Raw genomic sequence first — 57,671 nt, 5'->3', positions numbered from 1 at the left:
GAGGAATGACATTCAAAAATAAAAGACTGTCATGCTGAGGTACGAAGCATCTATTCGCGAACTTTTCTATCGGTAATGCACAGCAGATAGATCCTTCGTACCTCAGGATGACAGGAAAATTGGATATATTATGGGGCGGCACGAAACAATCTCCACGCCTGGTAAAACGAATAAATAGTTCGATAAATATCCTAAAGAGACTGCTTCGGCCTCGCAATGACGGTGAGGTTATAGAACGTCGATAAATCAGCCTCTACCCCTCGTTCCTTTTCAAAATAAAGGCCATCAGGTCGGTAATCGGTTGCTTAATGATTTTGCCTGTTTTCACGCCATGCGAATGGCAAAGCGTTTCGAGCTCTTCTTTAAAAAAGTAAGCTATCGATCCTACAAAATGGCATTTGTATTTATGGTATTCGGGGTACGATTTGATATTGGTTTCTATAAATTCCAGCAGGCCCCGCTCCAATATCTCCTGCCCGTAAGGGGTTGCTTTTATCTCACTTACAAATTTTGAAAACGAAGCCAGGTAAGTATTGCTGTTAGGCTTTTGGTATACGTTTTTGATAACGATATCTTTATTGAGGTGATAGGCGTTTTCAAACTTCCCGTTGATTTCGACAGGCATGCGGCCATACAAAAAATCGGTAATCAGGGTTTTGCCAAACCATGTACCTGATCCCTCATCACCTAAAACATAGCCTAAGCCGTGCTGGCCCTCAAAAATTTCTTCCCCGTCAAAAAACGAAATGTTTGATCCGGTGCCCATTACACAACAAATTCCTTTTTCGTGGCCGCAGGTTGCATAAGCACAACCCAAAAGGTCGCTATCAACAGATACATAAGCTTTAGGAAAATACTGACTGATGGCATTGGAAACTATTTCATGCCTGTCTGGACTGGAACAGCCGGCACCAAAAAAATAGATCTCTTCTATTGCATCCCCATAAGCCAGCATTGCAGGCGCCTGGTCGGCAATTATTTTGGCTATTTCTTTTTCGCCCAAAAAGTACGGGTTTAGCCCCGCTGTTTTAAATGATACCGGTTGCTGTTGAGGAATGTGTAGTAACCAGTCTGTTTTTGACGATCCGCTATCGGCTACTAAAATCATGCACTAAGTTCTTCAAGGGCCTTTAAAGTTAATGGCTTATGGATAAACTGGGTAATATATTTGTTATTGGCTGATTGTTTCATGTCAACAGGGTCGAGCGACGATGACAGCATGAATATTTTGATGTTTTTTTTATCAATATCCAACAAATCAAACTCCTTTAAAAATTCAAAACCGCTCATTGTGGGCATCCGGATATCAAGGAAAATTACATCCGGCTTAACAATACCAAACCTCAGGGAATCAATCGCCTCTGTTGGCGATTGGCGCACAACTATCGTTTCGGCAAAGTTACTTGCCTCCAAAACCTTGCGCGTAACAAAGTTGTCGATGTAGTTATCATCAATCAACAGACAGGTTTTGTAGGGATTGGACATGTTTTCAAATATATGTGTTTTTATATTTAAAATAAAATAATCCGGCTACTGAATATTTATACTGCTTGTTATCTGTTTTAGGGTGATTTCTGCTTGTTTTGACTGATACTGGGCCGCAAAAAAAGTTGATTGCGCGGCAAGATAGTTGCGTTGCGCCTCGCGGATCTCGAGCGGGGTGATATTGCCCAACTTATATTTTTCGAGCGAGATGTCGAGGTTCTTCTTGGCTATCACCACATTAGCCTGCCCTAAAGCCATCAGATCCAGGCCCGACAGGTATGATGCATACAAGCTATTTACCTGCGCTTCGATATTAAGCTGTGCTTGTTTAGCGCTAATGTTGGCATTATCTATCTGGATTTTGGCGTTCCGTTCCCTGCGGGTTTGATTAAAGCCATCAAAAATATTAATGGTTGCAGTAAGCCCATAATTTAACCCATGCTGGTTTTGCTGCAAGGTAAAACCAGCCGGCGTTTTATTATCACTAAAAGTATATCCTGTTGTAACGGCCACCTGCGGATAGCGGGTTGATTTTACCTGCTTAAGATTAATTTCGGCCAGGCGGCGGTTTAACTGGGCGGATAATATTGTTGGATTTTGCGATTGCACGCTGCTTAAAATATTGCCCAGCAACAATTTGTCATCAACCACAATGGTATCGGCAACAGAAAAATCGGTTTGCAAATCGCGGATGAGGATTTGGTTAAGCTGAATTTTGGTTGTTTTAAAAAACTGGTATTGGGTAACCAGGTTTGCTGTATCGGTGTTTAAGTTTACCTGCGCATTTAAAACATCAAGTCTTGAAGCCCGCCCTACATGAAATTTATCGTTGGCATAACGCAGCTGGGTGCGCGAAATATCTATTGCGCCTTTAAGCGCCTTTATCTGCTCGTTTTGGCTGATGAGGTCATAATAAGTGGTAATCACGCTGGCCACGGTGCGCTGAATGGTATCCTGCAAACGCAATGCGCCCAACTGGTCAAGTTGTTTCAACTGGTCATATGTGGCAAACATGTTAAAGCCGTCAAAAATTGTCCAGTTAAGGGCAACACCGTAATTAATGCCCGTGTTGGAAGCGTTGTGGATATTATTGACCGAACCATCCGAACGGGTTTGCTTGGTAGTTAGCCGGCTGTTGGTTGACGCAAAATTACCGTTAACCTTTGGCAAAACGCCGGCATTGCCCAATGTGACGTTATTGGCCGCGATGGTTTTGTTATTTTGTGAAAGCTTTATATTGTAGTTGTTTTTTAACGCTATTTCCACCGCTTCTTTTAACGTAAGCATCGGGGCATCCTGCGCCCGGGTGTACATCCGCAGCAGGATGCAGCAAAAAACCAGGAAAGCTGTTTTTTTAATGATCATATCGCTTAAAGGTTTTCAATCAGTTTTATTTCTTTTTTTTCTGGCGCTGTTTCTTCCTCCGGCTCTTCTTCAGGGTCGCGGCGGGTTTTTGATGCGAAAATCACGTACATTAACGGGATAATATAAAGTGTTAATACCAGCGAGAACAACATCCCGCCCATAATTACAATACCCAATGATACCCTGCTTTTTGCGCCGGCGCCCAAGGCGAATGCAATTGGCACCGAGCCTAATACCACTGCCAAACTGGTCATTAATATTGGGCGCAGGCGGGCCGTGGCGGCTTCAATGGCGGCCTCATATTTGGCTACGCCATGCTCCATGCGCTGGTTGGCAAACTCCACAATCAGGATCCCGTTTTTGGTTACCAGCCCAACCAGGGTGATGATCCCTATCTCGCTAAAAATATTCAGCGTTTGGTTAAACAGCCATAATGATAAAAACGCCCCCGCAATAGCCAGCGGTACCGTAAGCATCACGATGAATGGATCCATAAAACTTTCAAACTGGGCTGCCAAAACCAGGTATATCAATAAAAGGGCAAAGCCAAAGGCAAACAAGATATTTGATGATCCTTCGGCATAATCCCGCGAGGGGCCGCTAAGGGCAGTACTGAATGTCTCGTCGAGCAGGCTTTTGGAAATCCGGTCCATCTCGGCAATACCATCGCCAACCGTTTTACCCGGGGCCAAACCCGCCTGTACTGTCGCCGATTTGTAGCGGTTAAAGTGATAAATAGCCGGCGGGGTAGCTCCCTCCGTTATTTTTACCACGTTATCCAATTGTACCAGGTTGCCTTTGGTACTCCGCACATATACCGACTTCAGGTCAAGCGGCTGATCGCGGTTGGCCCTGTCAACCTGGGCTATTACCTGGTATTGTTTGCCATTGATAAGGAAGTAATCTAACCGGCCGGCACTGTAATACAACTGCAGGGTTTGCGCTATATCATCTACCGACACCCCCAAATCCCTTGCCCTGTCGCGGTCGGTTACCACCCTCAATTCGGGCTTGGTAAATTTAAGGTTCACATCCGTTCCCTGGAAAACGGGGCTTCGGGATACCTCGGCAAAAAACCGCGGCAGCACTTTTCTTATCTTCTCAAAATCCTGGTTTTGTATAACATACTGTACCGGCAACGATGTGCGTGCTCCGCTGCCACCTCCGCTTATGGTTTGCTCCTGCACCACAATGGCGCGGGCATCGGGCATTTTGCTTAGCTTTTTGTTCATCCAGTCGGCCAGTTGCTGCTGGGTACGGGTACGTTGGTCTGGCGGCACTAAGCCTACCCGGCCAAAACCTGTGTTTGCCGCACCGCCGCCGCCAAATGAAGGTGAAACGATTTCGAGGTTGATGTTGGCTTCGGGGATAGAATCGGCCACCATGTTAGATACCTTGTCCATATACCGGGTCATGTATTCGTAAGTGGCTCCTTCTGATCCGGTTACGCTGTAACGCAATAAACTTCTGTCGTCAAGCGGGGCCAGTTCTGATGGGATAACTTTCACCAATACCCCAATAATAAGCAACGATACCGCCAGGATCACAAATGATACCCACCGCACTTTCATAAACTTAACCAGGGTTTCGGTATAGGAAGTGGTCATGTTCACAAAAAACGGCTCGGTTTTTTCGTAAAACCTCGATTTCTTATTGTTCTTGCGAATCAGCTTTACATTCAGCATCGGTGTTAACGATAGCGATACAAAAGCCGATATCAATACCGCCCCCGCCACAACCACCGCAAACTCGCGGAATAACCGGCCTGTAAAGCCCTGCAAAAACACAATGGGTAAAAACACAGCCGCCAAAGTAACCGAAGTTGATACTACCGCGAAGAAGATCTCGGCCGAGCCTTCAAAGGCCGCTTTACGGATTGCCATGCCTGCCTCTACTTTTTTATAGATGTTTTCTGTTACCACAATACCATCATCAACCACCAGCCCAGTAGCCAGCACGATACCCAGCAGGGTTAAAATATTGATAGAAAAGCCAAACACATACATGATAAAAAAAGCACCGATTAATGATACCGGGATATCTATCAGCGGACGAAATGCTATGAGCCAATCGCGGAAGAAGAGGTAAATAATAATAACCACCAGCACAAAGGAAATAATTAAGGTTTCCTGCACCTCGGTGATAGACTGATTGATGAACCGCGTATTATCCAAAGCCACCTTTACCTTAATATCAGGGGGCAAATCTTTTTGGATCTGTTTTAACCGTACATAAAAATCTTTGGCAATTTGCACATAGTTGGCCCCGGGCTGCGGCACTATGGCCAGGCCTACCATGGGCACGCCCGATTCCTTAAATATCGTTTCCTCGTTTGCCGAGCCTAAAACAGCGTAACCGATATCGCTCAGGTGAATAACCCTGCTGCTATCGGCACGAATGATCAGGTTGTTAAAATCTTTTTCGGTTGATAGCTTACCAAGCGCCCTGATGGTTACTTCGGTATTATTACCTTCAATTTTACCGGCTGGTAATTCAACATTTTCTTTGGCTAACGCGGCTCCGATATCTGTAGCCGTTAATCCGAGCGCCGATAATTTGTTAGGATCTATCCATAAGCGCATGGCGTACTGCCGCTGGCCCTGAATATTGATGGTACTTACACCGGGGATGGTTTGCAAACCTTCCTGTAATACGTTTTCGGCATAATCATCCAACTGGTTAATGTTACGTTTGTCGCTGCTTACCGTCAGGGTGATGATCTGGTCGGCGCTGGCATCGGCCTTGGTAACTACCGGCGGTGCATTAATATCCTGTGGCAGCTGGCGCTGTGCCTGCGATACTTTATCGCGCACATCATTAGCTGCAGTTTCTAAATCGGCATCCAGGTCAAACTCTACTGTAATATTGCTTGATCCGACAGAACTGGTTGACGAAATATTGCGGATACCCGGCACCCCGTTGATTGATTTTTCCAACGGCTCGGTTATCTGCGATTCGATTACATCGGCGTTTGCTCCGGAGTAACTGGTAGACACCGAAATAATTGGCGGATCAACTGAAGGGAAATCCCTCACCCCTAAAAACTTATAGCCGATAATGCCAAACACAACAATAACTACCGACATTACTGTTGCCAATACCGGCCGTTTTATACTTACCGAGGATAAACTCATGGCGTTACTTTATTACTTTAATAATTTTTAAAGGAACCTTCGCCCTCATCTGTATCAGGCCCGAAACCACTACACTGTCGCCAGGCTTTAAACCATCAATAACCTGTATCCTGGTATCTGTCCGCATATCGGTTTTTACTGGTCTTGCTACAGCGATGCCGTTATGGGCAACATATACAATACTGCTTTTCAGATCAGGTATAACGGCTTCCGTTGGTAACAGGATAGTTTTGGGGATCTGGTCGAGCGTTAAATTAATTTTGGCAAAACTGCCCGCGGTTAACAAGCCTTTGGGGTTTGGTGCCTTCGCCCGTACGGTAATAGTGCGCGAGTTTACATCAATAGATGGCTCGATGGCGTAAACCGTTCCCGTAAAGTTTTCCCTCGAGCTTTCGGTTTTAAACCTTATCTTACTGCCTGCGCCAAGTATGGTAAGGTACCGTTCAGGAACCGAAAATGTTATTTTTGCCGGATCGATATTTACCAGTTGGGCGATAGGCGACGCCGGCGACAGATAGCTGCCGGGGCTCACATTCCTCAAACCTATAGTGCCCGAAAACGGCGCCCGAATTTCGGTACGGCTTATCTGTGCTTTAATTACATCGGCTGCTGCCTTTAACGAGTTTAATGAAGTTAACGAAGTATCATACTCTTCCTGGCTTATGGCTTCTTTTTGCAGTAGTACCTTATTACGGTACTCAACCTGTTTGGCCAGTGTTACCTGGTATTGGTTTTGGGCCAATGATGCTTCTAAATCCTGGTTGTATACCTTAACCAGTAACTGGCCTTTTTGCACCTTGCTGCCTTCATTAAAATAAATACCGGTGATATTGCCTGCCGTCTGGCTTACCAAACTTACTTTTTCGTTGGCATCAATGCTGCCGGTTACATCAATAATATTGTTTACTGTGGTATCCTTCACAATCATGATGTTAACGTTTACCGGGCCGTTCTTTTTCTTGCCGCTTTTGCCGCCGGCCTGTGCGGCCGCGCTTTCCTTGGCGCTTTTGCTAAAGAATTTGTTGTAAACCAAATAAGCAACCAGCAGGGCCAGCGCGGTATAAATGATATATTTCGTTTTCATATTTAATCAACAATCATTTCGTGATCTTTAAATTGGGTTCGGTTGTAGAGGGCTTTATGTTTAGCTGCATTTTTTGCAGTACGCTTTCAAATATTTTCATTTCATGCGCCGAAATTCCTTTAGTGATATCGGCGTTGATGTGCTTAAAGGTTTCTACTATTTGCGGCACGGCTTCCTTTGCCTTTTCGGTAACCCGGAGTAAATGCTCGCGGCGGTCGTTAGGATTGCTTTCGCGGTAAACAAAGCCCTTCGCGGTAAGCATATTAATAATGCTCACCATTGCCGATTTGTCTTTATCCAGTATTTGCGCCAGCGCGTTTTGGGTAAGCTGCCCATCGTGGTAATATATAAGTGATAGAATAAAATGGTACCTGGTGACATCCAGGTGGGCGGTGTGCTTTGCCAGTACATTCAGGTATAACTTGCCTAAACGTATCAGTTTCCGGGATATGGGTTCTATTAGCTGCATTTTAAATAAGCGGCAGCAAACATACTGAGCCACCGTGTTAATTAGTTGCATGTATCAACCATTTTACAAGTGTAAAACAGTCCGATATTTTAAAAAACTATAATTTTTATAACTTGCACGCATGAAACCAATTAAGCTGACCGCAACTGTATCATTAATTTTACTTTTTATGAATGTAAACGCCATTAAGGCGCAACCCAAAACAAATATATCGTACACCATTTCGTTCCCTGAAGCCCAGGCCCATTACGCCGAAATAGAGATGAGCATCACCGGCCTTAAGCAAACCACGCTCGACCTGAAAATGCCCGTTTGGACACCCGGATCATACCTCGTCAGGGAGTTTGCCAAAAATATCGAGGGCTTCAGCGCCAGCATCAATGGCAAAACAGTAGCCTCGCCTAAAATCAATAAAAATACCTGGCGTATTGCTACAAAGGGAGCGGCATCTGTTACTATTAAATACCGCGTTTATGCCAACGAACAATCTGTACGTACCAGCTATATTGATGTAACACACGCTTTCCTGTCAACAACAGGCATCTTTATTTACCCCGCCAGTATGCTGCATTCGCCGGCAACCATCACCATAACACCCTATAGCGACTGGGCTAAAGTTTCTACCAGTTTAGAGATGGTTAACGGGAACCCTTTTGTACGTTATTCGCCCAATTTTGACATCTTGTTCGATTCGCCTATCGAAGTAGGCAACCAGGATATTTTTGGCTTTGATGTTGACGGCGTTAAATACGAAATATGTATGTACGGCGGCGGCAACTATGATAAGGAGCGCATAAAAAAAGACCTGCATGCCATTATTCAGCAGGAAGCAGCCATATTTGGCGAAAACCCCAATAAGCATTACACCTTTATTATTCATAATCACTTACGTGGCGGAGGCGGTATAGAGCATCTTGGGTCGACCGTTTTAGGCATTGGCCGCGATAATTATGGCAGCGAAAAAGGTTACCAGGGCTTTTTGGGCCTGGCCGCACATGAACATTTCCATCTTTGGAATGTAAAACGTTTGCGCCCGATAGCATTAGGGCCTTTTGATTACGATAATGAAAATTATACCACCAATCTTTGGATTGCCGAGGGCTTTACCGAATATTACCAGGAGATAGCCATTCGGCGCACCAAGATTTATCCGCCGGAAAATTACCTGGACCAGATAGCCAACGAGTTTAATATATTGGAAAACCTGCCCGGAAAAAACGTGCAAACCGTAGCCGAATCGAGCTTTGATGCCTGGATAAAAGGTTACCGCCCTAACGAAAACTCCAACAATACCACCATTTCCTATTACACCAAAGGCGCTATTGTTGGGATGATGCTTGACCTGGAAATCATTAATAGCTCAGGCCAAAAGCATAATCTTGATGATGCAATGAAGTATATGTATGTTACTTATTACAAAACCAAAAAACGTGGTTATACCGATGCCGAGTTTAAAAAGGGCCTTGAAATGTTTGCCGGTAAAAAGCTGGATGACTTTTACAAAAAATACATCAACGGCCTCGATCCTGTTGATTATAACAAATACCTGGGCTACGCCGGCTACAAAATAGTTGATGAACTGGCCGATAGCGATGACGCCGCCCTGGGCATTACCACCGGCACAACTGCGGCCAAAAAAGTAATGGTTACCAGTGTAACCCGTGGCACCGCGGCCTATATAGATGGAATTAACGTTGGCGACGAAATAACCGCAATTGACGACAACCCTATATCCGACGGCTCCAACCTGATAACCGGCAAAAAAACCGGCGATAAAATACAGGTAACCGTTAACCGCGACGGGCAGTCTGTTACCCTGCCGGTAACGTTGCTGAAAAGCAACAGGGTGAAATATAAAATAGTATCTGTTGACAACCCGTCGGCGCAGCAATTGGCAGTGCGGGCTAAGTGGCTGAGCCTGTAAATTCCGTAGGAGATTATTGAAAGCCCCGGGATATCGGGGCTTTTTTGATTATCCCTAACTGGAATTACATATTAAAATAACTAAATTTGTTTATGGAAACAATTGTTGTACATCCCGAAAACAAAGAACAATCTGCAGCAATCAAGGCATTTTTAAAAGCACTCAAAATCAATTTCGAAAAACATGACAAGGACACCTACAATCCAGCGTTTGTAGAACAAGTACTGGAAGGTGTAGCTGCAAGAAAAGCTGGAAAAAAAGGTGTTAGAATCGATACCGATAATCTATGGAAATAGATTTATATGAAAAAGCCATAAGGGATTTTGAATACTGGAAAAAGTCAGGCAACAAGGCTGTTCAAAAAAAGATCCAACAGATATTGGACGATATGAAAACTCATCCCTATGAGGGTATCGGCAAACCTGAACCCCTTAAATATAAACTTACCGGCAGATGGTCCAGGCGTATAAACTCCGAACATAGAATAATATACGACGTAACGGATGATATTATAAACATCTATTCTCTTCGTGGACATTACGAATGACCCATTAATTCTCTATCTCCGACGACCGCCTCCCCGTTTTTATTTGGTAATTAAAAATCTTCCCGATACTTAATTAATCGTTTTTGTAATATGCTTATTCCCGCCTAAGTTATATTTTTATACCCTATGCCATCACCCGCCGCATTAAAAAAGATAAGGCCCATACAGCTTATTGCTGTTATCTTCTTTACCGTATCCGGCGGACCTTATGGGTTAGAGAATTTATTGACTTACGCGGGTGACCATGCAGCATTGATCATACTGCTTATTACCCCGCTTTTGTGGGATGTACCCGCCATATTAACCGTGCTGGAATTAAACAGTATGATGCCCGTTAACGGCGGTTATTATAAATGGGTAAAATATGCACTCGGCACCCGTTGGGGGTTTTATGAAGGCTGGTGGACCTGGCTTTATACATTTGTGGACCTGGCTATTTACCCCGTGTTGTTTGTAATGTATGCCTCTTTTTTTTATCCCGAACTCGCTCAATACAAAATACCGGTTTGCTTACTCGTTATCTGGGCATCTGCAGGGTTAAATATATTGGGTATAGTGCCGGTGGGCAAGGTGAGTTTATTTTTAAGCGCAGTTGTTTTAGCTCCGGTGATTATTGTAATAGTGCTGGCTTTTCATCAGCATAACGGTCCGATGTCAATTCCTGCACCGTCTTTTAAGGGGCTTACGTTTCCATCATTCGGGATGGCCCTATATACGGTGATGTGGAACTGCCTGGGTTGGGATAACGTAACCACCTATGCCAGTGAAGTTGAGCGCCCTGTGCGTTCATACATACTATCAATGGCTATTGCCTTTGTGCTGGTTATGGTAGTTTACTTTTTTATTACCTGGGCGGCACAGCAATCGGGCATAGGTCATGCCAAATTCAGCAACGAGGGGATGCCCGCATTGGGCGTACTGGTAGCCGGGCAGTGGCTTGGTGTTATTGTAGCCATCGGCGGCATGGCGAGTTCGTTAGGCATTTATGCCGCGGTATTGCTATCGGTATCGCGGGTACCCCATGTAATGGCCGAAGATAAATTGCTGCCGCACGGCATTAGCCGTTTGCATAAAAAATTCCAAACACCATATGTGTCTATTATTATTTGTTCGCTGGTGGTAAGTTTCATGATATTATGGAAACTGGGCGAGTTGTTTATTATCGACGTTACCGTGTATGGGGCGGGCCTTTCGTTAGAATATATTTCACTTGTTAAGCTACGACTAAAAGAGCCTGATAGAGCAAGGCCATTCAAAATCCCACTGGGTGTTACCGGGCTTTGTTTGCTTTTGACGTTACCGGTCTTGGTATATATAATAGCCCTCGCCGGAACATTTTCTTCAGAAGATGATTCTGCAAAGGCATCCATATTCGCTATCATCGCCTTGCTAAGCGCCGAAGTTGCCTGGCAGCGTATTGCCTTTTTTGCATGGTTAAAAAGCTGGTATAAAAGAAACCGGTTGTAAAAGCCCCGGGGCTTTTGCTTTGTAAAGATGTCGTTAAGCCACAGGTGGCGGCTTTATAATCAAGGCCGATTAATTACATTTGAAAAAACACTACCTATGAATATTAAACTATTTCGTTTTTTATTATTATCCGGCGCTATTGTATTTACCGGCTGTAAACACGATAAAAAAGTAGAAGAAACCGCCGGGGCAATTAGTCCCGAGGCAATCAAAGAAAAAATTGCTGTTTTGGCAGCCGATTCGATGATGGGGCGCAAGCCTTTTACCGCCGGAGAGGACAAAGCCATTGCCTATATCTCATCCGAATTTAAAAAAGCCGGATTAGAACCAGGGAATAATGGGAGCTATTACCAGGATGTGCCCATGGTTGAAGTTACCAGCACACCATCGCCAACGATGGAGATTAGTGGCGGTAAATTGCCCATAAGCTTAAAAGTCACTACCGATTTTGTGGCTTTCACCCGTCGCGAGGTAGCTAATGTTCAACTTAAAAACTCTCCTTTAATTTTTGCCGGGTACGGTGTTGTTGCCCCAGAATATCATTGGAATGATTATGCAGGCCTTGATGTAAAAGGCAAAACGGTTGTGGTATTGGTGAACGACCCAGGCTTTAAATCGGGGCGGAAAGATTTGTTTAAAGGCGATACCATGACCTACTACGGCCGCTGGACCTATAAGTTTGAAGAAGCCGCCCGCCAGGGCGCAGCCGGAGTTATCATTGTTCACCAGACGGCGCCTGCAAGCTATGGCTGGAGCGTTGTTTCAAACAGTAACTCAGGAGCAAAACTCTATCTTACACAACCCGATAAGCATATGAACCGCTGTAAGGTTGAAGGTTGGATTACCGAAGATGCCGCCAAAAAACTTTTCACAGATGCCGGTATCAACGGGGATCTTCGCGCCATTGCCCGCGATAAAAATTTCAAAGCTATACCGCTTAACAGGGCTGTTAATTTAACCGTTAACACCAAACTAAAATATTCTACATCCCATAACGTCATTGGTATTTTAAAAGGCAGTGCCAGGCCGGCCGAATGCGTGCTATATACCGCGCATTGGGACCATTTGGGCATTGGCAAACCTAACGCGAAGGGAGATAGCATTTATAACGGCGCTGTAGATAACGCAGATGGCGTGGCTTCGATTATTGGCATAGCCAATGCATTTAAAAAAGCAAAAAAAAAGCCGCAGCGCTCGATCGTATTTTTAGCGGTCACAGCCGAAGAGCAAGGTTTGTTAGGATCTGAATATTATGCTACCCACCCTATTTACCCCCTTAACAAAACTGTAGCCGATTTAAATATTGATGCTATTGGCGATTATGGCGAAACCAAAGACATTGCCATAACCGGCAAAGGGCAAAATGACCTGGAGGATTATGTTGGCGCTATTGCACAGCAGGACGGCCTAACCACTGTCGGCGACCGCACGCCCGGCTCAGGAAGCTATTACCGGTCAGATCATTTCAACTTTGCCAAGTTGGGCGTGCCTGCGCTTGATATTAACATTGGCAGTACCAGTAAAACACATGAGGGTACCTATGGCGCTGATAAAGAGAAGGATTATAACGAGAACCGATATCATCAGCAAGCCGACAATTACACGCCGGACATGGATGCCACTGGTATGGCCCAGATTGCCGATATTCTTTTCAGGATAGGCACCAAACTGGGCAACGAAACTACCTTCCCTGGTTGGAAACCCGGTTCGGAATTTAAAGCAGCACGAGATAAAACCATGGGCAAATGAGCCTAAAGCAGAAGGCCAAAGGCTCAAAGCAAATGAAAATGGCCCATGCAATAGTTGCCGGCCATTTTTTATTGTCTATATCGCCACTCTTTTGCGATTAAACCAAACGCCCGCACTCTTTGAAAAAAGCATGACGATAGCTGTAATCTCTATCAGTACTTCTGCTAAAAAGAACCCCATTACCAATGAGCTTAATTTTACAGTCGGATTTTTCTGGAAGAAAACTATCGCAGCCCATATGAACGATATCACATTAAAAATTATAAAAATCAATGTTACAATCCTGGCCCATTTGCGTCCCTCGCCTGTAGCAAAGATAATGTATATGGCCAAAAGCAATTCGGTAATAAACTCAAAGGGGTGGATATGATCAAGCGAGTTATTGGCCATTTGGATGATCAATGCAATATAAAGCAATAATACACCCCTTTTTACTACAACGGGGACATCGCCCTCTGGATGATTACTTAAATAAAACCTATTCAAAAGCCTGTTCAGCATCTATTCTGATTTTTTAAAGGCATTCCATCCTTGCGCTTTCAGTGGGTGTGAGTTTCCGGATTTTGTAACCAGGTTACAACCGGCAGATGCCTCCGTGATGTGCCCTATAATGGTAATATCCATCTTAAACTTTATCTTATCGTAATCCGATTGTTTTACGGTGAACAGCAGTTCATAATCTTCGCCGCCGCTTAAAGCACAAACTGTTGGATCAAGGTTAAACTCACGGGCTGTTTCGTAGGTCATCGGGTCAAGCGGGATCTTTTCCTCATAAATATTGCACCCTTTATCGCTCTGCTTGCAAATGTGCAGAACCTCGGAAGCAAGGCCGTCGGATACATCTATCATCGATGTAGGTTTTACATCAATGCCTTTAAGCAGCTCCACAATATCGCGGCGCGCCTCGGGCTTTAACTGGCGCTCAACAATATAATCTTTGCCTTCCAAATCAGGCTGAATGTTGGGATTTTCCAGGTAAATCAGCTTTTCGCGTTCCAGTAGTTGCAGCCCGGTATAAGCGCCGCCCAAATCGCCGGATACGCAAATCAAATCGCCCTCGCCTGCGCCATTACGGTAAACAACATCTGCTTCATCGGCATAACCTATTGATGTTACACTGATTACCAGGCCCTGCTTTGACGATGTTGTATCGCCGCCAACCAGGTCGACATTGTATTTTTCGCAGGCTATATAAATGCCCTCGTACAATTCTTCAATAGCTTCTAACGGGAATTTGCTCGACATACCGATAGAAACTGTAACCTGCGAAGCCGTACCGTTCATGGCATAAATATCGCTCAGGTTTACTTGTATGGCTTTATAACCGAGGTGCTTTAATGGCGTATAAGCCAGATCAAAGTGAATGCCCTCCAACAACATATCGGTACTTACCAGCACCTTTTTGCCATTAAAATCAAGCACGGCTGCATCGTCACCAACCCCTTTATTGGTGCTTTCCTGGGTAAGTTTTATATTTTTAGTTAAATGGCTAATCAGGCCAAATTCGCCTAATTCTTCCAGATTTGTTCTTCCCTGATTTTCAAACATATATTTTGTAATTACACCGGCATTTCGCCATCAATCAGCAAAAATACAATTATTCCCATTAGGTAAAGCGATTGAAGGTAAGGCGGGCAGTGTAAACGCATCTTTTTTGAGGGGCGGGGCCCTATAACCCTGGTTTAGAGAATTCGGATCTGATGCTTTTGATCATTGGGGATTGTTGTTTTACCGGTAATGCCTTTCGTTAAAAAGGGTTTAGAACTACTATTAACCTCACCTGCTAAAACATATAAAAATGCAAAATAAAAGTCCCTAAACGCTCGCCGCCGGGACTTTAAACCTAAACCTTATCACAAATGGAACCGGGTTGGTTCCACATATAGCCAAATATATATAAATTTAACCAATAAGCACGCATTGTTTAACTATAAAACACAAATAAGTGACAGAATGGAAATTTCATTTTTCCTACATTGTCAAGAAAGTATTAAAATATAGGATATGTCTTCCGACTTAAAATGGTGATCTATCTGGCATCCGGAAACATCGTTGTCGGCCTATATTTAAACCGACTACTATAGTTGTACCATTAAACCACCTGAATGTATTATATCCGGCAAATCAATTATCTATCGATTTTTCTTCTTTCAAAAACTCTTTCCTTATCCCGTCAATCAAATCTGTATGGAATAAAATGCCATCCTCCCGCTCATAACTTTGCAGTGTGGCGTAATGAACCGCGCTGAGTATAGATGCGCCGGTTAGCTCAAACTGCTCGGCCAGTTCGTTAAGGTTTATTGATGCGTCGAGTTTTAATCCGGCAGGCAACGTTTTGTTCCATAGGTTTTGTCTTTCGGTGGCATTTGGCATAGGAAAATGCACCACGCTATGAAACCGGCGCAGAAATGCATCATCCAAATTGTTTTTAAAGTTTGAGGCCAGAATCATTAATCCCGGAAAGTCCTCCACGCGCTGCAAAAGATAGCTTACTTCCTGGTTGGCATATTTATCATGGGCGCTCTGCACATTGGTACGCTTACCAAATAATGCATCGGCCTCATCAAAAAACAAGATCCAGTCTTTCGTCTCGGCCTTTCTGAATACATTCTCCAGGTTTTTTTCTGTTTCGCCAATGTATTTACTTACAATTTGTGAAAGGTCAATCCGGTAAACGTCTTTATTGTATTCTTTTCCCAAAAGTGCGGCAGTCAGGGTTTTTCCGGTACCCGGCGGACCGTAAAACAGCACCCTATAACCGGGTTTTATTTTAACTTTAAGATTTTCGTCGTTATTGAACTTGTCATGATGCAATAACCAAATCCGGATATCATTTATCTGGTTCATGGTGCGTGGGTGAAGCACAACATCATCCCACTGAATTCCGGTTTCAATCTTTTTAGCCGGAAAATCGGGGCCGAACCTGGGCGGGCTTTCTTTCCCAAGTAATATCTTGTCAACCCACTCGGGGCTCAATATAATGCGGCCGCTCATCATCGGCTCACCTTCCTTAACATTTTCCAGCCAGATTATGCCCTGGCGGTGAAAAAAGTGATCCTGGCTAAACAGTTGCTGAAGTCGCACCCGCTGGGTAATATTGGTGCCGGCAAGGATGAATTGCAGCGTTTCGCCGGTTGGCAACATGCTGCGGTGATTAGTGGCTTTTACCCCGCCAATTTCCGGAAAATCGCCACCATTGGGCAGGTGCTCCAGGATAATAGACTCGAAAAAATTGGGCTGCACATGCGGAATAAGCGTGATCATTACGGTAACCCAGGCTTCATGTTCATTAATATCCGGGATAATTGCTAAAGGATCATTACTTAATTGGTGGCTATGCTGATCGTACCATTTTGATACATCAAATGGAATGTTGTTAAAATGGGCCTGCACCCGTTCTGATACCAGGTCGCGACATAGTTTTATGGCTGTTTCAAGGCCCGGAGGCGTAATCTTTTTTAGCTGGTGGATCATCAAAATAAAGGTATCGATTTTAAGAGAATTAACATAAATTGATTAATGATGCGGCGGTGGCGCGGCCCGTTTCGGCGCGGTGGGCGCCGGCCTGTCGGTGCATTCCTCTGTGCCTATTTTCTCTAAAAACGGGTCCAGTTTTTTACTGAGCAAATTAGCCGCAGTTTCGCGGTCTTTTTCAATTTTATCGTGAATAGGTTGCACAAATTTTTTCAGCTCAGCCTCCGTGTAGCAGCCAGTAAAAGCAAATGGTGTACTTACTGTACCGTTATAGGTATTAAAGGCGTTAACGTGTTCCTGTTCGTGATTGGTTAACTTGGTATCAATAAAGGTTTGGATCTTTTCTGTTTCACAAGGGGTATGCCCTGGCGGAACTGCGGGAAGTTTCACTTTAGGGTCGGCATGAAACTCCGAAACCAGCGTGCCTTTCAGCGTTACACAAGGAGCTTTGCCGCAAGGTTTACAGCCTTTGGTCTGTTCGGCTGTAATATCGGTGGTGGCAAAAGTACCATGATCATAATTTGCTGTGGTAAGCCCCTCAACCTTAACATCGCCGCCATGAGCAACCTGGTTTGCTGTAGAAGTGCCCTTTCCTGTAACATTACCTATGCCGCCTTCCAGCTCTGCTTCCGGTAACGTGGTTGAGGGTATTGTAGCCTTCCTGTTTATGCCATCCGATTGCTGCATAACATGTGTAAGTTCATGCGCTAACAGTTTTTTGCCTTCGTGCGTTTCGGTGTTGAACTGGTTAGCAGCAAAAACAATATGATTATCCACCGTATAGGCTTTGGCATTTATGGCAGCTGCCGACTGTTCTGCCTGCGTACCGGTATGGATCTTCACATCGCTGAAATCGGCACCCATTGTTGTTTGAAAAAAGTGTTTCGACGATGCCGGCAGTTCGCTGCCCTTACCCCCTAAATTTGAGATATAAGACGATGCAGATGCGGTAGCAGGTGAACTTGCAGCGTCAGCTTTACGGTGCACATCCTTCTCCTCCTTTTTATCCTCCATGCGGTGCGCCATTTTTTCGTCTTCTTTTTTATCCTCTTTGCGATGCGCTGCTTTGTCTTCCTCTTTCTTATCCGTCGTCCGGTGCACTTCCTTGTCCTCCTTTTTGTCCTCCATACGGTGCACAGGTTTCTCTTCCTCCTTTTTATCAGCTGCGCGATGAACTTCTTTTTTTTCTTCCTGTTCGCAATGATCACATTTGCGCTGCACATGCTGATTTTGGAAAAAAGCCTGTTTTTGAGGGTCGCCAAAAAAGGATTGTTCCTGGCTGTTATCTTTCTTAAAAAACTTACTGTCGTGCGCCGCAGGCGCCTGGCGGCGGCGGCGACGGTATATTACTTTGTTTGCCATGGCGTAAATATTAAATTATAACACTATCGTACATTTTTATAACCAATTAAAATTAGGGTACTGGCACAGTTGCCGGGGTTCCCGCACCCGGTACGGGCGTTGTTCCGGTTGGATGGCCAGGCGCAGATCTTTTTAGATCATCTATCCTTTTATCAAAATATTTTGTTTTAAAAGCTTGTATCTCACTGTCAGGTAAAATAACTGCACGAACAAATAGATTGTTAGCTGCTTTAAATTCAGCCCAGGAATCTGTTACTTTGGTAACAGCTACTAACATGGCTTCAGCATCTTTTAATAACGCATCCTTCACGGGGCCCATTTTTAAAATGAAATTATTTTCCAGTTTCAACAGGTTTGCGCTCGTAATACCATCTCCCACGTAGGCTGCCCTTCCACCTTTAAATGCTATCCAGGTTTGCATCGGAGTAACACCAGGTTTAATGTCCTCTATTTTTTTACCTTCTTCCATGAAATTTTCCTGTTGATCAAAGATCTTTTTCACCTTAAGTTTGTCATTGGGATCCATATGATCAAGACTTGGCTTGTTGTCAGCCTCGCTATAAAAATCACTCCATTTATGATCAGCTTTCTTCGCAACAACGTCTTTCGCTTCGGTTTCGAGCGTTGCCGCGGTTCTATAAGTAACAGCGGACGCATCTTTCAAAAAGTAAACATCTAAATTATTCTGGTTAATTTTATTGGGGATAGGTACACTTTTGAATAACGGCTTATCGAGCACAAATTCACCTGGATTTGTACCCGCTTTAAGTTGATTTACTGTGCATTTAAGCTGACCTGGCAGTTTCGCTTCTGCTGCTATTATTCGGTGCTTCTGTTCCAGGACTGAATTTTTATCCCAATTAGGATCTAACTTTTCTATGTCTTTGAGCAACTTATCTGTGGTCGTTGAACGATCTTCGTAATCTACGGATACTGTATATTCCATAACTGCATTTTTTTCAACAGCGGTCTTTAAAGGTGTTTCAATTGTGCCTAAATGGTTTTTGTTAGTGGCTTGGGTAATTGGTGTTAAGTTTTGGAATGTTGTACCATCGCCGTGCAAATTATTATTAAGCAGGTGTCCGGCAATATGATAGCTCCTTCCACCCGGGTTTTCCCTTCTAAGCATCAGATCATCATAAATATCATTCGAAGTTTTAACTTCACTGCCCAGTACCCCCAATTTAGTTAAAGGCTTAACTGTCATTTCCGACGCAAATTCATTTTTAAGCGACCCGTAAGTTGGTATAGGGGTAACTGGCAGCGCCGCTTCAACTGCGTTAAGTGCATCACCGGCGATCAGATCTAATTTTATGGCTTCCAGCTGGTTGCCCACGTCTACTTTTATTTTATCAGCAGCAGCTCCGCCTGCAGCAGCTGCAGTCTTATTATTCTTAATAAACTTCACAAGGTCGGTGTTTTTCTTTTCCGCCTCAGTAAGCGCTTGTTTTTGAGGATCGGTTAAAGGTGTGGCCAGAGCCTTTCTCTTAGATATTAACAACAACATATCCATAGGCTCGCTTTGCACCTTAATAATTGGCGAATCTTCAGTTCCTTCGGTTGATATTTGATGCTTTTCACCATTTGGCAGCGTAAATTCTTTTTTGTTTTGCCACCAGTTTAATACTGCATTTACCGCATTTTTGCCCATTTCCAACAGCTTGCTGCCCAGGTCAACCGCTTTATTTACCAGCCAGGTTATAGCTTCATCAACCAGTGCACGGGCGCTCACAATCAACTCGCCAATACGGTGGCCTATCCCGCCAAGACCAACCTGGTTGGCCAGGAAGCCGATAACTATTGGCATAGCCCGGTGCAGCGCACCTTCAAGGAAGTTAGCAGCCCTTGCAGTGTTACCGCTGGCAATTTCAACCACGCCTTCCACAAACGAATTGACAACCTGCAACATTTCGCGCAGGTATTTTATGAAGGATTGTATGGCTTTGTAAAGTGCAATAGCACTGTTAATAACTGCCATAATACCCGTTGGATCAAGCATAGAGAGCAATTTGGCTGTAACCTTATTGACAATTTGCTCCATTACCCAGTTTTTAACGCTGCTGAGCACGGTATCCCAAAGATTAGTAAGTTGTTCTTTAATCTTATCCCAAATAGCTTCGATACCCCGTTCCTGTACATCTTTTATAAATGTCCATATGCCTTCAAGGGTATTGATTACGCTTCGGATCTTCGCAACTTTTTGCGGACCAATTTTTGGATGCTCGGCAAGTTTCTTCCAAATGGTTTCCATTGACAGGTCAAGCACTGCCAGTATCCAGGTAATTACTCCCCGTAAGGTGGTATCTTTAAGTTCGGGTACGCCGGCATCCTTCAGCTCACTCATCAGCCAGCCTGTGAGCCCGAAAATGAGGTGCTCAACAATGTTGGTAAAGAACTGTGTAAACCCTTCTTTAATTGCTTTCAGTAAATTTTTGAGGAAGCCAATCGGGTCGCGCTTAATCATTTCTATCGCCAGCATGGCTTTAGCTATAATGTTGCGGATCAGGTCGGTTGGGAAGTTCATGATCTGCATGATCACATCGATCACAATTTTGATGATCTCGATCACAAAAGCGATCAACCGCGCTATCGGCTCGCCAAACCTGTGAATAATACGCTGGAAGGCTTCTATCGGGTGAATAAGATCATTTAAGCTGAACGAATGCCACAGATCGACAAACAGCTGTATAATCGATTCCGGCGTCATATTCAACCGCTCCACTGCGGCATTAACGCGTTGCGTCGTCCGGTCAATGGCCCCGGATTCCTTCATTTGGTTAAACTGCTCTTCGCCGCCTTCCATCAGGCTCATAAAGCCATGGATCACATTCTCGGTATTTCGCGGAACATTTGCTTTCGTAAACGGATCTTCGCCAATGATAACTGTAACCAGGAAATAACCCCGTTGCGTACGTGCCCATGCCGAGAGCCGCACCATCAACACCTCTTTTATAAACCGGAGTATTGCCGCACCTACTTCGGTTACAAAATCCCATACCTTGCGTACCGGCGCTGCAAAGGTGTTATAGATCTCGTTGAAAGTATCTATCGGGTGCATCAGGCTATCAATAGATACATAATCCCAGATATGGGCGATACCGGCTTTTATATCGGTATAGGCATTGCCAAATATCCGGATACCCCGGTCGATATAATCTGCAACCTTTTTAAAGCTGCCTGTTTCCTGCATTTGCCGGCGTTGCTCGCGGCCTTCTTCGCCGCCAAGTTCCAGCAGCGCATTCAATATGGTTGTGCCGTTCCTGTCTACATGTTCGTCGGTTACGGGGTCTTGTCCCAAAATAACACACAGTAACGGATAGGCCGTAGTGTGATCTTTGATGAACGATACCAGCTGGTTAAGCAGGAAGCGTTTAACAATGGCCAGCAATTCGGTAGCGGCGTTTACCGCAAAGTTGATGATGCTGGTTATGGCATCGTGTATTATCGTCCCTATCCGCTCAAATACCTGTTGAGGGTGTGCAAGGTCGGCAAGCGAAAGGTGGTTCCAGAAGTTTTCAACACTATTCTCAATTCCCTGTACTACCGATGTAATGGCAGCTATTTGTGTATCAACCCATGCTTCGGCAGTCCTGAGCGCGCCAAGTTCTTCGAGTTTTTGATGCAACAGGCGGCCACCCGGCATAATGTCAAATGCGGCTTCAATAAAGTTATGGCCATTACGCTCAACTTGCTGATTGGTTATCGGATCTTCGCCCAGCACTACGCGCAGGGCCATATAGCCCGGTATGGCCATGGCAAAATCGCGGGCCTGGTTAAGTAAAAATTCCTTACCTGCTTCCAACCCCTTGGCCACATAATCAACTGCCGAATTAATTACAGATAAAGCACTGTCAAACCATGAACATTGAATCTTTCTATCCGCCTTAAGCTGTACATCCGGCCCCTGCGGCTCGCTGTGTGCGTCTTCACCATCGTGTTTGCGCTGCAACTCATGGCTATGCGGCTCATGCTGTGCCTCATTCTCCTGCAAATCATCTTCATGATGGCCCGGTTCGTCCTTAGCTTGCACAGCGGGTACAGCCGGCGGGTTATGTGTAAGTGCACCGGTTGGATTAACAGTCCAGTTGCTTAGCTCAGGTTTGGCATGTACCTGCGTCTCTACGCCATCGCCAGAGCTTTCTGCGTCGCCATGATCTGTATCTTCCTTGCGGTTTACGTGGAATAATTGCTGCCGCATTTCCCTTAGCGTTTTTGGTTTTTCTGCAGCAGCGGTATCGCCCGAGCCAAGCTGCCCGTTCATCAGCATCAATGGGTCAAAAAATGCTGTCCAGCTCTTTAGCGGATGATCTTTAACCTGGATTTGGGCGCCAAGGTTATTCTCGCCGGATGTATTACCGTTTATAGTGGTAACGGTATCGCCTGTGGCTTTCTCCACCAGCGCGTAGTGCGAAAATGCATTCCGGTAGGCTATATCGCCGGCTTTTGGAATATAACCCGGCGGATATGCCGCATTAGCGTCGACAGCCGGCGGCCCGCCTATTTCCCACCTTCTAATCGGTACCCCGCCTTTGTGCAAACTCCAGAACGCGAAAATACCACACCAGCTTGGCATAGCATCCCTTACGTACGGACCGGCGGCCGGCCTTGGGTTTGCAGGTGGCAGCGCATTATCAATCTTTCTTTCTTTTTTAATATCGCCTTCGGATACTGCGCCCTGCGAACCGGATTGCCCTTCGGCAACAACTTTATCCTGGCCTAAGGTGGTTTTAAAATATTCAACAAGCCTTTGCCAGCCCGTACGGAAACCATCGGGACCAGCTTCATTTGCATTTACTTTACCAACCTCGCCTTTTGCTTTGGCTACGGCATTGTTTAATTGAGTGGGAACGGGCCTATCATGGGCCTGGCGTTGTATAATGGGTTTTCGGGATACAGCGCTTCCCTGGGCAGGTTGAGAGACGCTGCCTTGCTGTATGGTATGTGTAAGCTCATGCGCAAGCAATAAGCCGCCACCATCAGTACCGGGCTGGAATTTGCCGGTATTGAAATAAATATCATTGCCATGCGTAAATGCCTGGGCATTTATGCTGCTGCTTAAGGTTTCGGCTGTAGCGCCTGTATGAATACGCACGCCGCTGAAATCGGTATTGAAACGCGAGTTCATGCTTGCCATCGTGTCAGACGGCAAAGCGCTGCCATTTCCTTTACTTGAGGAAAGTGACGATTCAAAGCTGGAACTTGCTGCCGGCGGCCCGCGATTACTTTCAGCCTGGCCAGGGCTGCGGCATAACGGAAGTGATTTTAATGATAAGTGGCCTTCACTATGCTGGCCGGATGGTGCAGTATCGCTGCAATCCGATACAAATTCGTCGCCATTGCCGCTGCGCTGTACAAAAGGCATTAGCCTTGGGCTGATGATGGCACCCTGCTGTTTGCATTGCAGCGAAGTGATGGAAGGGCTTTCCAGTTTGGGGTGTACGGAATGCTCTTCCTCTTCTTTCCGTTGCAAGTCTTCGCCCTGCTGAGGGTTGGTGTTAACCGGGGCGGCTACCGGCTCGGGCATGCGCATTACATGGTCGGCCACCTGGTCCGCTTCTTTTTCGTGGGGATCATCGGGCGTGCTTACAGACAATTTGGGCTGAACAGCGGCACCGCCAAAAAATGCCGGTTTATCATTCGACTGAAAAAACGAAGGCTCCTCGGCCTTCCGGAAAAAACAATTCCCATCCGCCTTTTTTGGGGCGATGTGATTTGTTTTAGCCGTTTTTTCAGTGGTTGATACCATATTTATCCTTTATTAATTTACGCCGAATTATTACGTGGGTATAATTTATACCCACTCAACATATAATATATTTTTCATCCAGGGCAGCTTTATCATGCTGATATTCCAGGGAAGATGCTCCAGTAAAACATCCAAAGAGTTTTGCTGTACTTTAAGCTGCGGGCCGTTATCTTTAAATGTAAGTTTTCCATCGCGCAATAAAAATGTGCTGCGCAAAGTTTCGTTCGATGTATTTTTCAAGATTGGCCAGTTAGCTATAACAGAGCCAAGCAACTCATCTATCATTGCTACATCATCGCCGGTAATTATATACCGGGATTTAAGCGCATCTTTTACGTCAAGTCCGCAAAGTAGTTTTGGCAAAACGATTTCAAATTCGGCAAACGCATCAAAACCTTTGCTGATGTAATTTAACAGGGTAATTGCTTTGGTTAAATCAGTTATTTTATCATCCTCCACAATACCTGCTTTCCTGAAAAACATGCCTAAATAAGGCGCAATGATTACAAGGCCGCTGTTGTTGATATAAATAGCTTCCTTAATTGGAGTATTTGCTGGTTCTTCTGCTTTTTCTTTTGCCTGGTCTGGTTTTTCAGCTTCTTTTTTTTGCGACATCTCTTCGTTTGCGCTGCTATCCCGTTCGGCAATCAACGCTAATGTTGTTTTTAGCTCCTCATTTTTTATTTTGCTGATCAATTTCGCAGCATCTGCCGCGAAGTTTTTATTGAATGAACTAAACTGCAGCCAAACGCCGGCTGTAAAAAGATTTACAAACTGCTTGTTTATCTCCACAAGATTAAATGCCAATTGATTAGCTTTATACAGCGATAAGCTTTTCAGGAGGCTTTTTTTATACAACAAAGAGGCCGGGCGGTTATCAGTGACTGGTTTTCCGGTGGCGATAAAAGTAAAATAATCCTGTTGCCAGGCTGTGGTAATGGAATTGTCGGCCCAGCCCGGCAACAATTTAAAAAAGCTCCAAAAAGTGGCGTCTTCAAAATCATTACAGATGCGGGCTACAACAGTTTCGCGTTTTAATAAGGTCAGCAATGCATCCGCCATGCTGGCTGGAATCCCGCTTTCAACCAGGCTTATTATCAGCTCATTAAGCTGCTGCCTGGTGCTTATTGCCGCCCACCAGGGCAAATACCCGTTCTCCAGGTAATACAATAAAGTGTCGGCAAAACGCTTTTCAATAGTTGGCGGTTGTTCAGTGTCATTAACCAAAACAAGTTTTTCAAGCAGCAATTTTTCCAGTTGCTGCATTATTTTACCGGCGAGCCCGTCATTTAGGTCATCGGCGCCAATATTAATTTCGCAAATTAGTTCATCTATTGAAATAACATTTTGCGGCGGACTGTGCTTATCCAACAAACGCTCCAGCGCAGGTAAAAAACTTTGCTCAACTATGTCCTCTGTTGTTTTTTTTATCGCAATACCATCCACGTTGCCGTTATACTGCAATTGAAATGAAAGATTACCAATGTTATTTTCCGTTTCTAAAAACATAAAAGGTCAGTACTTTTTATGCAACAAATAGTTTAATGATCTTTTTTAATGTTGCCACGTAATTTGTTTTAGTTGTGTTTTCGTTGTTTGATGCTACCCGCTGCACTTCTTCTTTGAGGCCGTCGTCCAACTTATTCATTTGGTTAATGGCGGCAGCCAGTTGTTGCTTCTGGTCTGTGGTTGCTTTTTTAACCATCGCTAAAAACGCTTCGCAAAAAGCACCGAGCGTATTTAACGCATCGGCCATTGGCACTTTGGCTTTGCTAATGTCATCGGGTTGAATACAGGCGATGTGTTCTATCAGCTGCGCCAATATTTTCACCAGTGCTGCCGTTAACCCGGTAAGCGCGATGTTTTTTTCAAGCAATTTGGTAAGCGCGTCTATCCATTTAGGTATCAGGTCTGCCGCTTTACGGTTTTTAAATAAAGCGACCTGGTTCTCCATGCTCAATCCATCTGCTCCGGTCAGGCTATCAAAAAACGGCTTCAATTCGGTAGTTAACGCCGGGAACGCTCTCACAAAAGCCGAATAGTTTTTGGTGTCTATTGATTGCAGTCCTTTAAACTGCTCTAAAATACCGGCTACCGGCAGGCATGTTTTAGTAATTAACTGCTGCCCTGTTACGGTAACAGGCTTTGTTATAAAGCCTTTGCACATGTCGGCATTTGATGCCCGTAAAGTAACATTGATTGTTCCCTGCGTGCTAAATGTCTTGATTGGATCTCTTTCGTCAGATGTCCCTTGTGTATCAAATATCCATTGAAACTTATCAGCATTTTCGGTTTCATTGATAAATTGAACAGTGAAAGGAGAAGTACTGACCGGCGCTGCGGAAAATTTGACAATCGGGGCGCCGTATAGTGTTACCTCAACGGTTTTTGGCACCCCATTTAAAGTGTTTGTAAAAATTACCGGTCTTTTTGCGGTTGGAAACACAGGAACAGAAGACGGCGTAAATATATAAGAACCGTCTGCGAGCTTGCTTACACCTTCCCCGGTTACCGTACCGCCATCTGCGCCGACTGAAATAGGGTAAGTTTTTGTATCCTGGATGCAGAATAATTTAGGGACAATGTCAATCTCGGGCTTAGGCAATTGAACGTTATAATTAATGGTCTTTGGTATACCTTTACAATCGCTGTTATAAACCTCCAGGGTTATCGGATGATCGCCTTCGGTTGTATATGTGTGCGGCGGAGGTGTTTCATCGTTGGAAGCTGGCGTTGAGTCCCCAAACGTCCACTGATAGCCGGTAACGTACGATGGCGACTTATTAATAAATGCAACGGTGCCCGGTTTATCGGTTTGCGGCACAATGGTAAAATCGGCTGTGGGTTGCTGAAAAATCGTTACATCAATGCTTTTTTGCTTTTCATTTTTCTGAGCGGTTAATTTAATTGTTTTGCTGGCTGCATTATTTAAACTTACCAGCTTAGGCTGAAAGGAAAAGGTACCACCTGTAGATATTACCCCTTCGCCTGTTACAACCGCATCGGATGGAGAAACTGTAATGGGGTATGCAGCAGTGTCATTACTGCAAAAAGCCTTTTGGGCAATGTCGATATTTACTTCGGGGGTGACAATCGTTACATCCTTTGATTTTACATCTGTACAAATATTGTTGTTTGATACCGTTAACTTAATAGTATAAGGGCCATCTTTTGTATAGGCATGCGGTGCCGGGTCTTTATCGAGTGATGTCTGGCTGTCTCCAAAATCCCATGAATATTTATCAGCAAAAGCAGATGATTTATTGGTAATAGTAACGGTAGCTCCGCCTCCTATAGCAGCCGCATCAAAATCAGCTACCGGTTTTTGATAAACAGTAACTTTTGTTGTAATACTTTGGCCGAAAGCCTCATACGTTAAAGTAATGTCTTTTGCTTTATCAGCAGCAGCAAACTTAACAGCCGATGGGGTAAACACAAATTTACCATCCGCCGTTTTGGAAGTGCCTTCACCGGTTACTTCGCCCCCATCGGGCGTAACCTTAATATCATAAGTTTTGTCGTCTGCTCCGCAGAAAACACCGGGTGGAACAGCTATGGTAAGCGTTTCGGCAACTTCTTTAACAGTAAATTGTATTGGCGGACAGTCGGAGCAACACATATATGGCAGGTAAAAATCGGCTATTACTATGCCATTCCCTATTTCGGCAACGGCGTCTGCCAACGGGCTTTGTGTTGCATTTATACCCTGCAGCAATATTCCAAGTTCATCAAGCTCTGCCTGGTTTTCGGTTTTAAATGCATTAATGTCCTCAAAATGTGATGCCGGCCCGGTGTATTCAGGCGCGTCGGCAATCACTTTACCACCGGTGGCTTCGTTCACATGAATTCGTGCGCCCGCCTGCGGAGCTGCCGGTGGTTGCTGGGTATCTGATGCGGCAAGGCCAAAGAGCTTTAAAACTTCCTGCGGGCTCTGGTTGGCTTGCGCAAGCACAGCATCAGCTGCTTGTTCCCTGGCAGCATTAGCAAGAGTGGCCGCATTGTTTGTAGTTGGATCAGGAACAGGCTCTTCATGATAAACCATTACAAAGGTACCGCCCATGGGTACCCCGGCTTTATGCTGTATGCCGGGATGTTTACGTGCAAAATACCCAAACTTTTGCAGCATCATAATGTGCACCCAACGTAAAAGATAATCCTTATAAAGTGCTTCAATCGGCTTTTGAACGCACATTCCTATCAGCTTATTAAGCTGCTCTAACGTTTCAAGGCTAACCCGGTCGTTTTCTGTTTGGTTGCTAAGATTATTTTTAATATCGGTAGCTATCGAGATCATCCTTTTATAGGCCTCTGTAAAAGCCGCAAAGTCGAAGTTGCCTAATGATGACGTGAATGTTTCAAAGAACTGCTCGATGTAAAGCAGGAAAAAGAAATATATGTTGATAGGTGTAAAACCCTGCTTATCAAAAGAGCGGTACATAAATGCAATGCCATCCTTTTTATAATTGGCATAAAATTTTTCAAAGAAAAAGCCAAAGGTAGCTGGTTGTACATAATATCCCGGATTGCATTTAAGCACCAGCGGCACTTTTGACAGGAGTGTATCGCCGGTAGTTCCGGGCTCGTTAAGCTGGTAAAAATACAGCATCGTCCGGCACAGTTGACAAGTGATTTCGGCTATAAGGGTATCATAAAGGGTATCAATATCCTGGAACTGGCATGGCGTTTTTATCCGGGCGGCATATTTTTCAACAAGGGCGGCAACCGTACTGGTTTTCCCCAGGTCTGCCAGCGCGGTTTTAAGCGATTCCAGGTCGGTACCAAGGGCCACTACGTCAAAAGGAAGGCGGTTTTTATTTCTTAATCCTACTATGCTTTTTAATGCTGTTGTATACTTCATCCCTATATGGCCTTCCACCCGTAAAAAATTATAGGGCTCCAGGTCATAATTAAGCGGGTTCAGCACGTAATCGTCTGTGGCGTATAAGTTTGAATTATATGATAAATTTTGATCGGCCTCTCCGTCGGCCGTTTTTTCAATATCCCAATTATCAACCAGGGAACCTGTACCCTCAACAGGCATATAATAAAATGGAATGGCTTTTTTTGCCAAAGGATATTTACCCAGGCTGCTTGGCGTTATCCTGATGTTGTTATTTAACTGGCGTGCCTTTAATTGCTCAGGCGTATACAAGTCGCCGAAGTTGCCGGTAACGCCGTACGCAGCGTAGAAGTTTTGCAGCAAAAGCTGGATGCGTTTAAATAACCAGCGCAACCGGTTGGTTTGTTTGCAATGGCACTCCATCACCGGCGACGGGATAAAATATTGCCTGTTAACAAGCGGCGGATTAGCATTATCCTGAACGACATTGCCCAGCAGCAAATGGAGCCGGAACAGGTTGGCATCGGGGCAGCACAAACTCAGCGCTTCGATACCTGTTTCCCGGAGCTCGCTGTATGCCAGTTCAACATCGCTGAAAAGGTCATAATAATATTGATAATTAATAGCCTCCAACTCTGTTAAGCTTCCGTTATTTAGGAATGCCATATTTGAGCTCAACTGAGCAAACGGATTAGTTGGATAGATATCTTTAATAACCGGCTGCAGGATATTATAGGTTTGGGTTAACGCATTTTGAACCTTATCAATAAACGCGGCTGATAATATTTTACGATAAACGTCAAGTACCTGCGCGGTTGATTGCAGCAGGGTGGCCGGTACATTATATCGCGGCATTTTTAATTTGGGCAGTGTTTTATAGGTGGTACCGGAGTCTCCGTAATCGGCACCCGCGGTTTTAAGTTTTGCAGCATCGTCAATACTTATCAGCAAAGGCCTGAAAGTGATATCGATATTTTTCCCTTTATCGTCGCAGCTTCCGGGATCGCAGTTTTTTGACTGATCTTCCAAAAGCTCGACATACAGCAGCACTACTTTATCTTTCAGGTAATCTTTATTTAACGGGGCGGCGCCTTCAACCACCGCTGTTTCAAAAAGTTCACCCAGCTTATAGCGCTGGGTTTTGCTTGCGCCATCAACAAACTTTTCGTAATAAAGCGGTTTAAGGGCGTTATAATCTTTATATTGAGTAAATGTTGTTTTAGGGAAAGTGATCAAATACCCTCCCGATGTTATGCCGCAGCCGGCGCTTATGGTAAGCTGGGTATAACCCGCGTTTACCGATACCTCCAACCCGCATACAATGCCTACGCCAATAAGGTTGGTACGCGTTAACCTATCCTGTTCGTCAAGATAGTTAAACATATCGTTGAGGTTACTGCTCGTGAGTATTTGATCTGGTACAAACTCAGGATAGTTAAATTGCGTTGGCTGCATGACAAATTATTTTAAATTAAATAACAGTTTTGTTTAAATAAACACGGTTTTGATCGTCTCCGTCCACACAATCGTGCAATGAGGCTTTAGGATAAATATTTTTTAACTGGCTAAATTCGGCTATTAAGCTTTTTAGTTTATTGCTTAGCTGGACAACGTCTGGGGCGGTTTTTGCAAGCTCATTTTCCCAGGCGCAATACAGTGTTTCAAAAGTTTGCAATTGGGCGGTTGAAACCCAGCAAATTTTAATGCCTAGATGGGCAGGTATCTCCATCCGTATAGCGTTCTCGGCAAACCGGCGAAACTGCAGGCCTTCGTTTGTAAGCCCGTCCGACCCATTCATTACAACAGTTAAGCGGAAGCTATAAGGATCTTCATCGCCGCAAACATTGCAATCGGCAGTAATACAAATAGGTAATAAAGCATCGCCGGCGGGGATAAGGCCTCCCGGCAAATTGCGTGGCCTTAGCAGTAAATGCTCCACAATAAAAATCTTGTTGGCCTCTGCTATGCCCTTTATAAAAGCTGCAATTTTATTTATATGAGCAATGGCGTCAGCTTTTTTAGCAAAGGAGGCTGCGCTTACAGCTACGGTCTGGCTGGCACCATTTTTTACAATCACATGCCACTCTGTATCTTTCTTCACATCATATTTTGTAATATCAGTAAGAAAATTTAATAAAGTATTGGCATCATATTTCGCTGTTGTCCTGGCATCTTCTGGGGTATAATTAAGATAGTTTTTATTGCTTAGCAGCCACTCTGTTCCATTGTCATCGGTAATATTCCAATAACGCGCTATGGCATTGCCCGATGTATCGGTAACATCGGTTATGTCTACATAGTCGTCAAATTGCTTAAGCCCTAAAACCTGCTCGATGCGTTTTTTAATACCGGCTATATTGTTATCGCTGCAAATATTTGATGCATCCTTATAATTATACGCTTTTGCACGATTGCTGCCTGCAAAGGGTATATCTTTTATAAAGGCTATTTTATCCTTAATTAATATCTCATCAGCAATTTTTTTACTGTCGCTGTAGCTGTAGAGCATTAAGGCGTAGTCATTAAACTGCTCGCCAAAACGCGCCATAAGGTGATCCAAAAACCGGTTCCGCCTGTCTAAAAAGGTAGTTTGGCTTTCGCTGATGGATTGCAGTTCCGTTTCGGATATGGTACATACATCTTCAATATCTTTTATTATTGAGTTATCCAGCGTATGACTATAATAAGTTTTGTTGATTGCCGTACTCAACGAAAACAAATCTTTCACGTGGCTTAGCTGTTCCAGGTAGCCGGCAAGCAATTGCTCATAAAAAAGCAAATAAGCTTTAAGTTGTTTTGCCTGGGCTTTGCGCTGGTTAGTTACATTTTGCGGCAGGCCAAAATACCCAACGCCATAAGTAAGCGGCAACGAATACTGTACCGGGTAATAATCTGTTAATGGGTAGTATGACCCTACCGGCACCGGTATCAGGTTATCGCCGGCAGAAAATTTGGGGCGTATATTGTTACCTTTAATTACGTTAAGCGTATCACTTAATTCGGCCTTATCCGGCAAAAAGGGCAGGCCGTTTTTAAACACCAGGAATTTGCTGCCATTAATATACAGCCGCGCCTGTTTACCGGCCTCCACGGGTAAAACCCATGCTTCGCCTTTTAACCGGTGCCCTTCACTATCATAAGGCGACAATATTAAACTGCGAACCGCCAGTACTCCGGGAATATTCATGAGTATGGCATAAATATCCGAAGTGTGCAATTCGGTTTTTAATTGCGCAGCCTGTAGTTGCTCATCTTTTATAAACCCGCTGTTTAAGGCCGGGCCGTTAAATATCTCATCTACCGAAAAGCCGGCTTTCACCATTTCGGCGAGTGAATAAAAATCAACATCCGGACTAAAATATTGATCGATGAGGAAATATGCCTGTGCTAAAACCTGCTCAATATCGCTTTCGGGGCTTACATCCAAATCAGCACAAACAGCTACATCTTCAGTTTCGACGGCCTTAATAGAGCAATAATCCTCACAAAGATTTCTATGCGCCATCAAGGTGTCGCGCACGTTTTTTATGATAACAGCGGCAGCTTTAACCTTATCGTAATAATTGAGTATAATGCCCTGGTCGGCAATATCATTTATGGCTGTTTTAATATCAGCCAATTGTATCGCTTTTCTGTCGGCATCGCTGTTAAACCAAATGGTAAAGGGCACATCTTCCATCAGCTTTTGATTGCCGCCAGGTAAGGTTACTTTTGCAGGATCAAGCGTAATATTAAATGTAGCAAACAGCGGATTGCGCAATCCCTTTCCCAAATCGGCCTGCGGAATATCGGTATTGTCGCCTTTATTGCCTGATATAAACTTGGTATCTACGCTTTGAACATCATCTGAAGGCACAGTAAAAAATGTCATTGCCGTATCATCGCCCTCCAGACTTTTAAAAGATGGCAAACGCATTTCAATTACTGCTGATGAGGTGATATTATTAACCACATCGCTTATAAAACTAAAGGTGTGTAAAATTTTACCACTGTTTAAATCGCCGGCGGTAACATCATCTTCAAACTCAACCTTTACGTCGTACATTCCTTTTATTATAATGGGATGTTCGGTGGCGCTATATTGCAGTTCACTTTTTAGGCAGTTGGCGTATAAAAATATATCGCAGGGGCATTTAAGGCAGTGCAGCCAGGCATTTTTTACTCCATTAACATCAATAATTAGTTTGCGATAGTCGCTTGTTGTCCACGGGTTTACAGTTAATATGTTTTTGGCGGTGTAAAATGCCTGCAAATCAGGATCGGGGGCCTGTTTAGGCGGCAATGCTAAAATATCTTTTATATCAAATGACGAACGGTAACCAAGGTCGGTTATGGCATAGCATAATGCTTCGAGTATGGTAATACCCGGATCGTGAATATTGTAATCTGTCCACAATTTATTGCCCAGGGCCTCAATATAGTCCATTCCCTGCGCCCGCAGATAGTTATAATCCTCTGCCGGGAGCATTTTTGGATTTTTATATATGGTTACATTATCTGCCATCTCAATTGGTTGATATAGTTATATGCTTATCATATTATATGGGTCTGCGCACTTTGAATTATTCTGAGCCGCTGCCACATCCGGTATCTCTGTTATGTTGTGCTTATCGGCCGGTACAGAAACCAGGATAGATATGGATGTTGTTGCTTCAATCTCTTCCTGGTCCTGCGGCATAATATTCGGATCGCTGCCGAGCAGGAATAACTGTACATCGGTTATATAATCAACATAATATTGTGCTTCAATAAAATTGATCAATACCGATTTTTCAATTTTGCCACCAAACTGTACATCATCGGCCTGCCCGTATGCCCATGGGCTCAGGTACCTGGTAATACTGTCCTTAAGCAATTTGCTGTAATAACTGTAATCGCGCCCTTCATATAATTTCAACTTGAATACAAGCTGCACCTCTTCAAAAATGGGGTTGTTAACATTAAGGTTAACCTGGCACGAGATCCGTTGCTGCAGGTACGCCTGTATTTGCGTAATTGTATCGGCATTGGTGTAGGGCCTTAACGGGTTTATTTCGTTATGATTGGTCAGGTCGGGTATGGTAATTACGGTAACATATCCCGGCGCATCCTCATAAAGCTTGCCGTTTTCATATTTGGTATGATTAAGGCACTTAACGCGATGTATTTCCGGGAAGGCCTCCAGCACCAGGCGTTCGTAATCCCAGATGGTAATTGCGCGGTCCTTATGGCGTAGCCTTTCGCTCACGCGTACATAAAAATGCGTGTTGTCTTCAACTGGTTTACCCCCAAATGACGGGTATGGCTGCGTTATCTTTTTTATAGCTGTTTGCGCGTTTACCAGTTTGCTTATGGTATTGCCTGGTAAAGCGCTGCTTAAAAACGCAGGATCATTCCCATTATCTGCAAAGGTAACCTGTGCCGCTTGTGCCAATACATTGAGCAGTTTACATACCGCGCCTGGTTTATTGGAGCCAGCCGGAGCAGTGGGGTCCGTTGGTATGGATATAGATGCTTTTATCCACAAATAACCGGCAGGCATAATGGTATTATCGGTTGTTGCCCCTTCGGGGACCTGGAAAGAAATAATGCCGGATTGCCTTAGATAGGCTGTGCCATCTACCACCTGCTGATCGGTAAAAGCTTTCCACTGGTTATTTGACAGGTAGTTCCATGAAATCAGTTTTTTGTAAATGGAAACCACCGGATCGCTTGTGCCTTCCAAAACCTGGAAAAGTATGTTTACGCTTTGCTGCGCTGCTAAATTATCGAGGCCTATAAAAAACTCCGCAACATCATCTGCCAGAGAATTTTCTTCCGCATGATTAAATTGCGGCAGCATGAAAACGCTCTCGCCGGGGTTTAAAGTTTTACTTTGCTCGGCCTCGCCAAATGGGGACAAGTGATAGTATTGAATAGAACGGGCGTCAAAATCTTTTTGATTGTTGGCGCTGATGTTAAATATAGACGATGCTGTATAGCCTATGTTAATAGCCTTTATAACAGGAGTATACGGCTTATATGGAGCAACAAGTGTTTTTGTATTCCAGGGATTAGCCAGAGCAATAAGATATTCTATTTGAGCTTTTTGATAAGCATCAAAACCAAAATCAGTGCCAATTGTCAATTTGATGAATCCGCGTGTGCTTTTAGAGTCATAGCTGGTATAAGGATCATTGTAATCAACAACAGCTTCGTCAGCCAATTTTATTGCAGCTTTATCCGCTATAGTTAACACCACTGAGGCGATATTGCCGGTAATTAAAAGAATATCTTGAGAATTTGACCATACTCCATTGCTAAGTTGCTTGGCAGATGCAGCAATTGCTCCTGAAAGGTTGGGATAGGTTATTTCCAGAACATTTGCCGGAAATTTTTCCCATTCAATATTTATCAAAAAAGCCGCGCCTTTTTTGCTGGCTAATTCCTGATTACCAATAACGAAAGCCGCGCCGGATTTAGGTGTAGCTCCGAAAGGCTGAAAAGGCTTAGATGCATCAAACGGTCCGCTGTCGCCCGATATGAATAATTGCTTTAAACCAGTATCGCTTTCCGAATATGTTAGATTATCCCCAACCGCAACGACCACTTCTACAGATTTTAAGATAAGATCCTTTAGCTGATCGTATTGGTATATGGCTGTATCCAGGTTTTTTAAATAAATTTTCACAACAGGCAATGCGCTTTTAAAGGTGCCTCCGTGTAAAGCCCTGTTATAATTTGCCGTAGCCGGATCGTTGCCCTTTAAGTTAAAACTTACTTTAGATAGTTTTTTGGGGCCGGCATCTTGTTGTTTAATACTAACTTGTTCATCCGGCACTTTAAACCAGCCCTTTGCTGTAGTTATATAACAATCTACGGTGGTTGTGAGTGGTAAAGATTGGTTACTGTCAGCAAATTCCAGGTTTAAATCGACAGCGCGTTTCCCCTCGTTCAAAAACAAATAGTGGCTGGCAATTGCAAAGCCTATCTGGGCTTTTGGCATATCAATAGCCGATAGCGCACCATCAAAATATTCCTTATTATAAAATGGATGCCACTCGCCATTCAATGATTTTAATTTTGCGCCCAAACCATCGGCACTGTTGGCAACCGGCGATGCAAACCAGCGCCCTTTGTTAATTACCGTTCCGATATTATCTTTCTCATCGCCCCGGTAAATACTCATCAATTTGGCTACGCTTGCTTTATTAAATACAGTATCCGCGTCAAGTGTAAAGGTTACATCTTTTCCCAGGCCATCCTTTCCGGCTTTAAAAGCGGTGCCCTTGGCCAGCATAAATTCGTCAACCTGTTTAGCCAGTTCAATAATCACATGGGCGTGGCTCGCGCTTGCTTTTTTGGGAGTAAGCTTTAGTACTTCTTTATAATAAAAATCAAGATGCCGTTGGGTTAACGTGTTAAGGCTTTGCTTTGCATATTTAAACAACTTAAGAAAGGTAATAAACAACGCATAATGTGGCGTATGCGTGCTATCATTTGTAAGTGTAACCAGCAATTGGCTTTCGGCCTCGTTGATGATGCGGGTGTAGGTTTGCAGGTATGTGTCAAAAATGCCCGTAAACAAATTGTGCCTGGAAAGGTGTATTATTTTCTTCTCGACCGCCGGATCGGGGCCAAAAACTTTTGGATTTGGTGTTAAGCTGTTATAAAGATCATGCAATGATGCACTGCCGTTAAGCCAAAGCGGCGATACACTTTCGGAAGTTAAAATTGCCTGAGGGTTTTGAGCGCCACGGTTCAGGATGATCCATTTAGTGTTATCACTCTCTTTTACAAGCGTTAGCAGGGGATTACTGCTATATGCCGATTTATAAAAAGTTAAAAGAGAAGCAAACGGCGCCTGGAGCTTTGTTTTTATCAGATTAGCAATGATAGCCTTTAATGGGCTGCTCTCCGGAAGCTGGATGCAGTAGCTATCGAGCGCCAATGTCAGACTTAAAATACCGCTGAACAATGCATTTAAGTTTGTTCTTAAAAAATCGGTTTGAGTTTTATTGGCCGGGTTATGTATTGCATCAAATTTCTCCTTTATTGCAAGGCGGTACTCATTGATATCCTGTATGGCTACAGTGCCTAATATGGCCGAGATATCCGAGTTAAAAAATGGCTGCCAGTTATTGGTTTGGTTATTGTTTACATCAAAATATTTTACAAAGCCCGCAAATTGATTGGCAAAAACTATCCATTCTTTGTAGTCGCGCTCATCTATCGATACATAATCGCTTTTGAGCGCGGCAAGCTGGCGTTGCTGCTGGTCGGTTCCACCACGCTGTAAAGGATTTTTATATTCGTTGCAGGCCATATGTTTATTGGTTAGGCTACCTGTGTATTTGTTGTTATAATTTGAATTTCAGTTCCCTCATCAATATAATAAGGGTAAACAAAGTTGAACCTGGAGTTGGTGCTGCGTACGATGTAGTCAATCTCTATCAGCACTATCCCTTCGGCTTCATCCTGGGTATCCATGTTTATATTTTTTGCGTCTATCCTGGGCTCGAAATAAAGGATGGCTGTTTGTATCCGGTCTATCATTATGGTTTTTATTGTCGTATTCAACGGCTCAAAAACCAGGTCGACCATATCGCAGCCGTATTTGGGTTCCATAACCCGCTCGCCAACTGTAGTAGTCAGCAGTATTTCAAGGCTTTTTTGTATGTCCAGTTCCTTCTCTGTTACTTCCACGCTTTTACTATTGATATTAAAAGTGGGCGGAAAGCTCCAGCCTTTGCCTAAAAAATCGTTGTTTGTAAATGCTTGCTTTGCCAAGGTTCAGTTTTTTTAATGTTATCCTCCAATAATTACAGTTGGCGCCCCCAATATGATCAATCCGCCATGTGCAGTTGGGTCGCCCATTCTTGCTGCCGGCATCCCGCCAATTGTTACCGTTGCCGAGCCCTGCAAAATAGTATCAGGCGGGCCTGTGCAGGTAAGCATATCGCCAACCCGCGCCGCCGGCATTCCGGCTATCAATACCGTTGGGCATCCCGGCGGTAAAACCGGCCCGCCCACGTGCGGCACCACTCCCGTTACCAACGGGCATGTATGCATATCTCCTACTCTTGCTGCTGCCGGCATCCTTTTACTGTTTTAATTTATTTGTACTGTGCTGCCTTTCAAAGCTGTGCTGCCACCCGACGAAAACTCCGCTGCCGACCCTCCTTTAAAAGTAGCTTGGGAATCTGCCTTCACCGTAGCATTTTGCCCTGAAACATTTAACTCTTTTTTTGCTTTGATGGTCAGGTCCTTGTAGCTGTCTATCGTTATCCCGTCCTGGTCCATCGTAAACTTGTTCCCGTTCTGATCTTCCATTTTCATGGATTTTTCGTCTTCGCTTATCGTAAACTTATTCCCGGCCGGTGTTTCAATGTCAATCGATTTTTTATCATCATTAAAGATCATCTTCATACCGCTCCGGCTGGTATATCCTTTTTCGTCATTTTTGTCGGCAGCTGTTAGCGCCGCCGGATTTTTACTGCTATTTACCATTCCCAATATCACGGCATGGCGGGGGTCGTTGTTAATAAATCCTACTATTACCTCGTCACCAATCTCGGGCAGGTAAAATGTGCCCCTGTTTTTTCCGGCATCCAACGTGCACACGCGGCTCCAGATCCCATCGTCTGCAGCATCAATTACCGGTACCTTTACCTGTATCCGGTTTTCGCCATCTGGGTCGCTTTCCAGTTTTGTTACAATTCCTATTTGCAGGCCTTGTATAGCAGGTAATAAAGCACCCGCCAGTGGTTGCTCAACTTCATAGCTTTGAGCAAACCATTCGGGCTCAAGGCCAAATTGCATAGATGTTTGCCAGGCCCCTTTCTGAATCTCCTGCCTTACCGCTGTTACATAAATATTGCCTGTAAAACGCTCGCCCACTCCATCTATCTTTATCATTTTACCGGGTATAACTGCTGGTGTACCATCGGTAGTAATACGGCCGCGTATTTTAGCCATCCGTTGCTTAAGCAGCTTGGCATTGGCCCATTGCTGTAATTCCTGCTCAACCAGGTTGCCGCTATGGATAAGCTTAAATTCATCTGTGCCGGTAATATTTGCCAATGTTGAGGCTGATAAGTTACCTGTTTCGGGTACCGATGGATCTGCCGCATCAACCGTTTCAATATTTTGGTCGCTCTGGCTCCATCCCGTTGCCTTTACCCCGCTAAACTGAAACCTTGCATCTATTTCGGCGTCAAGATCATGCACCGTACTTCCGTATTGCACTGTTAGTACCGATGCTGCCGAAAAATCGGGTTTAGCAACGGTTATCTTTCCATCATTAGGCATGCACAGCAGGCCATTTACGTCAACGCGGCACATCAAAAAGTCCCAATCGGTTGTGTTGTACTGCACCAGTTCTTTATGGCTCAAATCAGTGGCAGCTACATCTTTTTCCAGCCCGTACCCGTCAATTAGCTGTTCAATAACATCGCTGTCTTTAACCTCTTTAAAATATTTATTTTTACAGGCAACGGTCATTTTAACTGCTTTATCTTTACACTCTATTACCAGTACGCTACTGCTTTTACGCACCTTAATACCGTGTTTAATTACAATTCCTTTAAATATTGTATCCTCTTTACTGCTGTACCCCGCTTTTATTTCAATCTCTTTACCGGGCTCAAAATCGGCCGTATTGCTAATGGCGAACGTTTGTTTACTCGCTTCTCCATCCGCTATAATTATGGTAGCGGTTGGTATCCTGTTAACCTCTTTGCTAACCGTAATTGAAAGCACATGGTAGGTGCTGCTCAGGGCTGTTCCGTTGGATAGCAATGTATAGGTGCATACACTTTTTGATCCTTCTGATGGTATAATTCCTTCGTTAGGCATTTAATACATTTTTATCTATCGGTGKAAAAAAAAGCGACTGGCCTTGTTGTAAATTCCTGAAATTGGTAAGGTTATTAACATTGGCTATCTGTAAATAATATTTACTATCGCCATAAACCAGGTAGCAAAGCCAGGGCAAAGTTTCGCCACTTTTTACTATTCTATAATGAGTTATATCGGGGCTATGCTTGTTTTCTTTGGCTACGCGTAAAGTTTCTTCAATACTGCCTTTAAATGTTGTTTTGCATACCGCCCTTAGCGGGAATCCCTTTTCGTTAAATAGCTTGTAGGTAATGGTAAGCGCCTTACATCTGCCTTTAAACATAAACGGGCCCCATACAATTTTAAAATGACGCGGCTCATGGCTTTCACTGTCCAGTTCGAGCAGCAGTTTTTTAAAAGTCTCTATATCATCCCGGATATTGTCTTTAGGCTTGTTATCTATTATCCCGGTATTGTCAAACAAAAACTCGAAGCTCATTTCCTCGGGCTTCTTGAAATTGAACTTTTGCTTGGCGGCGCTGGTTCCATGTCCCTGCGATTCGGTAAATTCCACGGCGTAGTCCAGCGCGTATGTTTCCGGGTTAATCAATGCCACAAAAGGGTTTGGCCCGGCATCGGTCACTTTGTGACTTTCTGCCAGATCCTCATTATTATAGGCTGTTATATTTACCTTTTCCATTTATGCGGTGCCATTAAAAATTAACGTTCCTTTTTGTTTTGTATAATATTTAACACCTGCTCCACACACTGCGACAATATGGCATCCTTATCGTCCTTTGAGCCTTCGCCCTGGCCGCCGCCTGCCGATTGTTTTTCCTGTGGATTGGGCTGATCAACCGTTACTTTTATAGTTAATTCCCTTATCTCAATTGGCATATCTCATTTAATTAACCGTAAAATAACTGTAGCTTATATCCAGGCTTTCAATTACCAGGCTGTTTTCCTGTGCGTTAAAATCGGACACTGACCACTTTTTTGGCCAGGCCCCAAACACATTCCAGGTTTTTAAAGGCTGGTGTTCTTCGTTCATCAGGGTAACGTTGATCTGCGCTACAGCGAACTTCCGCTCCTGGAACGCTTTCTTACACCAGTCAATCACGGCGCTGTTTACCAGCATGCCCCTTTTAAGGCTCAGATCGGCATATTTGGTCCTGACCGGTAGTTTGTGCTCATACCGGTTTTCGCCACCTTCTTTGTACGATTCAACATCGTACTCAACACTAAGCCCGCCTACCGATTGAAAACGCACATCGTTATCATTACCAATACCAACAAACTCCACCTTAAAATGGAAGCCTACCGGCGGATAATACCCACCCGCGCTGGTTGAATTTGAACTGCTGCCCGCCATGGTTATACTTTTGCTGGTTTAACTATAACAGAACATCAAACCCTTCATGGGCCAGTTCAAGCGTTTCTATAGCTACTTCATTTCCATCTGCTTTAAGGTCGCTTGCCTGTACCTTAACCGGGAAAGCGTTTATTACTTTCCAGCTGATCACCGGTGTGTGCAATTCGTTTAACAAGCTTATAGTAATGTCGCGCCTTTCAACCTTATTAAGGTTAATGGTATTAATCCACAGGTAAAAGTCTTTGTCGCCATCCATGGTGCCCCGTTTAAGGACGATGTTGCTGAACTTATGAAGCCCGGGCTGTTTTTCTTTACTATAGTTAGGGCTATTGCCTTCGCGATACTCTATTATTTCTATTTGCTTATCAAGGCCTGTAGCTTCTGTGAAGCCGACGCGTGATCCGCCCCATTCAATTACGAAATGGAACTTGGGAAGGGGATATGGCATTTTTTAAAGGTTTTAATGGTTTTTAATTTTGTTTATTTGAACTGATAATTATTAACTCTGGGCCATTAACTGGCTAAAGCGGAGGATGATAAACTCGGCAGGATGTACGATGGCCATACCTATTTCAACTATCATACGGCCTTCGAGTATATCAAGTGCACTCATGGTTTTGTTTAAACCTACCGACACAAAAAACGCATCGCTTGGTTTAGCGCCCTGCAGCGCGCCGGCGCGCCATTGCAGTGTAAGGAAGTTCTCGAGCATACCCTGTACTTTTGCCCAGGTATTGGCATCGTTTGGTTCGAACACGAAACCTCCTGCAGCATTTTTACTGCTTTCCTCAACCATTACCAAAAAGCGGCGCACACTTATGTAGCGATAATCGTTACTGTTACCAGCCAGCGTGCGTGCCCCCCAAACCAAAATACCCTTACCTGTAAATGCCCTTATGGCATTTATTGATTTACCGGCTATCGGGTCAATGTTCAGACCAGCTTGTTCATCATTATTGATAGCATAGGCCGGCCCTGTTACCGAATTGATACTTTCATTGGCAGGAGCTTTCCATACGCCACGGGCTGCGTCAACCCTTGCAAAAATTCCGGCAACCGCGCCGCTAGGAGGCATCCTGTTCAATTCCTTTCGAATTGTATTAACAAAATTTCCTATTATGGGGTGGCTGCTATACAAGTTATCCTGGTTAATAGACGCGTAGTTGTTGGCAGCATTGATTATGGTATTGATAAAAGCCGACAATTTATTGTAAGCTTTTGTAATATCATTTACGATCATTGTAACTTCGTCTTTTGGAGCCGCGGTACCGCCTAAAGTATAATCAACGCCGTTTGTAAGGATGTTGGCAACAGTGACATCCAGCCAGGTAACATCGGTATAACGCGCATTTATATTGGCATCTGTCTCCGAATCGAACCCTGTTGTTGTAGTATTTCTTTCAACACCTATTAAATCTTTAACACTGCCGCGCCATAGGTTGGCCGAACTGCTATATGACTTAACATCATTAGTAAGCTGGGCGCCTTTAAAATAGGTATTGCTTTTCCATGCTGTTTCTATTTGTATAGCAGCACCACTCACAAATGCAAAAAGGTCCTTTAAATGTTGACTGAGGATGCCCGACGAGGCCGCTGTTAATACATCATTAGCCTTTGCCTTATAGGCATCATCGAGGGATGGATAAGCTGTGCCGGTTAAATTCATTATCAGGGTTGTTAGGAAGGTGCCTATCTGGGCAACGTCTGCGAGCGAATTCTCAAGTATAAGCACAAGGGAATTTAAGTTACTATCAGACGTAAGTGTGGCCAGGTTACTTATTGGGGTAACCCCGTCTGCCTGAAAAACGGACCCTTTGAATTGTCCATATTTTATACCCTTATCAAAGCTGGAATAGATCCAGGGCGTATAGGCCATTCCATAACTGAGGCTGTTTATACCTATATAGCTCCTAAAGTTAATAACCGGTGTCTTATTGTCGGTATTATTCCTTTCAAACAAGTCAAAAATGGCAACCCGGTCCTGTAACTTAGCACATTGCATAAGGGCAGCCTGCTGAATATTATAAAAGTCCGAATCTTTGGTCTTATCAATGGCGGCTGCATCCGGAAATAATATTATCGTTGGTTCGTTCTCTCTTTCCACCGCATCTAATCCGGTATGCAAATTGGCCGCAGCTACCTGGTTTACACTTCCTGCATTGGTATAAAAACCAACCGAAACAATATAACATTCGTTACCGCCATTATCATAAAAAACACGCACACTATCATACAGGTAAAACCGCTTGTCATTATCAATCGAGATACTTTTTACAGCGTAGTTATTGTTCTGATCGGCCACTACTTTTATCGCCAGAGGGCTAAAGCCTACTCCAAAAAGCTGCTCGTACTCCAGTAACGATGAAATTTTTGTGGGTACATTGGCTAATGAGTTGCCATTTTTTACAGCCTGCTGGGTATACCCTATAAATACGGGTATGGCTGTGTCAACCTCCGCTACCGAAGGCGGGAATTTTGATATCTCTTCGATATAGACACCCGGTGTTTTGTAAGATGCTGCCATTTGATTTAAGTTTTACTTTTTTAAAAATTTAAGTGCTTTTCTATACAGTAATATATTTCTCCGTTTTGCATAACATGGTTTACCCGGTTTACCTCGGGATTGGCAAGCGGGGCAACATTGCCAAGTTTAGTACCATGGGCCGATATGGTAGTAATAGGCCGCTCTTTTAAAGGAATTGGAACGGCAGATGTAAAAACCTTACTTGCCGCAACCGAATTAAACGTGTAAACCGATGCTGTATCTTTAATTGCATCCACATCTGTTGTGCGGGTAAAATAACGCCAAACCGCGCTGCGGTTTGCAAAGCGCAATGTAAACTTGCTTTGTTTAGCTACTCCCGAAGCATCAAATAATGAAAAATTATTACCCGCCGGTAAATGATTAAAAATCTCTATGACGCCTAAGATATTTTGCTTTACGGCTATCTCGTCATAGTAAACAAAACTGTCAGTTGTGTTTACAGAGATTTTGTACTTCCCAAAAGGCAGACCAGACAAATCCACCGGTACTGAGGTTTGTGCCGATTCATAATGCTGCGTTATTGTGCGTACCAAAACACTATAGGTATTGTTGCTGGTTTTAAGCCCGTAAATATTTATGGTAAAATCTGTTGCCGAAGCGGCGGCGGCTGTGTAGTTGCTGCCGGTAAACAGCAGTTCGTCCCGGTTATTTACAAATTGCGCCTTTCCTTTCGGCAGCCAATAGGCTGTTTCGGTTAATGCGTGTTTGTTACCGTTATCGCTCGCCTTTATGGCTTCAAAAACATTATTTGTGTTATCGGCAGCTAAGTTGCCAATGGAGTAAGTTTGTGAATTATCATACTTGTCAATCGCCTGGTGAAGGTATAATATGGTACCTAATTTGGTTTGATTGATGTTGGTAAAATAGTATTTGCCTGCAGTAGCGGGCTGATAATTGATATTACTGTAGTTTATAAAATTGGTATCATTGATGGTAATGTAGAAGCGCAATATTGTTGATTTATCGAGGGCGACATAAGGCTTGCCCGTACCATCTGTTTTATTGATAGTTATAAATTTATTGCCAATTGTTTTGCAGAGCATCTGCTGCCCCTTTAACACATTAATAGTATCATCTGTCGCAACAATATCAAGCGCAGTACATTGATGGCTGAAAAAATAATCGTTCAGCATTTCCACCGTAAATACTATTTCGTAGTTTATACTCATGAGACAGGGAATTTTATTGTTTCATTGATATCAACTTGTTTAATAAAGCCGCTTTCGTAATCAATTGCATCTTCATCAATGGTTACCTGCCGTATTTTATACATTACCGATGGCATATACTTTCCTCCCAGGATGCTCCAGATCTGGTTTAGCTGTTCAAAATTCACAGTATACAGGTCGGCTATTAATTTTTGGATCCTGATATCAAGGTTGGGATAGCTACCGGGAGTAAATACGTTTTGATTTTGGAAAAACTGGATAATAAAAGCCAGCCATTTTAGCGCGTCTCCATAGTCGGCGCGGTTAACTGAAATTAACACATACAGGTTAAGGTATAGCGGTGGATTTTTATAGGTAATTCCGGCATCAGTTTTTATAAAGTTTTCCTGCTGTTTGGCAACCCTGTCTTCTTCTACATTTATTAAGCTTACAATAGCTTTGCCGTTTAGTAAATTATGGCCTGCTCCATCATTATCCAATGCCTTGCCCACATTACCCCATACCACACGCTGGTCAGTGATGACGCTCATTTTTTGACTTAAGTACTTGTTCAATTCCTCGGTAAGGAACTTAAAAGTTTCGTTTATCATTAATGTGGTTTTTTAATTTGATACAGTTGTTATGGGCCCTGGTGATTAAAATATGTAAGTGCTAAAGTTTAACCCCTTAAAAATTTGCATAGGCATAGCCTATTAATGGGGCATTATGCCTCAAAAATCAAATACAATAGCTTTACAATAGTTCTGTTTAATTAGGTTTTTTTTCTAATCCGGCAGTTAAAAAAGATAACCAGCTGCCGGTCGCTTGCACATAGAGGTGTTAAAGATTATGCCCGGTTTTAAATGCATACGCTCCCCAGGTATTTACCGGATACTAAGCATTTTGCCTTAACTGGGTTTGTTTCTTGATTTCCTATACTGTGCACGTGGACGAACTTTCACAAGCCGCTAAACTTTTAGCGGATGGATATTTGTTTATTCTCCAGGAGCTTTCATATGTTCAAAATTTAGATGTTTTTCGGTTTTTGGTAGTTATAAAAATCTGCTTGTAAATTTTAATAAATGTAGCTGGCTATGAGGTGATTAACAAGCGTATAACCACCTGAAAATAAAATAAAAAGTCGCGTATTTTTACGCTTGCAAAAACACTTTATTTTGATGTTTTTCTTTTAAAACAACAAAAGATCCCTTATTATTTACCTCCATTCAAAAAAGCTGCCTGATATAATCTATTTAAAAGAATTTATTTCAGATATAGATAAAAAATGTCTTTTTAAATAATCGTTCATTTAACCAATGGTTAGGCCGTTTAGATATTAATCTTGCTATTATTTTCTTTTTCTAATAAACAACCGTTGCGTTTTAGCCGGATTTTTGAATTCATCCATACCCCGCAGCATGCCCGTTGATTAAATATGGCCGAAATTGAATTGACTATTTGACGGACAGCCCCAAAATGTCTCTTTGCTATATTTTGTTAATGTTTAGTTAATACAAATAGCTGATTTTTGCCTTTCTAAAAAATATCCTATGAAATTAAGAAATTTATTTATCTGTATTGGCTTAATGCTGGCTATTGTCAGTTGTAAAAAGGACCTGCAAAATCCACACACCCTGCCCATTGATACCGTGGTTGTACAACAGCCTGTGCCTTATACCGTTGTTGAAAATTTTGAAAACGGCACTAAAACAGCTTATGCCATTGCAAACGTTCAGTTAAGTACCGGACTGTGGAGCTTTAATGATGCCTTGATAGGAAGCCTGGCTGCCGATGTTAAAGATGGTAATAAAGCAGTTAGGCTGCGCACCGGCGATATCACAATGAAATTTGATGTGAAAGGGTTAAAGCAAATAAGCATCAAACATGCCAAATATGGTAATGACGCAGCATCAACCTGGCAATTGATGATGTCGACAGATAGTGGCACTACTTTTACGCAACTAGGTACAGACATCTCCGAAAACAGCACCAGCCTGGTTACCGACTCATTTAAAGTGACTACAACAGCAAAAGTCCGTTTCCAGATCAGGAAACAGGGTACAACCCGCATTAACATTGATGATATTACCTTCAAAGGCCTTGGCGATCCGGGGATAATTGTTGGCCCGCCCGATACAGGTGGCAGCGATACTACCGGCAACACCGGCACAGCGGCGCCCGATAGGGGGGTTATTGCCGGCACCGATGCACAGCCTGCAAGCGGCGATAATAGTAATATTTTGCTGGGCAACCCATCAGATGCACAGCCTGCTGTTGTTATGGCCAACAACTACCTCATTGATCAAAAATATTATGAAGAATCATATAACAGTACACGTGGCACCCCGAATTGGGTGAGCTGGCATCTTGACGCTACCAATATTACCAACGCAACGGCCCGCCTTGATAATTTCGCTGGTTTTAACGGCTTACCTGCAGGCTTTTACGAAGTAGAAAGCAACAGCTATTCGGGCTCGGGTTTTGATAGGGGGCATAACTGCCCTTCAGCCGATCGCACAAGCTCGGTTAATGCTAACTCGGCTACGTTCCTGATGACCAATATGATACCGCAGGCGCCACAAAACAACCAGCAAACCTGGGCAAACCTTGAAAATTATCTGCGCGAGCAGGTTGTTGCCGGGAATGAAGTATACATCGTAATGGGGAGTTACGGAACCGGCGGAACGGGTTCAAATGGATCTGTAAGTACTATAACCAGTGGTCATGTAACGGTGCCAAGCAATGTTTGGAAAGTGGCTGTTGTTGTGCCAACCGGCGATGGCGATGTTAATAGGATTACTGCAACCACAAGAGTAATAGCCGTTAATACACCAAACATTAACACCATTAATGCCGACTGGAAACAATACCGCGTAACCGTGCGGGATATTGAGAAAGCTACTGGTTATAACCTGCTATCGGCTTTGCCACAAGCGGTGCAGGATGCCGTGGAAACTAAAAAGGATAACCTGTAACAATATTCACAAACACAAAAAAGGCCCTGCTTTTGTACCATACGGTTAATTTTAGAGCAGGGCCTTTTTAAATTAAAGCAAGGTTGTTTGTTGTCCTTAATTATATATTTAATTTGATAACACAGTGCTTATTCCGTTTTTTTAGGGTTTATTTTTTTAATAGTTTTATCAATCTGGGTCAAAAAATGTTTTTCGACTTCAGAAAGGTCATTTTTGGTTTGCTCTTTATATTTTTCGAATTCCTCTTTCGCCTTTTTTAAGGCCTGATCGTGACTGATACTGCCTGCATTTTGTAAAATGTCGTTGCCTGTCATTTTTACAAATTCGTCTAAACGTGCTATCCAATCTTTCATATACATGGGTTTCCGGTTAAGCGCCTGCAGTTCGGCCAATTCTAAATAAGCTGTTACCATGCGATTAAGCACGTTCAATTCATTTTCGTTAAGGTAGTTTTTTGCAACTTCTATTTCCTGCCGTGTTGGTTTGTTCCCCTTAATATGGGTAAGGCCAAGATTTGTTTTTTGGGCATCAATACGCTGATAAATAATTTCGGCTGCGGTATGGCCGTGAGCAGCCCAATGCATTTTATTTTGTACGGTTTGGAAAAAGAGGATAGATATTTCGAGTTTGGGATCGTAATCTATACTGGTAGCGTAGATATCAAGAACTTTACGCCAAAATACTTTTTCGGACGATCGGATATCGCGAATACGGGCAAGTAACTCTTCAAAGTAGTTTCCGCCCCCGACTTGCTTCAACATATCGTCGTTCATTGTAAAGCCTTTTACAATGTACTCCCGTAGCCGGGCCGTGGCCCATTGACGAAATTTAGTGCCCTGGTGACTTTTTACACGGTAGCCAACGGAAATGATTACGTCGAGGTTATAGTAATTAGTTGGCTTGGTAGAAAAATCGGAAATTCCGATTTTTCTTATAGATAACTCACTATTGAGTTCCTGTTCTTCAAAAATATTTAAAATATGTTCATTAATTGTTGATCGCGATTTTTTAAAAAGTTCGACCATTTGATCAATCGTAAGCCAAACAGTTTCATCTTCCAAACGGGTTTCAATTTTGGTACTGCCGTCTTCTGTTTGATATATGATAATATTGCTATCGTCCATGAATTAGTATCTCCGTTCAAGGTTTAAACGAAGATACTAAAAACAATAGCATTGTAAAGGCTTTTTACCGATAACACCCGTTCCGGTTGCCGCAACATCTCTGAGGTGGGTTCCTTCTTACTTAATGTCTTTTACAGTATAACACATCCCTTTTAACTGAATCTTTTAGTTATTATCGTCCGCCTTATCTTTTGCGGCTTTATCCTGGGCCTTTTGCAATTTTTCCTGCGCTTTCTTGATGGAGTCCTGTTTGGCTTTGGCCGCTTTTTTCTTTTTGTTAAAGAAACCCTTGAGCAAAAAGTTTGATTGCGCAGCTTTCAAATCCTCATTTAAGGTGCCGGTAGTAGCATGTACATTTTTCATCGTTGTACGGGCCTGGGCAACAGTACTTTCCAGGCTTCTGGATAGGTTATCGTTATTTAATAACCGGCCAATGCTGCCTTTACCGCTGTTTATTTTGCCTACAATTTCTGCTAAATCGCCGGTCATCTCTTCGGCATTATCAGCCACCCTGGTTAGTTTGGTTATTATCCTGTCCACATCAACCGGGTTTACCGAGGCCAGCCGGCCTCCGTCCTGTACCTCCTGGTTGCTGGTAATGCCGCCGGGGGCCAAAACAACCAGTTTATCGCCCATTAAGCCATCGCTGCCAATGCTTAGTTTTGAGTCTGTCTTTACAAACTTCTTTACTTTATCATTCAATATAAGATCAACCCTCACCGAGCTATCTGTTACAATATTAATAGCATCCACCACGCCTACATTGATGCCCGCAAAACGCACATTATTACCCACCTGCAAGCCATTTACATTTTTAAACGTGCCGTAAACGGTAAAAGTAGAACTGAACAGGCTTTTCTGGCTGCCAATAAAAAAAACTCCCAATGCCAGTATTACCAGGCCAAGAAATGTAAAAAGGCCTATTTTTATTTTTTGTGATGTTGTGGTTTTCATGTTGTTTTGTTAAAAAATGATCGGACAAGTTCGTTTTCTGATTTTTGGAGTTCCGCCCAGCTGCCTTCGGCAATAAATTCTCCATCGTTCATAATCATAATTCTGTCTGCCGTAATGCGGGCGCATTGCAAATCATGTGTAATGATGATGGATGATGTTTTATATTTTTTTTGCATATGGAGTATCAGCTCACTTATCTCGCGGGAAGTTATTGGGTCTAATCCCGTAGTAGGCTCATCATATAGCATAATCTCGGGGTTCACAATCAATGTGCGGGCCAGGCCTACCCTTTTGCGCATCCCGCCCGACAGATCAGACGGCAGCTTATCAATTGCATCAAGCAATCCTACGTTATCTAATACCTCTTCTACCTTTTTGTCAATCTCTGCCTGGTCTTTAAGCTTAAGCACCCTGGTGAGCGGGAATTCGAGGTTCTCGCGAACGGTCATACTATCGTACAAAGCACCGCTCTGGAACAGAAAGCCTATTTTAATGCGCAGTTGCTTAAGTTCTTCGTCGCTCATTTCGGCTACTTCGTCATCAAAAACCATTAATTCTCCTCCATCGGGTTTTAACATGCCGACAACGCACTGTATGGTAACCGATTTGCCCTGGCCCGATCTGCCCAGCACCACCATATTCTCGCCCCTCTTCAGATCGAAATTGATATTTTTTAATACCGACTTGTCCCCGAAAGATTTCTTTAGGCCCTTGGCATGTATAACCACCTCATCCTTAGGTGCCGTTGGCTTTTCTGCTTTTTCTATATTTTCCTTTTCCGCTGCCATTTACCTATAATATAATAAACTGGTGATTTGTACAGCAATAGCATCCATAACGAAGATCCAGAGGGATGCGGTTACAACAGCAGAATTTGCGGCAATACCTACACTCTCTGTCCCTTTATTGGAGTGATAGCCCTTATAACATCCCACAAAGCCTATCGCGAAGCCAAAGAAGATGGTTTTTATAACAGCGGGTAAAAAATCCGAAAAATCAAGCGAGCCTATACACTTCTGAAAATACAGGTTGAAGCTTATTTTATCGTTAATATTAAGGGCAAGGAAACCGCCTGTTAAGCCTATTACGTCGCCAATTACCGATAATAATGGCACCATTAAACTGGTTGCTATAATACGGGTTACCACCAGGTATTGTATGGGGTTCGCGCCAGATACTTCCATGGCATCTATTTGCTCGGTAACCTTCATACTACCCAGCTCGGCACCAATACTGGAGGCTATTTTGCCGGCGCAGATAATTGCCGTAATTACCGGGCCCATTTCGCGGATAAAAGATACCGCGAGAGTTTTAGGCAGCATGCTTGCCGCGCCAAGGGCAACAAGCGAGGGCCTGAGTTGTAGTATGAGCACAAAGCCCATGATGAAGGAGGTTATACCCACCAACATCAGCGACCTGTAGCCAATCTCGTAACACTGCCGCACAAACTCCGACCATTCGAAGCCGCCTGCAAAAATATTTTTAAAAAATCTGCCGAAGAAAACGCATTGCTCGCCAATGTTCAACATCCACCTTCGCCAGCCGGTAATTGCCTGTTCTGCCATATATTAGGATATAATTTGACCATACAACAACGTATTATCAAAATGTTTTGCAGTTCAGGAAAATTGACCGTTGGCGGTCGGCTTGCAGGATTTATGACATTGGTACATCAATGATCAGGTAACGGGATTCTTCTTCGGTTTCAATTGTAAGTGAACTGGTATCATAAACACCTATAGCATCCCTTTTGTTTAATTGGGTGCCGTTTATTTTAGCGCGGCCATCCAACAGGAACACATAAGCGCCATTGCCGGGGGTTTTTATGCTATAATTTAAGGGTTTACCAGCCTCGAAAGTACCCATACCAAAGGTAGCATCCTGGTGCAACCAAAGGTTACCCTCGCTTCTATCTGGCGATACAAGGATTGTCAGTTCATTTAGCTTAAATTTATTGCTAAAACTCTTTTGGTCGTACCTTGGTGTTACATTGCGTTCTTTAGGAAACAGCCAGATTTGCAGGGTTTTAGCAACGTCTGTTTTCGATGCATTATACTCTGAGTGATAAACACCTGTCCCGGCCGACATTACCTGCACATCGCCGGCATTAATAACACCCTTGTTGCCCATATTATCCTGGTGTTCAAGGCCGCCTTCCAGCGGGATGGTCACAATCTCCATATTATCATGCGGATGCAGGCCAAAACCTTTGCCTCCGGCTATGGTATCGTCATTTAAAACGCGCAGGGAGCCAAAACTCATCAATTCCGGGTTGTAGTAGGGGCCAAAGCTGAAAGAAAAATTTGCTTTTAACCAGCCTATATCGTTTTTACCGCGTTTATTTTCGGGATAAAATATTGTTTTCATTGTTTTGTTTTCCTTTTTATGTGTTTAAACATCAATTGGCGTGCCAAGAGACTTGCTGGGCAGATTAATAAGGCGGCTAAGACTCCCCCGCCCATCGCTACGCTGGGGCACCCTCTCTTCACCTGCGGTGGAAAGAGGGACTTGAAAATTAATTTAACCTGCATATATTACAATAGCCAGCCTTCTATCCTCTCCTTCCGGCAAAGCCGAAGAGAGGGTGACGGGCGCAGCCTCGTCGGGTGAGTCTTCGCCGCCGTTCAAACCACCTCATATTTACACTGATTTAATTATGTGTATTTTTGCAAAAAATTAAGTATCAATGGCAAATAAAGCTATTATTGCAGGTTCAACGGGACTTATTGGCAGTAAATTGCTCCAAATTTTGCTGCGTGAAAGCTTTTACGACGAAGTTTTTATCCTCGTGAGGAAAAAAATAGATTTCGATCATAAAAAAATAACGCAGCTGGTGGTCAATTTCGACCAGTTGGATAGCTATGCCGATACGTTAACGGGGCATGCTTTATTCAGTTGCCTCGGTACAACCAATGCCAAAACGCCGGATAAAACAATCTACAGGCATATCGATCATGATTATCCCGTTCACCTGGCGCAATTAGCCTTAAAGAATGGTATCGGACAGTATCACCTGGTGTCATCCATTGGTGCAGATACTGGTTCGCCGTTTTTTTACACTAAAACCAAGGGCGAAACAGAGGCTGATATCCGACAATTAGGGTTACCTGCGTTATATATATACCGCCCATCTATGTTAACAGGCGACAGGCAGGAAAAACGATCAATGGAAAAAGCGCTGATCGCTCTCTATAAAATTATAGATCCCCTGTTATTTGGCAGCTGGAAAAAATACAGGAGCATAGCCGGCGAAACTGTGGCTATGGCCATGTACAAACAATCAACAAAAAACAATACAGGCACGTTTATATACGAGTCTGACAAAATAAAACAACTATCGTGAGTACTTATCTATCTGCCGAGAACCTTGGCCATCAATTTCATGACAACTGGTTATTTAAAAATATAACCATAGGCATTAACCGTGGCCGCAGGGTTGCACTGGTTGGTGTTAACGGCGCCGGCAAATCAACTTTATTAAAACTACTGGCCGGTTATATTAAACCAACCGAAGGCAAGGTAGTACAGGCGCGCGACCTTAATATGGGCTACCTGGAACAGGATCCCGGGTTTAAGGATGCCGTTACCATCAGCGATTATATTTTTCATGCCGATGATGTACAGCAGCAAATGATCCGTAAATACGAAGAATTGCTGGAAAACGACCCTGACAATGCCAAGGCGCTTGAAAAGATCATGGAAGAGATGAGCGAGGTTGACGCCTGGGAATACGAGTACAAAATAAAAACCATTTTGGGCCGGTTGGATATCCATCACCTTAACCAACACATCAACACGCTATCGGGCGGACAAAAGAAGCGTTTGGCCCTTGCCAAGCTGCTGATTGAAGACCCTGACATTTATATTTTGGATGAGCCTACCAACCACCTCGATATTGATACTATAGAGTGGCTGGAAAAGTTATTGACCGACGGATCAAAAACCATCCTGATGGTTACACACGACAGGTATTTCCTGGATAATGTTTGTAACGAGATATTGGAGATTGATCGCGGCAAGATAATGCCCTACAACGGCAGTTACGCCTATTACCTGGAAAAGAAAGCCGAGCGCGATGCGGCAGATGAAGCATCGTTCCAGAAAAACAGTAACCTTTTAAGGAAAGAATTGGAATGGATGCGCCGCCAGCCACAGGCACGCGGTACTAAATCAAAAGCCCGTATTGATGCTTATTATGATTTGGAGGATAAAACCAAACAGGGCGGAGCCCGTGAAAAGGTTGAACTGAGTGTTAAAACAGCACGCCAGGGCAACAAGATCATGGAGATGGAGCACCTTTATAAAGGTTTCAATGGCAATACTTATATCGAAAACTTTAGCTACGTATTTAAAAAAGGCGATAGAATTGGCTTAGCCGGTAAAAACGGTACAGGTAAATCAACCCTGTTAAACTTAATCACCGGGGGTTTGCAGCCTGATAAAGGAACCATTGTAAAAGGCGAAACCACGGTTATCGGCTACTTTCACCAGTCGGGAATTGTATTTAAAGAGGACGACCGCGTGATAGATGTGGTAAAAAATGTGGCCGAGTTTATCACCATGGCCGATGGTAAAATGATTTCCGCTTCCGCACTGCTCACTTTATTCCTGTTCCCTCCGGCCAAGCAGTATGGTTTTATATCCAAACTGAGCGGTGGCGAAAAGAAACGTTTGCAGCTGATGAGCATCCTGATGAAGAACCCTAATTTCCTGATCCTGGATGAGCCTACCAATGATTTGGATATTGATACCTTGAATGTATTGGAAGAGTTTTTAACCAACTATTCGGGTATATTAATGATGGTATCCCACGATAGGTATTTACTTGATAAACTAACCGACCAGCTATTTATTATGGAAGGACAAGGCAAGGTGCGCATATATAACGGCAATTATTCATCATACCGGGTTGAGTTGGACGAAGCCAAACAACAGAATAAAAAAGGCAATACAGCCCCTACCCCTGTTGCTGCTCCTGTAGCTAAAAAAAGTAAATTAAGCTTTAAAGAAGCTAAGGAACTAGAGACTATAGAAGCTGAAATTACCGTTATAGAAAACAGCATAAAAAATAAAACCGACGAACTAAACAAGGTGGGTATTGAGCTGGCAAAACTTAATGAAACCATAGCGCAGATAGCAGATTTGAATAAAAAACTGGATGCTAAAAGCGCCCGTTGGATGGAACTGACAGAATTAAGCGGAGTATAAAATGAAACTATCAGATATCATAGCATCTATAGGTGTCATTATACTTTTGATAGCGTTTGTACTGAATTTAACCGGCAAACTATCGGCTAAAAACAGGCTTTATATGTTATTAAACTTGATCGGTGCCGGTACTTGTTGCTACGCATCGTATATGGTAAGCTTCTACTCTTTTGTTGTTTTAGAGGGTGTTTGGGGCACTGTGGCGCTGGTTTCTTTATTGCGGGTTCCACGTGGAACGTCAGTTTAAAAGGAGATTATTTATAGATATTTTAACACACAAATGCTATACAAATAAGATACTATTAAACAATAAAGTTGCATTTTTATGTAATAAACTGATACTTTTTAATACAAGTATAACAAACGATAGGCTGACGTAGATATTCATGTTCCACGTGGAACATGAATATAAAATAGAGTCATCCTGTCACTATATATTCAGATAAATGCTCGTGATTTAATGTTCCACGTGGAACATTAAAAGGGTACCATTATTAGAGTGACATTAACAAAAGCAGTAATAACTGCAGTTTAAATAGATACTAATTAACACTGATTAAAGCTAATTGCAGCATATAAACCGTTCGGGTTCTATTCGTGTAATTCGAAAAAATTCGTGACTATTAGTGTGATAAATTTGATTGTTCCACGTGGAACATGGAGGTATAAAATGTTTAAGAAATATAACGTTATTGTGGTTGGTGCAGGGCATGCAGGCTGTGAAGCAGCGGCAGCAGCAGCCAACCTGGGATCGTCTGTTTTACTCATCACCATGAATATGGGCGTGATTGCACAGATGAGCTGTAACCCCGCTATGGGCGGTGTTGCCAAGGGACAGATAGTGCGCGAGATTGATGCATTGGGTGGATACTCTGGTATTATCACTGATAAAACATCTATCCAATTCAGGATGCTCAACCAGTCGAAAGGCCCTGCTATGTGGAGCCCAAGAGCGCAAAGCGACCGTATGCGGTTTGCCGAAGAATGGCGTTTAGCACTGGAGCGTACACCAAATGTCGACTTCTGGCAGGATACGGTTTCGTCGCTTTTAATCAAAGGAAATAGCATCGCGGGAGTACGTACTTCATTAGGCGTGGAGATAGAAGCAGACGCAGTTGTACTCACCAACGGTACCTTTTTAAATGGTATCATCCACATAGGCGAGAAGAAATTTGGTGGTGGCCGTGCCGGAGAAAAATCGGCAACAGGCCTAACCGAACAACTGATTGAATTAGGTTTTGATGCAGGCCGGATGAAGACTGGTACCCCTCCTCGTATTGATGGACGAAGCCTCAATTACTCCCTGATGGAAGAGCAATGGGGCGACGAAGAGCGCGGTCGTTTCTCCTACACCGATGTTGAAATGATACAACAGCAACGCTGCTGCTGGATTACTTATACCAACACCAATGTACACGAAACCTTAAAAGAAGGCTTCGAAAAATCGCCAATGTTTACCGGCCGCATCAAAGGCTTAGGCCCAAGATACTGCCCATCTATTGAAGATAAGATTAACCGTTTTGCAGAGCGCGACCGTCACCAGATTTTTGTTGAGCCGGAAGGATTGAACACCGTAGAAATTTATGTAAATGGTTTCTCTACCTCCCTGCCCGAAGATGTACAGTACAAAGCATTAATCCAGATACCTGGTTTCGAGAAAGCCAAAATGTTCCGCCCGGGTTATGCCATCGAGTATGATTACTTCCCGCCTATCCAGTTAGGGCTTACTTTAGAAACCAAGCTGATCAGCAACCTTTACTTCGCCGGGCAAATCAACGGCACCACCGGATACGAGGAAGCAGCATCGCAGGGCTTCATTGCAGGCATCAATGCGCATCAAAAAATCAACGATAAACATGAGCTCATCCTGAAAAGATCAGAGTCATATATAGGCGTGTTAATTGATGACCTGGTAACCAAAGGCACCGAAGAACCATACCGCATGTTCACTTCAAGGGCCGAGCACCGCTTGCTGTTACGCCAGGATAATGCCGACATCCGTCTCTCTCCTATGGGTCATGATTTAGGATTGATAAGCGACGAGCGTTTGGATAAGGTAAACCAGAAGATTAAAAACTCGGATGATATTGTTGCCTACACCCGTACCAAATCTATCGACCCATCTGCAGTAAATGGTTTACTGGACGAACTGGGTACATCGGCCATTAACCAGGGTGCAAAACTTTTCAATTTACTAAGCCGCCCGCAGGTGGGTTTTAATGATCTTAAAAAAGCCGACAGCGGACTGGAAGAATTATTATCGGCCTATGACAAAGAAACAATTGAGCAGGCTGAAATAAAAATCAAATATGAGAGTTACTTTATAAAAGAAATGGAAATTGTTGACCGGATGAAAAAAATGGAAGACCGCGAGATCAATCCAAATTTCGATTATCACACTTTAGTTTCATTATCAAAAGAAGCCCGCGAAAAATTGATGAAGATAAAACCACGCACTTTAGGCCAGGCATCCCGAATTTCGGGCGTCTCGCCGTCGGATATTTCGGTTTTAATGGTTCACGTGTCCCGATAGTTTATAACTAACTGATAATTAATAATTTACAAAAAGTCTTTTTAAATCAATTATTTTAGATTTTTAATAGTAGGATTCGTAAAAATATAAAAATCGCTTATATCGCCTAAAAACCATGTTAAATCAAAAACCGGCTAATTTTTACAATTTTTTCTTCTATATTTTTGTCGCTTTGGTCATTTTTGGCTGCGCGGCCCAGCAACAACCGCAGGGAGGCCCGCGAGATGTAACACCACCGGTTTTGGTGAAGGCTTTACCGGCCAACAAGACCCGCAATTTTACCGCCAAAGAAATTAACCTGGAATTTGACGAGTTTATAAAACTGGCCAACCAGTACACCGAAATTACCATGAGCCCCACCATGGAAAA

At 43.5% G+C, this 57,671-nt stretch carries 41 protein-coding genes (1 of these 41 cut by a window edge); 11 read left to right on the top strand and 30 right to left on the bottom strand.

The annotated features are described in order from the left end of the window. Positions 1 to 253 precede the first annotated feature (253 nt). Genes AC1DXF_RS03055 through AC1DXF_RS03030 form a run of 6 tightly spaced genes read right to left on the bottom strand, consistent with a single transcriptional unit; the run spans position 254 to position 7,537 of the window. Entirely contained in the window at positions 254 to 1,108 is an 855-nt protein-coding gene (locus tag AC1DXF_RS03055; protein WP_477445991.1) for an N-acetylglucosamine kinase, read from the bottom strand. Beyond that, positions 1,105 to 1,485 (bottom strand): response regulator, encoded by a 381-nt coding sequence (locus AC1DXF_RS03050; RefSeq protein WP_477445989.1) that lies wholly within the window; start codon positions 1,483 to 1,485, stop codon positions 1,105 to 1,107. The genes AC1DXF_RS03055 and AC1DXF_RS03050 overlap by 4 nt, the downstream gene beginning before the upstream one ends. A 45-nt stretch (positions 1,486 to 1,530) precedes the next feature. Further along, complete coding sequence (locus AC1DXF_RS03045) at positions 1,531 to 2,850, bottom strand: TolC family protein (RefSeq protein ID WP_477445987.1); 1,320 nt, start codon at positions 2,848 to 2,850, stop codon at positions 1,531 to 1,533. A gap of 5 nt (positions 2,851 to 2,855) precedes the next feature. Next, entirely contained in the window at positions 2,856 to 5,984 is a 3,129-nt protein-coding gene (locus tag AC1DXF_RS03040; protein ID WP_477445985.1) for an efflux RND transporter permease subunit, read from the bottom strand. A gap of 4 nt (positions 5,985 to 5,988) precedes the next feature. Continuing rightward, a complete protein-coding gene (locus AC1DXF_RS03035) occupies positions 5,989 to 7,068 on the bottom strand; it encodes an efflux RND transporter periplasmic adaptor subunit (protein ID WP_477445983.1) in 1,080 nt (359 codons plus the stop codon). Between the two features lie 13 nt (positions 7,069 to 7,081). Then, the gene (locus tag AC1DXF_RS03030; RefSeq protein ID WP_477445981.1) at positions 7,082 to 7,537 is read right to left on the bottom strand and encodes a MarR family winged helix-turn-helix transcriptional regulator; all 456 of its coding nucleotides are present in this window, start codon (positions 7,535 to 7,537) and stop codon (positions 7,082 to 7,084) included. 121 nt (positions 7,538 to 7,658) lie between these two features. On the opposite strand from AC1DXF_RS03030, the gene AC1DXF_RS03025 reads away from it, so the two are divergent. From AC1DXF_RS03025 to AC1DXF_RS03005, 5 genes are all read left to right on the top strand, one after another. Beyond that, a complete protein-coding gene (locus AC1DXF_RS03025) occupies positions 7,659 to 9,461 on the top strand; it encodes a M61 family metallopeptidase (RefSeq protein ID WP_477445979.1) in 1,803 nt (600 codons plus the stop codon). 92 nt (positions 9,462 to 9,553) lie between these two features. Beyond that, positions 9,554 to 9,757, top strand: a complete 204-nt coding sequence (locus tag AC1DXF_RS03020; protein ID WP_477445977.1) for a DUF2683 family protein — start codon at positions 9,554 to 9,556, stop codon at positions 9,755 to 9,757. Next, positions 9,748 to 10,008 carry a Txe/YoeB family addiction module toxin gene (locus AC1DXF_RS03015; RefSeq protein ID WP_477445975.1) on the top strand — a complete coding sequence of 87 codons (261 nt, stop codon included), beginning with the start codon at positions 9,748 to 9,750 and terminating at the stop codon, positions 10,006 to 10,008. Before AC1DXF_RS03020 ends, AC1DXF_RS03015 begins: the two co-directional genes overlap by 10 nt. A 126-nt stretch (positions 10,009 to 10,134) precedes the next feature. Further along, positions 10,135 to 11,475, top strand: a complete 1,341-nt coding sequence (locus AC1DXF_RS03010) for an APC family permease (RefSeq protein WP_477445973.1) — start codon at positions 10,135 to 10,137, stop codon at positions 11,473 to 11,475. Between the two features lie 96 nt (positions 11,476 to 11,571). Continuing rightward, positions 11,572 to 13,224, top strand: coding sequence for a M28 family metallopeptidase (locus AC1DXF_RS03005; protein ID WP_477445971.1), 1,653 nt, complete (start codon positions 11,572 to 11,574; stop codon positions 13,222 to 13,224). A gap of 75 nt (positions 13,225 to 13,299) precedes the next feature. Here the strand turns inward: AC1DXF_RS03005 and AC1DXF_RS03000 are convergent, their stop codons facing one another. The 19 genes from AC1DXF_RS03000 to AC1DXF_RS02910 form a co-directional block, all read right to left on the bottom strand. Next, on the bottom strand, positions 13,300 to 13,725 hold the full coding sequence (locus tag AC1DXF_RS03000) for a hypothetical protein (protein ID WP_477445969.1): 426 nt from the start codon (positions 13,723 to 13,725) through the stop codon (positions 13,300 to 13,302). Beyond that, on the bottom strand, positions 13,726 to 14,772 hold the full coding sequence (gene thiL, locus AC1DXF_RS02995; RefSeq protein WP_477445967.1) for a thiamine-phosphate kinase: 1,047 nt from the start codon (positions 14,770 to 14,772) through the stop codon (positions 13,726 to 13,728). Positions 14,773 to 15,348: 576 nt separating this feature from the next. After that, positions 15,349 to 16,698: an ATP-binding protein gene (locus AC1DXF_RS02990; RefSeq protein ID WP_477445965.1), complete on the bottom strand. Its 1,350-nt coding sequence runs from the start codon at positions 16,696 to 16,698 to the stop codon at positions 15,349 to 15,351. A gap of 42 nt (positions 16,699 to 16,740) precedes the next feature. After that, positions 16,741 to 18,060 carry an eCIS core domain-containing protein gene (locus AC1DXF_RS02985; RefSeq protein ID WP_477445963.1) on the bottom strand — a complete coding sequence of 440 codons (1,320 nt, stop codon included), beginning with the start codon at positions 18,058 to 18,060 and terminating at the stop codon, positions 16,741 to 16,743. Between the two features lie 52 nt (positions 18,061 to 18,112). Further along, complete coding sequence (locus AC1DXF_RS02980; RefSeq protein WP_477445961.1) at positions 18,113 to 23,806, bottom strand: eCIS core domain-containing protein; 5,694 nt, start codon at positions 23,804 to 23,806, stop codon at positions 18,113 to 18,115. A 45-nt stretch (positions 23,807 to 23,851) separates the two neighbouring features. After that, the gene (locus AC1DXF_RS02975) at positions 23,852 to 25,315 is read right to left on the bottom strand and encodes a contractile injection system tape measure protein (RefSeq protein WP_477445959.1); all 1,464 of its coding nucleotides are present in this window, start codon (positions 25,313 to 25,315) and stop codon (positions 23,852 to 23,854) included. Positions 25,316 to 25,331: 16 nt separating this feature from the next. Beyond that, positions 25,332 to 30,101, bottom strand: a complete 4,770-nt coding sequence (locus AC1DXF_RS02970) for a PKD domain-containing protein (protein ID WP_477445957.1) — start codon at positions 30,099 to 30,101, stop codon at positions 25,332 to 25,334. Between the two features lie 16 nt (positions 30,102 to 30,117). Next, positions 30,118 to 33,150: a hypothetical protein gene (locus AC1DXF_RS02965; protein WP_477445955.1), complete on the bottom strand. Its 3,033-nt coding sequence runs from the start codon at positions 33,148 to 33,150 to the stop codon at positions 30,118 to 30,120. Between the two features lie 18 nt (positions 33,151 to 33,168). Next, positions 33,169 to 36,930 carry a hypothetical protein gene (locus tag AC1DXF_RS02960; RefSeq protein WP_477445953.1) on the bottom strand — a complete coding sequence of 1,254 codons (3,762 nt, stop codon included), beginning with the start codon at positions 36,928 to 36,930 and terminating at the stop codon, positions 33,169 to 33,171. Positions 36,931 to 36,941: 11 nt separating this feature from the next. Continuing rightward, a complete protein-coding gene (locus AC1DXF_RS02955; RefSeq protein WP_477445951.1) occupies positions 36,942 to 37,394 on the bottom strand; it encodes a GPW/gp25 family protein in 453 nt (150 codons plus the stop codon). An 18-nt stretch (positions 37,395 to 37,412) separates the two neighbouring features. Beyond that, entirely contained in the window at positions 37,413 to 37,703 is a 291-nt protein-coding gene (locus tag AC1DXF_RS02950; RefSeq protein WP_477445949.1) for a PAAR domain-containing protein, read from the bottom strand. Between the two features lie 12 nt (positions 37,704 to 37,715). Further along, entirely contained in the window at positions 37,716 to 39,461 is a 1,746-nt protein-coding gene (gene vgrG, locus AC1DXF_RS02945; RefSeq protein ID WP_477445947.1) for a type VI secretion system tip protein VgrG, read from the bottom strand. After that, complete coding sequence (locus AC1DXF_RS02940) at positions 39,454 to 40,143, bottom strand: CIS tube protein (protein WP_477445945.1); 690 nt, start codon at positions 40,141 to 40,143, stop codon at positions 39,454 to 39,456. Before AC1DXF_RS02940 ends, vgrG begins: the two co-directional genes overlap by 8 nt. A gap of 20 nt (positions 40,144 to 40,163) precedes the next feature. Next, positions 40,164 to 40,340, bottom strand: coding sequence for a DUF5908 family protein (locus AC1DXF_RS02935; protein ID WP_477445943.1), 177 nt, complete (start codon positions 40,338 to 40,340; stop codon positions 40,164 to 40,166). Positions 40,341 to 40,347: 7 nt separating this feature from the next. After that, positions 40,348 to 40,815 carry a phage tail protein gene (locus AC1DXF_RS02930; protein ID WP_477445941.1) on the bottom strand — a complete coding sequence of 156 codons (468 nt, stop codon included), beginning with the start codon at positions 40,813 to 40,815 and terminating at the stop codon, positions 40,348 to 40,350. Between the two features lie 22 nt (positions 40,816 to 40,837). After that, positions 40,838 to 41,263, bottom strand: coding sequence for a phage tail protein (locus AC1DXF_RS02925; protein ID WP_477445939.1), 426 nt, complete (start codon positions 41,261 to 41,263; stop codon positions 40,838 to 40,840). A 51-nt stretch (positions 41,264 to 41,314) separates the two neighbouring features. Next, complete coding sequence (locus AC1DXF_RS02920; protein ID WP_477445937.1) at positions 41,315 to 43,339, bottom strand: phage tail sheath family protein; 2,025 nt, start codon at positions 43,337 to 43,339, stop codon at positions 41,315 to 41,317. 20 nt (positions 43,340 to 43,359) lie between these two features. Continuing rightward, complete coding sequence (locus AC1DXF_RS02915; RefSeq protein WP_477445935.1) at positions 43,360 to 44,529, bottom strand: hypothetical protein; 1,170 nt, start codon at positions 44,527 to 44,529, stop codon at positions 43,360 to 43,362. Next, complete coding sequence (locus tag AC1DXF_RS02910; protein ID WP_477445933.1) at positions 44,526 to 45,119, bottom strand: Pvc16 family protein; 594 nt, start codon at positions 45,117 to 45,119, stop codon at positions 44,526 to 44,528. Before AC1DXF_RS02910 ends, AC1DXF_RS02915 begins: the two co-directional genes overlap by 4 nt. 939 nt (positions 45,120 to 46,058) lie before the next feature. Between AC1DXF_RS02910 and AC1DXF_RS02905 the strand changes: the two genes are divergently transcribed. Further along, positions 46,059 to 47,483, top strand: coding sequence for a DNA/RNA non-specific endonuclease (locus AC1DXF_RS02905; RefSeq protein WP_477445931.1), 1,425 nt, complete (start codon positions 46,059 to 46,061; stop codon positions 47,481 to 47,483). Positions 47,484 to 47,611: 128 nt separating this feature from the next. Here AC1DXF_RS02905 and rhuM read toward each other — a convergent pair whose 3' ends face one another. From rhuM to AC1DXF_RS02880, 5 genes are all read right to left on the bottom strand, one after another. Continuing rightward, entirely contained in the window at positions 47,612 to 48,607 is a 996-nt protein-coding gene (rhuM, locus tag AC1DXF_RS02900; RefSeq protein ID WP_477445929.1) for a RhuM family protein, read from the bottom strand. Positions 48,608 to 48,772: 165 nt separating this feature from the next. Beyond that, the gene (locus AC1DXF_RS02895) at positions 48,773 to 49,561 is read right to left on the bottom strand and encodes an MlaD family protein (protein WP_477445927.1); all 789 of its coding nucleotides are present in this window, start codon (positions 49,559 to 49,561) and stop codon (positions 48,773 to 48,775) included. Continuing rightward, entirely contained in the window at positions 49,558 to 50,349 is a 792-nt protein-coding gene (locus AC1DXF_RS02890; RefSeq protein ID WP_477445925.1) for an ABC transporter ATP-binding protein, read from the bottom strand. Before AC1DXF_RS02890 ends, AC1DXF_RS02895 begins: the two co-directional genes overlap by 4 nt. Beyond that, positions 50,350 to 51,126 carry an MlaE family ABC transporter permease gene (locus AC1DXF_RS02885; RefSeq protein ID WP_477445923.1) on the bottom strand — a complete coding sequence of 259 codons (777 nt, stop codon included), beginning with the start codon at positions 51,124 to 51,126 and terminating at the stop codon, positions 50,350 to 50,352. A 91-nt stretch (positions 51,127 to 51,217) separates the two neighbouring features. Then, the gene (locus AC1DXF_RS02880) at positions 51,218 to 51,928 is read right to left on the bottom strand and encodes a pirin family protein (RefSeq protein ID WP_477445920.1); all 711 of its coding nucleotides are present in this window, start codon (positions 51,926 to 51,928) and stop codon (positions 51,218 to 51,220) included. A gap of 319 nt (positions 51,929 to 52,247) precedes the next feature. Here AC1DXF_RS02880 and AC1DXF_RS02875 point away from each other — a divergent pair, with 319 nt between their 5' ends. The 5 genes from AC1DXF_RS02875 to AC1DXF_RS02855 all read left to right on the top strand — a co-directional run. Further along, positions 52,248 to 52,904 (top strand): NAD(P)H-binding protein, encoded by a 657-nt coding sequence (locus AC1DXF_RS02875; RefSeq protein ID WP_477445918.1) that lies wholly within the window; start codon positions 52,248 to 52,250, stop codon positions 52,902 to 52,904. After that, entirely contained in the window at positions 52,901 to 54,769 is a 1,869-nt protein-coding gene (locus AC1DXF_RS02870; RefSeq protein WP_477445916.1) for an ABC-F family ATP-binding cassette domain-containing protein, read from the top strand. Before AC1DXF_RS02875 ends, AC1DXF_RS02870 begins: the two co-directional genes overlap by 4 nt. A gap of 1 nt (position 54,770) precedes the next feature. Continuing rightward, a complete protein-coding gene (locus AC1DXF_RS02865) occupies positions 54,771 to 55,016 on the top strand; it encodes a CBU_0592 family membrane protein (protein ID WP_477445914.1) in 246 nt (81 codons plus the stop codon). Between the two features lie 423 nt (positions 55,017 to 55,439). Then, on the top strand, positions 55,440 to 57,302 hold the full coding sequence (gene mnmG, locus AC1DXF_RS02860; protein ID WP_477445912.1) for a tRNA uridine-5-carboxymethylaminomethyl(34) synthesis enzyme MnmG: 1,863 nt from the start codon (positions 55,440 to 55,442) through the stop codon (positions 57,300 to 57,302). 115 nt (positions 57,303 to 57,417) lie between these two features. After that, positions 57,418 to 57,671, top strand: partial view of an Ig-like domain-containing domain gene (locus AC1DXF_RS02855; RefSeq protein ID WP_477445909.1) — the beginning only. The gene runs 1,393 nt beyond the window's last position; only the first 254 of its 1,647 coding nucleotides appear in the window; it begins with the start codon at positions 57,418 to 57,420; its stop codon lies beyond the right edge, outside the window.

It is taken from the genome of Mucilaginibacter sp. P2_A5 (assembly GCF_056404995.1).
This window is presented reverse-complemented; position numbering and strand designations above follow the sequence as displayed.

Bases quoted from the DNA above. Each gene is read 5' to 3' on its own strand.
- AC1DXF_RS03055 (WP_477445991.1), bottom strand. From the start codon at position 1,108: ATGATTTTAGTAGCCGATAGCGGATCGTCAAAAACAGACTGGTTACTA.
- AC1DXF_RS03050 (WP_477445989.1), bottom strand. From the start codon at position 1,485: ATGTCCAATCCCTACAAAACCTGTCTGTTGATTGATGATAACTACATC.
- AC1DXF_RS03045 (WP_477445987.1), bottom strand. From the start codon at position 2,850: ATGATCATTAAAAAAACAGCTTTCCTGGTTTTTTGCTGCATCCTGCTG.
- AC1DXF_RS03040 (WP_477445985.1), bottom strand. From the start codon at position 5,984: ATGAGTTTATCCTCGGTAAGTATAAAACGGCCGGTATTGGCAACAGTA.
- AC1DXF_RS03035 (WP_477445983.1), bottom strand. From the start codon at position 7,068: ATGAAAACGAAATATATCATTTATACCGCGCTGGCCCTGCTGGTTGCT.
- AC1DXF_RS03030 (WP_477445981.1), bottom strand. From the start codon at position 7,537: ATGCAGCTAATAGAACCCATATCCCGGAAACTGATACGTTTAGGCAAG.
- AC1DXF_RS03025 (WP_477445979.1), top strand. From the start codon at position 7,659: ATGAAACCAATTAAGCTGACCGCAACTGTATCATTAATTTTACTTTTT.
- AC1DXF_RS03020 (WP_477445977.1), top strand. From the start codon at position 9,554: ATGGAAACAATTGTTGTACATCCCGAAAACAAAGAACAATCTGCAGCA.
- AC1DXF_RS03015 (WP_477445975.1), top strand. From the start codon at position 9,748: ATGGAAATAGATTTATATGAAAAAGCCATAAGGGATTTTGAATACTGG.
- AC1DXF_RS03010 (WP_477445973.1), top strand. From the start codon at position 10,135: ATGCCATCACCCGCCGCATTAAAAAAGATAAGGCCCATACAGCTTATT.
- AC1DXF_RS03005 (WP_477445971.1), top strand. From the start codon at position 11,572: ATGAATATTAAACTATTTCGTTTTTTATTATTATCCGGCGCTATTGTA.
- AC1DXF_RS03000 (WP_477445969.1), bottom strand. From the start codon at position 13,725: ATGCTGAACAGGCTTTTGAATAGGTTTTATTTAAGTAATCATCCAGAG.
- thiL (WP_477445967.1), bottom strand. From the start codon at position 14,772: ATGTTTGAAAATCAGGGAAGAACAAATCTGGAAGAATTAGGCGAATTT.
- AC1DXF_RS02990 (WP_477445965.1), bottom strand. From the start codon at position 16,698: ATGATCCACCAGCTAAAAAAGATTACGCCTCCGGGCCTTGAAACAGCC.
- AC1DXF_RS02985 (WP_477445963.1), bottom strand. From the start codon at position 18,060: ATGGCAAACAAAGTAATATACCGTCGCCGCCGCCGCCAGGCGCCTGCG.
- AC1DXF_RS02980 (WP_477445961.1), bottom strand. From the start codon at position 23,806: ATGGTATCAACCACTGAAAAAACGGCTAAAACAAATCACATCGCCCCA.
- AC1DXF_RS02975 (WP_477445959.1), bottom strand. From the start codon at position 25,315: ATGTTTTTAGAAACGGAAAATAACATTGGTAATCTTTCATTTCAATTG.
- AC1DXF_RS02970 (WP_477445957.1), bottom strand. From the start codon at position 30,101: ATGCAGCCAACGCAATTTAACTATCCTGAGTTTGTACCAGATCAAATA.
- AC1DXF_RS02965 (WP_477445955.1), bottom strand. From the start codon at position 33,150: ATGGCAGATAATGTAACCATATATAAAAATCCAAAAATGCTCCCGGCA.
- AC1DXF_RS02960 (WP_477445953.1), bottom strand. From the start codon at position 36,930: ATGGCCTGCAACGAATATAAAAATCCTTTACAGCGTGGTGGAACCGAC.
- AC1DXF_RS02950 (WP_477445949.1), bottom strand. From the start codon at position 37,703: ATGCCGGCAGCAGCAAGAGTAGGAGATATGCATACATGCCCGTTGGTA.
- vgrG (WP_477445947.1), bottom strand. From the start codon at position 39,461: ATGCCTAACGAAGGAATTATACCATCAGAAGGATCAAAAAGTGTATGC.
- AC1DXF_RS02935 (WP_477445943.1), bottom strand. From the start codon at position 40,340: ATGCCAATTGAGATAAGGGAATTAACTATAAAAGTAACGGTTGATCAG.
- AC1DXF_RS02930 (WP_477445941.1), bottom strand. From the start codon at position 40,815: ATGGCGGGCAGCAGTTCAAATTCAACCAGCGCGGGTGGGTATTATCCG.
- AC1DXF_RS02925 (WP_477445939.1), bottom strand. From the start codon at position 41,263: ATGCCATATCCCCTTCCCAAGTTCCATTTCGTAATTGAATGGGGCGGA.
- AC1DXF_RS02920 (WP_477445937.1), bottom strand. From the start codon at position 43,339: ATGGCAGCATCTTACAAAACACCGGGTGTCTATATCGAAGAGATATCA.
- AC1DXF_RS02915 (WP_477445935.1), bottom strand. From the start codon at position 44,529: ATGAGTATAAACTACGAAATAGTATTTACGGTGGAAATGCTGAACGAT.
- AC1DXF_RS02910 (WP_477445933.1), bottom strand. From the start codon at position 45,119: ATGATAAACGAAACTTTTAAGTTCCTTACCGAGGAATTGAACAAGTAC.
- AC1DXF_RS02905 (WP_477445931.1), top strand. From the start codon at position 46,059: ATGAAATTAAGAAATTTATTTATCTGTATTGGCTTAATGCTGGCTATT.
- rhuM (WP_477445929.1), bottom strand. From the start codon at position 48,607: ATGGACGATAGCAATATTATCATATATCAAACAGAAGACGGCAGTACC.
- AC1DXF_RS02895 (WP_477445927.1), bottom strand. From the start codon at position 49,561: ATGAAAACCACAACATCACAAAAAATAAAAATAGGCCTTTTTACATTT.
- AC1DXF_RS02890 (WP_477445925.1), bottom strand. From the start codon at position 50,349: ATGGCAGCGGAAAAGGAAAATATAGAAAAAGCAGAAAAGCCAACGGCA.
- AC1DXF_RS02885 (WP_477445923.1), bottom strand. From the start codon at position 51,126: ATGGCAGAACAGGCAATTACCGGCTGGCGAAGGTGGATGTTGAACATT.
- AC1DXF_RS02880 (WP_477445920.1), bottom strand. From the start codon at position 51,928: ATGAAAACAATATTTTATCCCGAAAATAAACGCGGTAAAAACGATATA.
- AC1DXF_RS02875 (WP_477445918.1), top strand. From the start codon at position 52,248: ATGGCAAATAAAGCTATTATTGCAGGTTCAACGGGACTTATTGGCAGT.
- AC1DXF_RS02865 (WP_477445914.1), top strand. From the start codon at position 54,771: ATGAAACTATCAGATATCATAGCATCTATAGGTGTCATTATACTTTTG.
- mnmG (WP_477445912.1), top strand. From the start codon at position 55,440: ATGTTTAAGAAATATAACGTTATTGTGGTTGGTGCAGGGCATGCAGGC.